Raw genomic sequence first — 56,370 nt, forward strand, 5'->3', positions numbered from 1 at the left:
CGGGCATGGCTTCAGCAAACGCAACACAGGCAGCGGTCCAGCAGGACATTTCCGCGCGCGACGCCGGTGCGGGCGTCCGTCTCTGGAGTTACCTGGGCGGCTGGCGACCCGAGCTCAGCCAGGAAACCCTGATCCTGGCCTGCAGCCTGTTCTTCGCGGCGGTCAGCAACGGTCCCTTCTGGAAGGCGGCCTATGCACTGCACCCCGGCAACCTGCTGTTCTCGACGGCGTTGCTGGGCCTGCTGATCGCGGCCAACGGCCTGCTGCTGTCCCTGCTGGTCTGGCGCTGGAGCGCCAAGCCGGTCATCACCGTGCTGCTGGTGGTCACCGCCATGGCCGTGCATTACATGACTACTTACGGGGTGTTCATGGACGCGGACATGGTGCGCAACGTGCTCCAGACCGACGTGAAGGAATCGCGGGAGCTGATGACGCCCAGCCTGCTGCTGCCGTTGCTGGTGTTCGCTGCGCTGCCGGCCGTAGCGGTGTGGCGGGTACGCATCACGCCGCGCCCTGCACTGCGCACGCTCTGGATCCGGCCGGTCTTCATGGTCGCGCTGCTGGTGGTGGGCGCGGGCAGCGTGATGCTGGCCAACGCCGATGTCGCTTCCATGCTGCGCAATCATCGCGAGATCAAGTACCTGGCGACCCCACTCAACTACATCGTTGGGCTGCAGCAGAACCTGCGTTCCAGTTCGCCGATCAGGAAGGCCCCCAGGACGCCGATCGCCATGGACGCGGTTCGCGTTCCTTCGGCGGCAGGCGCCAAGCCGCGACTGGTGGTCCTTGTCGTCGGTGAAACGGTGCGGGCGCAGAACTGGGGACTCAACGGCTACGCACGCCAGACAACGCCCGAGCTCGCCCGGATCGGCGTGGTCAACTTCCCGGACATGCATTCCTGCGGCACCAGCACCGAGGTGTCGGTTCCCTGCATGTTTTCCCAACTGGGCCGCCGCAACTACGACGAGAAACAGATCCGCTCGCAGCAGTCGCTGCTGAATGTCCTCAACACCGTGGGTATCAGCACTCTGTGGCGCGACAATCAGTCCGGCTGCAAGGGTGTCTGTGAGGGAACTCCGTTCGAGTCTGTCTCCGACGCCAGCGATCCGGCGCTCTGCGCCAAGGGCCGCTGCATGGACGAGATCCTGGTGAAGGGCCTGGCAGAGAAGATGCGCGCTACCCCGGGTGACAAGTTCGTCGTGCTGCACCAGCTCGGCAACCACGGTCCCAGCTACTTCCAACGTTACCCCGACAGCTTCCGCCAGTTCACGCCGCCATGCGAGAACCCGGAGCTGGGGAACTGCCCGAAGGAGCAGATCGTGAACGCGTACGACAACGCGATTCTGTACACCGACCATTTCCTGGCCAAAACCATCCATGAGCTGCAGGCCATGGAGGACTACGACACGGCGATGATCTACGTCTCCGACCACGGCGAGTCGCTGGGTGAGAAGGGCCTCTACCTGCATGGCGTTCCGTATGCCATTGCGCCGCCGGAACAGACCTCGGTGCCCATGGTGATGTGGTTCTCCAGCCGGTTCTCCGCCTCGCGGGGGCTGGACACCCAGTGCCTTGAGCAGCGCGCAATGCAGCGCACCGACCACGACGCGCTGTTCTCGTCGATCCTTGGCCTGATGCAGGTGAAGACCCAGGCCTACGATGCGACGCAGGACGTGTTCGCCCCCTGCCTGCGGTCGGCAGCACGCGCCTGACGGTGACCGGCCATCTCGCTCGCCATCGCCATTCGCGACAACGATATCCACGGATAACATACACAGGAAAATTGCGGGAAAAATCCAATTTTTCTCGAAATTTTCCCTGTAATTTAGAACTTTTCGCGCGCATGGTTCTGCAGATCCGCAGGCCGCACTCTCAATCATCTCGAGTAGGCGCGTATGCTCACGGCATGGCCATATCGAAATTTACCAGGAGGAAGTCGACAGCCAAGTCGCAGGACGGCTGGCGCATTCCCATGACTCCCGTAGAACTTTTCACCCTCAGCGATGAAGAGCGAATCCGAAGAATGTACGACATGACGCCGGAACTTGCGTTGTCGATCATGCAGGACGCTGGACTTCTTACCAAGTCCGGAAAATTGAAGCGCTGTTATAGATGAATCAAGGCCACCTGCAGGTCGGGTATCACGGCTGCGATATTACTGTCAGGGACGGCCTGGTCTCGGGAACGCTGATACCGGAGCCGAGCAACAACCAGCACGACTGGCTGGGACCCGGCTTCTATCTTTTTGAAGGAGACGCAGACCGGGCGCTGGCATTTGCCGAAGCAGCTGCCAGCGAACCGTTTCGCAGGTTCACGGCAAGACCCATTGCAACGCCGGCGGTGGTCGGTTGTAAGGCGCAGAGATCGCACCCAGCTCTGGATTCGATAGAGACAGCCATATCCAGATTGCTTTAAGAGATCTTGGCTGTATCAAAGGTTGGTTCCTGCCACCTGGCGTGAGGCAGCTTTCCGAAGGCGAATTGAGCGATGCCAAGGTCGCATTGTCTGCAATGCGAGCGGCCAATCCGAAGGTTCGGCGTCGTTGAGGCACCTCGCACGATTCTGGCCTCGAGGCGGATGGGTGGCGGCATTTCGCCCGCCACCCAGTGATCCGCGTTACTCCACCGTGACGCTCTTGGCCAGGTTACGCGGCTTGTCCACGTCCGTACCGCGTGCCAGCGCGGTGTGGTACGCCAGCAGCTGCACCGGGATGGTGTGCACCACCGGGCTGAGCACGCCAGCGTGGCGCGGGGTACGGATCACATGCACACCTTCCGACTCCACAAAGTGGCTGTCCTGGTCGGCGAACACGAACAATTCGCCGCCACGTGCACGCACTTCCTGCATGTTGGACTTCACCTTCTCCAGCAGGCTGTCGTTGGGCGCGATCACCACCACCGGCATGTCTTCGTCCACCAGCGCCAGCGGACCGTGCTTGAGCTCGCCAGCCGGATAGGCCTCTGCATGGATGTAGGTGATTTCCTTGAGCTTGAGCGCACCTTCCAGTGCGATCGGGTAATGCAGGCCACGGCCGAGGAACAGCGCGCTGTTCTTGCGCGCGAAACGCTCGGCCCACGCCGCGATCTGCGGCTCCATGTTCAGCGCATGCTGCACGCTGCCCGGCAGGAAGCGCAGCTGTTCCAGGTACTCCGCTTCCTGCGCGGCATCGATGCGACCGTGCAGCTTGCCCAGCACCACGGTCAGCTGGAACAGCGCCGCGAGCTGGGTGGTGAAGGCCTTGGTCGAGGCCACGCCGATTTCCGCACCGGCGCGCGTGTAGCAGACCAGCTCGCTGGCGCGCGGGATCGCGCTTTCGGGCACGTTGCAGATCGACAGCGTGTGCAGGTGGCCCAGCGACTTGGCGTATTTCAGCGCCTCCATCGTGTCCAGGGTTTCGCCGGACTGGGAGATGGTGACGATCAGGTGCTTCGGATTGGCGTAGGCGGCGCGGTAGCGGTACTCGCTGGCAATCTCCACGCTGCAGGGCAGCCCGGCGATGGCTTCGATCCAGTAACGCGCGGTCAGGCCGGCGTAGTAGCTGGTGCCGCAGGCGATGATCTGCACGCCTTCGATGCCGGCCAGCACGCCCTCGGCGTTCTTTCCAAACAGCTCGGCCGGGAAACCACCGGCGTCGATCGCCGCTTCGATGGTGTCGCCCAGCGCGCGCGGCTGCTCGTGGATCTCCTTCTGCATGAAGTGGCGGTACGGGCCCAGCTCCAGCGAGGCCAGCGACACGTCGGACTGGTGCACGCCACGGTCCACCGGCAGGTTGTGCTCGTCATACACCTGCACGCCGTCGCGGCGGATGTCGGCGGTGTCGCCCTCCTCCAGGAAGATCACGTTGCGGGTGGCCGAGATCACGGCCGACACGTCGGACGCAACGAAGTTCTCGCCCTCGCCCAGGCCAACCAGCAGCGGGCAGCCCATCCGCGCGCAGACGAAGTGGTCCGGTTCGGCACGGCTCATCACCGCCAGCGCGTACGCGCCGGTCAGTTCCTTCACCGTGCGCTGCAACGCCGAGAGCAGGCTGTCGCCGTTCTTCAGGTTGTAATGCATCAGGTGGGCGATGACTTCGGTGTCGGTCTGCGACTCGAACACGTAGCCCAGGCCGCGCAGGCGCTCACGCTGCGCTTCGTGGTTTTCGATGATGCCGTTGTGCACCAGTGCCACGCCGTGGCTGGTGTGCGGGTGGGCATTGGCTTCGGTGACCCCGCCATGGGTGGCCCAGCGGGTGTGGCCGATGCCCAGGGTGGCGTCGAAGCCTTCGGCGGCCGCGGCCTTCTCCATCTCGGCCACGCGGCCGGTGCGGCGCACCCGGCGCACGTCCGGCTGGGCCTGGGTCCGGTCCAGCACGGCGATGCCGGACGAATCGTAACCGCGGTATTCCAGGCGCTTGAGACCCTCGATCAGTACCGGCACCACATCGCGATCTGCGATCGCTCCCACAATCCCGCACATAGATTCAGATCCCTGCTGTCGATGCCCCATTCTAGCGTGGGCACTGCCGGCACCCCGCCGCTGTCCGCTTAACAAAAGTGTCCGGCACAGTGTCCGCGGACACCCGGACGCGCCTGTCCCGCTCGTAAGTGGCTGTTTAACAAGGCGCGGAAGTTGGCACGCGGTGTGCTTGGTATACCGCAACTACCGCAACCCAACCGCGACCGAGCCGATGATCCGCGACACTTCTGCCCAGGACCAGACCTTCTCCACCCCGGCCACGGCGGCACCGTGGAAGCGCTGGCTGTGGCCGGGCATCGCCGCCCTGGTCGTGGTGCTGGCGATCGGCTTCGCCGCCCGCGCCTGGCTGGGGGCCAGCCGTTCCTTCGACAGCGCCCGCGTCCGCATCGCCGAGGTCAAGAAAGGCGACCTGGTCCGCGACCTCGCCGCCGACGGCAAGGTGATCGCTGCCAACAGCCCGGTGCTGTACGCCATCTCCGCCGGTACCGTGGACCTGAAAGTAGTCGCCGGTGACGTGGTGAAGAAGGACCAGGAGTTGGCGGTGATCGACAGCCCCGAACTGCGCAGCAAGCTGGCCCAGGAACAGGCCACTCTGGCCGGCCTGGAAGCCGAAGCCAGCCGGTCGCTGCTCGACGCCACCCTGGCCCGCGCCAAGGCCAGCAAGGAAACCGACCAGGCCAACATCGAGCGCCAGGCCGCCGAGCGCGACCTGCAGCGCTACCAGCGCGGCTACGACGGCGGCGCGGTGCCGCAGATCGACCTGGCCAAGGCCAACGACACCCTGAAGAAGGCCGACATCTCCCTGGCCAACGCCCAGACCGACGCCCGCCTGCAGGGCCAGGGCGCCGACCTGGACGCGCGCAACAAGCGCCTGCTGGCCGACCGCCAGCGCGCGGTGGTGGACGAAGTGCAGCGCCAGGTGGACGCGCTGACCCTGCGCGCGCCGTTCGACGGCCAGGTTGGCCAGGTCCAGGCCACCCAGCACACCCAGGTGGCCGCCAACGCGCCGATCCTGGGCGTGGTCGACCTGTCGCGCTTCGAAATCGAGATCAAGGTGCCGGAAAGCTTCGCCCGCGACCTGTCGCTGGGCATCCCGGCGCAGCTCACCAGCGGCAGCGGCCAGCCATTCGCCGGCGAGATCAGCGCGGTGTCGCCCGAAGTGGTGGCCGGCGAGGTCAATGCCCGCATCCGCTTTACCGACAAGCAGCCGCAGGGCCTGCGCCAGAGCCAGCGCATGCAGGCCCGGGTGGTGCTCGACACCCGTCGCAACGTGATCAAGGTCGAACGCGGCCCGTTCGTGGAACAGGGCAACGGCCAGGCCTATGTCATGGATGGCAGCACCGCGGTGCGCCGTCCGGTCCAGCTGGGCGTCAGCAGCCTGGGCGAAGTGGAAATCCTCTCTGGCCTGCAACCCGGCGATCGGGTCGTGGTCTCCGGCAGCGATCTGTTCGGCGACGCCGAACGCGTGTCCATCAACTGATCCACCCTACCCATACAAGGAATACAGCCATGCTTGAGATGCGCTCGGTCGCCAAGGTGTTCCGCACCGAACAGGTGGAAACCCATGCCCTGCGGTCGCTGGACCTGCACGTTCGCGAAGGCGAGTTCGTTGCCGTCACCGGTCCGTCCGGTTCGGGCAAGACCACCTTCCTGAACATCGCCGGCCTGCTGGAGACCTTCACCAGCGGCACCTACCTGCTCGACGGGCAGGACGTGAGCAAGCTCGGCGACGACGCCCGCAGCCGGCTGCGCAACCAGAAGATCGGCTTCATCTTCCAGGGCTTCAACCTGATTTCCGACCTCAACCTGTTCGACAACGTGGACGTACCGCTGCGCTACCGCGGCATGTCCGCCAGCGAGCGCAAACAGCGCATCGAACACGCACTGCAGCAGGTCGGCCTGGGCTCGCGCATGAAGCATTACCCGTCCGAGCTCTCCGGCGGCCAGCAGCAGCGCGCGGCGATCGCGCGTGCGCTGGCCGGCAGCCCGCGCCTGCTGCTGGCCGACGAACCGACCGGCAACCTGGACACCCAGATGGCACGCGGGGTGATGGAACTGCTTGAAGAGATCAACGCCGCCGGCACCACCATCGTCATGGTCACCCATGATCCGGAACTGGCCGCGCGTGCCCAGCGCAACGTGCACATCGTCGACGGCCAGGCCACCGACCTGGTGCGCGAACCGGTGCTGGCCACCCCGCGCGTTGCCGTTGCCACCGTCAACGACTGAGGCCGCCACCATGCTCGCCTACTACTTCCGACTGGCCCTGCGCAGCTTCCGGCGCAACAAGGTGCTCACCGCGCTGATGGTGACCGCGATCGCGCTCGGCATCGGCGCCTCGATGACCACCCTCACCGTGTTCCATGTGCTCTCCGGCGATCCCATCCCGCAGAAGAGCGACCGCCTGTTCAACGTGCAGGTCGACCCGCGCCCGATGATCGGCTACCAGCCAAGCGAGGAGCCCGAAGAACAGGTGACCCGCTACGACGGCGAAACCCTGCTGCGCGAAAAGAAGGCCAAGCACCAGGTGCTGATGACCGGCGGTGGCGTCACCGTGGAGCCGGACACCAGCACTCTGCGCCCGTTCGACACCGACGCGCGTTATACCTCCACCGACTTCTTCGCCATGTTCGACACGCCGTTCCAGTTCGGCCAGGGCTGGAAGGCCGACCAGGATGAAGGCCGTGGTCGGGTTGCGGTGATCTCCAAGGCGCTGAACGACAAGCTGTTCAACGGCCAGAACAGCGTGGGCCGCCCGCTGCGCATGGACGGGCACACCTTCAACATCGTCGGCGTGCTCAAGGAGTGGAACCCGAACCCGCACTTCTACGACCTGGAAACCGGCCGCTACGGCGACAGCGAAGACATCTTCGTTCCGGTCTCCACCGCGCTGGACCTCAAGTTCGGCCGCAACGGCAACATGAACTGCTGGGACAACGCCAACGGCGAGGAAACCGCGCTCAACGCGCCGTGCACGTGGATGCAGTACTGGGTGGAGCTGGCCTCGCCGTCCGACGCCGCCGATTACCGCGCGTACCTGGAAAACTACTCGGCGCAGCAGAAGGCGGCCGGCCGCTTCCAGCGTCCGTCGAACGTGCGCCTGCGCAACGTGATGGAGTGGCTGGACTTCCAGCAGGTGGTGCCCAGCGACGTGCGCCTGCAGCTGTGGCTGGCCCTGGGCTTCCTGGCGGTCTGCCTGATCAACACGGTAGGCCTGCTGCTCGCGAAGTTCCTGCGCCGCAGTGGCGAGATCGGCGTACGTCGCGCACTCGGCGCCAGCCGTGGGCAGATCTTCCTGCAGTCGTTGGTGGAAGCCGGCACGGTCGGCCTGGCCGGCGGTGTAATGGGCCTGGGGCTGGCGATGCTCGGCCTGTACGCGGTGCGCCAGCAGCCGGTGGACTACGCCAAGCTCGCCACCCTGGACGGCAAGATGCTGCTGCTCACCTTCGGCCTGACCCTGGCCGCCAGCCTGCTGGCGGGCTTCCTGCCGGCGCTGCGCGCCATGCAGGTCACCCCCGCCATCCAACTCAAATCGCAGTAAGGATCCGGAGCACATCATGGATATCCGACCCATCCTGACCACGCTGCGCCGGCACAAGACTGCCGCCGCCCTCATCGTGCTGGAGATCGCGCTGACCTGCGCGATCGTCTGCAACGCGCTGTTCCTGATCGGCCAGCGCCTGGAGAAGATCAACCAACCCAGCGGCATTGCCGAACAGGAGCTGCTGGAAGTGCGCCTGGGCGGCATCGGCACCCAGGTCAACGCCACCGCCCGTACCCGCGAAGACCTGGCCGCGCTGCGGGCCATTCCCGGGGTCAAGAACGCGGTGCCGATCAACCAGCTCCCGTTCCGCCGCAACTCCTGGAACACCAGCCTGTCGCTGATCCCCGACCAGGAGCGGCCGAACTTCAACGCCGCGCAGTTCTTCGCCAGCGAAGGCACGCTCGATACGATGGGCCTGCAACTGATCGCCGGCCGCGACTTCGAAGGCGATGAGTTCGCCAACCTGGAAGACGTGGAGAAGGACGCCACCATCGAACAGCGCGGCTCGGCGGTGATCCTGAGCAGCAAGGCCGCGACAAAGCTGTTCCCGGACGGCCAGGCGGTGGGCAAGACCATCTACAGCGGCCGCATGCCGCTGCGCATCGTCGGCGTGGTGAAGGAACTGGCGCGCCCGGTCACGGTGGAGTCCGACACCGGCTACTCGATGATCCTGCCGGTGCGGGTCAACTACGATATGGGCCTGTACCTGATCCGGGTCACCGACGCCGCGCGCCGCCAGGAAGTGCTGGCTGCTGCAGTGTCCGCGCTGGAAAAGGTCGACACCAACCGCATGGTGCGCGCCAAGCTCACCTATGAAGAGCAGCGCACCAAGTACTTCCAGAACGACCGGGCGATGGTCGGCCTGCTGATCACGGTGTGCGTGGCGCTGCTGGTGGTCACCGCGCTGGGCATCGTCGGCCTGGCCAGCTTCTGGGTGCAGCAGCGTACCAAGCAGATCGGCATCCGCCGTGCGCTGGGTGCCACCCGCGGCCAGATCCTGCGCTACTTCCAGACCGAGAACTTCCTGCTGGCCACGGTCGGCATCGTGCTCGGCATGCTGCTGGCGTACTCGATCAACCTCTGGCTGATGAGCGCCTACGAACTGCCGCGCATGCCGATCGCCTACCTGCCCATCGGTGCGGTCCTGCTGTGGCTGCTGGGCCAGGTCGCGGTGTTCGGGCCCGCCCACCGCGCAGCGGCGGTGCCGCCTGCCGTCGCCACCCGGAGCGCCTGACATGGGCGCTCCCCTCCTCCGCGCCGCCTTGCTCGGGCTGGCACTGCTCTCCACCACCGCCTGCGCGGAAAGCAGCCGCAGCGAATCCTCGCGCATGGACTGGCGCCAGGACGGCGCACGGCTGACCGTGGAATCCGCACAGGGCGTAGTCACCATCGTCGCAGCGTCGCCCACGGCGCGCTTCGGCGTGCAGGCGGGCGACCAGGTCCTGCGCGTGGACGGCGTGCCGGTGCAGCGCGTGGACGATCTGACCGCCGCGCTCAGCAGCAGCGACAAGGTCACGGTGCCCGTCACCGTGCGCCGGTCCGGACGGGTCGAGGTGGTCAGCGTGCCGACCGCCGCGTGGCGGGCCGTGCAGCCGCCACCGCCGCCGGCGCCCCCTGCGCCTCCGGCGCCCCCGTCACGGCCGTAAGCCCGGATCCGGCCCCACCCTGCCGGTGGGGCCGGCGCTCGGGTACTCTCTGCCTACTTTCCGGTCTCCTGCTGCCGCATGCCTTCGATCCTGATCATTGACGACAACGCCAGCGTGGCCACGGCACTGGACGTGCTGTTCTCGCTGCACGACATCGAGGCGCTGCACGCGCTGTCGCCCGAGGCCGGGCTGGCGGTGCTGGAACAACAGCCGATCGACCTGGTGATCCAGGACATGAACTTCACCGAGGACACCACCTCCGGCGAAGAGGGCGAAGCGCTGTTCCAGCAGATCCGCGCGCGCCACCCCGACCTGCCGGTGATCCTGCTGACCGCATGGACCCACCTGAGCAGCGCGGTGGACCTGGTCAAGGCCGGTGCCGCCGACTACCTGGCCAAGCCCTGGGACGACCGCAAGCTGCTGACCACGGTCAACAACCTGCTGGAGCTCTCGGAAACCCGCCGCGAACTGGATCGCCGCCGCGCGCGCGAACAACGCGACCGGACCGCGCTGGAAACCCGTTACGACCTGCGGGGTGCGGTGGTGGCCGACCCGGCCAGCGAACGCGTGGTCAACCTGGCCTGCCAGGTCGCACGCTCGGAACTGCCGGTGCTGATCACCGGCCCGAACGGTGCCGGCAAGGAGAAGATCGCCGAGATCATCCAGGCCAATTCTCTGGTGGCCAAGGGCCCGTTCGTGGCGCTGAACTGCGGGGCCATTCCTGCTGAACTGATCGAAGCGGAGCTGTTCGGCAGCGAAGCCGGCGCCTACACCGGCGCCAACAAGGCGCGCGAAGGCAAGTTCGAAGCCGCTGACGGCGGCACCCTGTTCCTGGACGAGATCGGCAACCTCTCGCTCGGCGGCCAGATGAAACTGCTGCGCGTGCTGGAAACCGGCCGCTTCGAGCGGCTGGGCTCCAACCGCGAGCGACAGGTCAAGGTGCGCGTGATCAGCGCCACCAACGCCGACCTGCCGGCGATGATCCGCGATGGCCAGTTCCGCGAAGACCTCTACTACCGTCTCAACACCGTCGAGCTGGCGCTGCCGCCGCTGGCCGAGCGGCCCGGCGACATCCTGCCGCTGGCCGAACGTTTCCTGGCCGATGGCAAGCCGCTCTCCAGCGCGGCCGCCAGCGCGCTGCAGCGCCACGCCTGGCCGGGCAACGTGCGCGAGCTGCGCAATGTGATCCAGCGCGCCGGGCTGCTCGCCCAGGGCGCGCGCATCGAGGTGGCCGACCTCAACCTGCCGCGCGCGGCCCCTGCGCCGCGCGCGACCACGCCGGGCGCCGACCCCGACCGCAGCCGCATCGAGTCGGCGCTGTCGCACAGCCACGGCATCATCGCGCAGGCCGCCGCCGAACTCGGGCTCAGCCGGCAGGCGCTTTACCGGCGCATGGACCGCTACGGCATTCCCCGCGAATGAAGCGCACCTCGTTTACCTTCCGCCTGTTCCTGCGCCTGCTGCCGGTGCTGGCGCTGGCTGCCGCCGGGCCGTGGCTGCTGGCCTACTGGATGGACCGCGGCTGGGCGGTGGCGCTGGTGTCCACCCTCGTACTGCTCGCCCTGATGTGGTGGACGCTGCGCCGCGCCACCGCGCCGGTCCGTTCGCTTCTGCGTGCGCTGTCCGGCACCACCAGCACCTACCGCGACGGCGAGTACAACTTCAGCGTGTACTGGCCGGGCAACGACGAACTGGGCGACCTGGTGCAGGCGCACCGCGAGCTGGGCGACGTGCTGCGCGAACAACGCCAGGGGCTGGTCCAGCGCGAGCTGCTTCTGGACACGATGGTGCAGAACACGCCGGTGGCGATGCTGCTGCTGACCAATGGCGGCGACGGCGTGCAGCGCGTGGTGTTCTCCAACCTGGCCGCCCGCAAGCTGCTGCACAATGGCTGGAAGCTGGAAGGCCAGGCCATGCAGCACGTGCTGGAGACCATGCCGGTGGAACTGCGCGATGCGATCGAGCGCGGTGGCGACAGCCTGTTCGCGGTACGTGGGCCGGGCGACGAAGCCGAAGACGGCGATGAAGACGACGAACAGGTCTACCACCTGTCGCGGCGCAACTTCCATCTCAACGGTCGCCCGCACGACCTGCTGCTGATCCGCCTGCTCACCGCCGAGCTGCGCCGTCAGGAAGTGCAGACCTGGAAGAAGGTGATCCGGGTGATCAGCCATGAGCTCAACAACTCGCTGGCGCCGATCGCCTCGCTGGCGCACTCCGGTGGCGAGCTGGTGCGGCGTGGCAAGACCGAACGCCTGGAAGAGGTGTTCACCACCATCGAAGAGCGCTCACGGCACCTGGAAGGCTTCATCCGCGGCTATGCGCGCTTTGCCAAGCTGCCGCAGCCGCAGCTGCAGAACGTGCAGTGGAAGCAGTTCCTGGGCGGACTGCAGCTGCAGATTCCCTTCCGCATGGCCGAGATTCCCGACGACCTGCAGGGCCGGGTGGATATCGCCCAGCTGGGCCAGGCGCTGTTGAACCTGCTGAAGAACGCGCACGAGGCGTGCTCGGAAGCCGAGCCGCCGAACGACGACGTGGAACTGCGCCTGACCCGCCTTCCGCAGTGGCTGCGCATTGAAGTGCTGGACCGCGGCAAGGGCATGAACGAAGCGGTGCTGCAGAACGCACTGATGCCGTTCTATTCGACCAAGCGCAACGGCACCGGCCTGGGCCTGGCGCTCACCCGCGAAATCGTGGAAGCGCACGGCGGCCGCGTGTCGCTGCAGAACCGCCGCGAAGGCGGCCTGTGCGTGGCGATTTTCCTGCCGGCCTGATCGCTTATTTTTTCACCGGGCGATGCCAGCCTTCGATGGTCTGCTGGCGCGCCCGCGCAACGGTCAATTCGCCGTCCGGCGCATTCCGCGTGATCACTGAACCCGCTGCAATGGTCGCGCCCTGCCCAATCGTCACCGGCGCTACCAGCGAGCTGTTCGACCCGATGAAGGCGTTGTCGCCGATGGTGGTCTGCGACTTGTTCACGCCATCGTAGTTGCAGGTGATGGTGCCCGCGCCAATGTTGACCTTGCTGCCGATCACCGCATCGCCCAGGTAGGTGAGGTGGTTGGCCTTGCTGCCCACGCCCAGGTGGACCTTCTTGGTCTCCACGAAGTTGCCCACGTGCGAACCTTCGGCCAGCACCGTACCGGGGCGCAGCCGCGAGAACGGGCCGATGTCGGCCGCGCCTTCGCTGACCACACCTTCCAGGTCGCAGTGCGGCTTGACCACCGTGCCGGCGGCCAGCTTCACGTCCTTCAGGCGGGTGAACGGCCCGATGCTGACGCCGTCGCCAAGTTCCACGGTGCCTTCCAGGATCACGTTGACGTCGATCTGCACGTCGCGACCGACCGTCACCGAGCCACGGATGTCCACGCGCGCCGGGTCGATCACGCGCGCGCCCTGTGCGCACAGCGCACGCACCTCGCGCAGCTGCCAGGCGCGCTCCAGCTGCGACAGCTGCCACGGATCGTTGGCGCCTTCGGCTTCCTGCGCATCTGCCACGAACGCCATGTCGGCCGGTGTGTAATCGGCCGCGGCCGAGGCAAACACGTCAGTGAGGTAGTACTCGCCCTGCGCGTTGCTGTTGGACAGCTGCGACAGCCAGGTGCGCAGCGCGGTCGCGTCGGCGGTGATGATGCCGGTGTTGATGGTGCGGATCGCCAGCTGCTCTTCGCTGGCGTCCTTCTGCTCCACGATCGCGCCGACCTTGCCCTCGGCATTGCGCACGATGCGGCCATAGCCGGTGGGGTTGGCCATGTCCGCCACCAGCACCGCCAGCCGGCCCGGCTGCGAGAGCAGGTGCTGCAGGGTGTCGAGCCGGATCAGCGGCACGTCGCCGTACAGCACCAGCACCTTGGCTTCGTCGGGCACCTGCGGCATGGCCTGCTGCACGGCATGGCCGGTGCCCAGTTGCTCGCGCTGCTCGGCCCACTGCAGGTCCGGCTGGTCGGCGAAGGCGGCGCGTACCGCTTCACCGCCATGGCCGTACACCACGTGGATCGCCTGGGGCTGCAACTGCCGCGCGGTGTCGATCACATGCGCCAGCATCGGGCGGCCGGCAATCGGCTGCAGCACCTTGGGCAGGTCGGACTTCATGCGCTTTCCAGCGCCGGCGGCAAGGATGATGACGTGCAGGGCTTGGGTCATGGGGGCAGGCGTGTACGTGGTGGTATGGGAACGATTCTATGCCGGAAACAACAACGCCGGCAGAAGCCGGCGTTGAGGTGTGCAGCGGAAGCAGGAACTCAGTGCTTGAGGGTCTTGCGCAGGCGCTCCAGCGCCTGCAGCTGGACCACGGCTTCAGCCAGCTTCTGCTGGGCCTCGGCCACTTCCATCGCCTCGCCACGATTGGCCAGGATGCGCTCGGCTTCTTCCTTGGCCTTGCGGACCGCGGTTTCGTCGATGTCCTGCGCGCGGATCGCGGTGTCGGCCAGCACGGTCACGACCTGCGGCTGCACCTCGAGGATGCCGCCGGAGATGGCGAAGTCCAGTTGTTCGCCATTCGGGGTGGTGACCACCACCTTGCCCGGCTTCAGCCGGGTGATCAGCGGGGCGTGCTTGGGCGCGATGCCCAGTTCGCCGAGCTCACCCGTAGCCACGACCAGAGTCGCTTCACCACGGAAGATTTCCTGCTCGGCGCTGACGATGTCGCAACGGATGGTGCTCATGATCAGGCCTTCTCAGCCATCTTCTTGGCCTTCTCGACCGCTTCTTCGATGCTGCCGACCATGTAGAACGCCTGCTCCGGCAGGTGGTCGTATTCGCCGTCGACGATGGCCTTGAAGCCGCGGATGGTGTCCTTCAGCGACACGTACTTGCCCGGCGAGCCGGTGAACACTTCGGCCACGTGGAACGGCTGGCTGAAGAAGCGCTCGATCTTGCGCGCGCGCGACACGGCCTGCTTGTCTTCTTCGGACAGTTCGTCCATGCCCAGGATGGCGATGATGTCCTTCAGTTCCTTGTACTTCTGCAGGGTCTGCTGGACGCGCTGGGCGGTGTCGTAATGCTCGTGGCCGATGACCAGCGGGTCCATCTGGCGGCTGGTGGAATCCAGCGGATCGACCGCCGGGTAGATACCCAGCGAGGCGATCGAACGCGACAGGGTCACGGTCGAGTCAAGGTGGGCGAAGGTGGTCGCCGGCGACGGGTCGGTCAAGTCATCGGCGGGCACGTACACGGCCTGGATCGAGGTGATCGAGCCGTTCTTGGTCGAGGTGATGCGCTCCTGCAGGACGCCCATTTCCTCGGCCAGGGTCGGCTGGTAACCCACGGCCGACGGCATGCGGCCCAGCAGTGCCGACACTTCGGTACCGGCCAGGGTGTAGCGGTAGATGTTGTCGACGAACAGCAGCACGTCCTTGCCCTTGCCGTTCTCGTCCTTCTCGTCGCGGAAGTACTCGGCCATGGTCAGGCCGGTCAGTGCAACGCGCAGACGGTTGCCCGGCGGCTCGTTCATCTGGCCGTACACCATCGCGACCTTGTCCAGGACGTTGGAGTCCTTCATCTCGTGGTAGAAGTCGTTGCCCTCACGGGTACGCTCACCCACGCCGGCGAACACGGACAGACCGCTGTGCGCCTTGGCGATGTTGTTGATCAGCTCCATCATGTTGACGGTCTTGCCGACGCCGGCGCCGCCGAACAGGCCGACCTTGCCGCCCTTGGCGAACGGGCACATCAGGTCGATGACCTTGATGCCGGTTTCCAGCAGCTCAGTGGCCGGGGACTGGTCTTCGTACGACGGGGCTTCACGATGGATTTCCCAGCTGTCGCTGGCGACCACCGGGCCGGCTTCGTCGATCGGACGGCCGAGCACGTCCATGATGCGGCCCAGGGTGCCTGCACCGACCGGCACCGAGATGGCGCGGTTGGTGTTGGTGGCAACCAGGTTGCGCTTCAGGCCGTCGGTGGAGCCCAGCGCGATGCAACGGACCACGCCGTCGCCGAGCTGCTGCTGCACTTCCAGCGTGATTTCGGTGTTGTCCACCTTCAGTGCGTCATACACCTTCGGCACCGACTCGCGGGGGAATTCCACGTCGACGACGGCGCCGATGATCTGAACGATCTTGCCCTGACTCATTGCTGCATCCTCTAATTTAAATGCTTTGACTGTGCGCGTCAGACTGCTGCCGCGCCGCCGACGATTTCGGAGATTTCCTGGGTGATCGCTGCCTGGCGGGCCTTGTTGTAGACCAGCTGCAGGGTTCCGATCAGCTTGTTCGCGTTGTCGCTGGCCGACTTCATCGCCACCATGCGCGCTGCATGCTCGGAGGCCACGTTTTCCAGCACGGCCTGGTACACCAGCGACTCCACGTAACGCGTCATCACGTGCTCGAGCACGGTGGCGGCGTCGGGCTCGTACAGGTAGTCCCAGTCATGGTGCGCGACCTGCTTCTCAGCGGCCGGCAACGGCAGCAGCTGGTCGAAGCTGGCCTTCTGCACCATCGTGTTGATGAAGCGGTTGTAGACCAGGTACACGCGGTCGACCTTGCCTTCGGTGAAGGCGTCGAGCATGACCTTGATCACGCCGATCAGCTGTTCCAGGTGCGGCACGTCGCCCATGTGGGTGACGCTGCCGACCATGTTGACCTTGACCCGGCGGAAGAAGGTCGATGCCTTCTGGCCGATGGTCACCACGTCGATCTCGGCGCCCTTTTCCTGGTACTGGCGGACTTCGCCCAGCATCCTGCGGAACAGGTTGTTGTTCAGGCCGCCGGCCAGGCCGCGGTCGGACGAGATCACGATGTAGCCGACCCGCTTGACCTCATCGCGCTGGACCAGGAACGGATGCTGGTAGTCGGTGCTGGCCTGGGCCAGGTGGCCGATCACCTGCTTCATCGCCTGCGCATACGGACGCGAGGTCTTCATGCGATCCTGCGCCTTGCGGATCTTGGAGGCCGACACCATCTCCAGCGCGCGGGTCACCTTGCGGGTGTTCTGCACGCTCTTGATCTTGGTTTTGATTTCGCGACCGCTTGCCATCTCTTATTCCCGTAGAGCGGGGCCATGCCCCGCTGCTTCAACGGTGCGGCGAGGCCGGATGGCCCGCCGCACGTGCGTCTTACCAGCTGCCGGTGGTCTTGAACTCGGCGATGCCCTTCTTGAAGGCCGCTTCGATGTCGTTGTCCCAACCGCCGGTGGCGTTGACCTTGCCGATCAGCTCGCCCTGGGTGTTGGCGAAGTGGGCGTGCAGGCCTTCTTCGAAGCCAAGCAGCTTGGCGACCGGCACGTCGTCGAGGTAACCCTCGTTGACGGCGTAGATCGACAGCGCCTGGTTGGCGATCGACATCGGGGCGTACTGCTTCTGCTTCATCAGCTCGGTGACGCGCTGACCGCGCTCGAGCTGCTTGCGGGTGGCTTCGTCCAGGTCCGAGGCGAACTGCGCGAACGCAGCCAGCTCACGGTACTGGGCCAGCGAGATGCGGATGCCGCCCGACAGCTTCTTGATGATCTTGGTCTGGGCCGCACCACCGACGCGCGACACCGAGATACCGGCGTTCACGGCCGGGCGGATGCCCGAGTTGAACAGGTCGGTTTCCAGGAAGATCTGGCCGTCGGTGATCGAGATCACGTTGGTCGGCACGAACGCCGAAACGTCGCCGGCCTGGGTTTCGATGATCGGCAGCGCGGTCAGCGAACCGGTCTTGCCCTTCACTTCACCCTTGGTGAACTGCTCCACGTACTCTTCCGAGACGCGGGCCGCACGTTCCAGCAGGCGCGAGTGCAGGTAGAACACGTCACCCGGGTAGGCTTCACGGCCCGGCGGACGCTTCAGCAGCAGCGAGATCTGGCGGTAGGCCACGGCCTGCTTGGACAGGTCGTCGTACACGATCAGGGCGTCCTGGCCGCGGTCCATGAAGTACTCACCCATGGTGCAGCCCGAGTAGGCGCTGATGTACTGCATGGCAGCCGATTCGGAAGCGGTGGCGGCCACGACCACGGTGTGGGCCAGCGCGCCGTTTTCTTCCAGCTTGCGCACGATGTTGGCCACGGTCGAGGCCTTCTGGCCGATCGCGACGTACACGCACTTGATGCCGGTGTCCTTCTGGTTGATCACCGCATCGATGGCCAGGGCGGTCTTGCCGGTCTGGCGGTCACCGATGACCAACTCGCGCTGGCCACGGCCGATCGGGATCATCGAGTCGACCGACTTGTAACCGGTCTGCACCGGCTGGTCGACCGACTTGCGCCAGATCACGCCCGGGGCAACGCGCTCCACCGGAGCGGTAAGCTGGGCTGCGATCGGGCCCTTGCCGTCGATCGGCTCGCCGAGCGCGTTGACCACGCGACCCAGCATTTCCGGACCGACCGGCACTTCCAGGATGCGACCGGTGGTTTTGGCCACGTCGCCTTCGCGCAGGTGCTCATAGCCACCCAGGACCACGGCGCCGACCGAGTCGCGCTCCAGGTTCAGGGCCAGGGCGAAGGTGTTGTTCGGCAGTTCGATCATTTCGCCCTGCATCACGTCGGCCAGGCCGAAGATGCGCACGATGCCGTCGGACACGCTGGTCACGGTGCCTTCGTTGCGCGATTCCGCGGCCAGCTTGACCTTCTCGATGCGGTTCTTGATCAGTTCGCTGATTTCGGAGGGGTTGAGCGTGGTTGCCATCGTCAAGTCCTAGTGCCGGCGGTCAGGCCGGACGTTAAATGAATTCAGTTAGCGAGCGCGGTCTGCAGGCGCGACAGCTTGCCCTTGAGCGAGCCGTCGATCACCACGTCGCCTGCGTCGATCACCGCACCGCCGATCAGCGAAGCATCGATCGCGGTGGTGATCTCCACGTCTTGGCCGAAGCGCTTGCGCAGCGCGGCCTTGATGGCGTCCAGCTCAGTGGAGGACAGCTCGGCGGCCGAGGTCACGGTGGCCTTGACCACGTGTTCGGCTTCAGCGCGGAGCTGGTCGTACATGCCTGCGATTTCCGGCAGCAGCGGCAGCCGGTGCGCTTCGGCCAGGATGGCCAGGAAGCGACCGAACGACTCGCCCGCCGATTCCGGCGCCAGCAACGCGACGGCATCGCCGCGGTCCAGTTCCGGGTTCGACAGCAGGGCCGACACGCGCGGATCTGCGGCTACGTGGGCGGAGAACGCAAGCGCGTCCGACCACGGCGCGAACGTGCCTTCGTCGCGCGCGGTCGCGAACGCGGCGCGGGCATACGGGCGTGCAAGCGTGAGGGCCTGGCTCATCGATCAGATCTCCGAGGCCAGCTCGTCGAGCAGCGCCTTGTGGGCGTTGGCGTCGATTTCGCGCTTGAGCAGCTTTTCGGCACCGGTCACGGCCAGCACGGACACCTGCTTGCGCAGATCTTCGCGGGCACGGTTTGCGGCAGCCTCGATCTCGGCGTGGGCCAGTTCTTTCTGGCGGTTCGCTTCGACGATGGCTTCATTCTTGGCGGCGTCAACGATCTGGTTGGCGCGGGCATGGGCCTGGTCGATGATCTCGTTGGCCTTGGTGCGCGCGTCCTTCAGTGCTTCGTTGACCTTTTCCTGCGCCTGGGCCAGATCCTTCTGGCTGCGGTCGGCAGCGGCGAGGCCTTCAGCGATCTTCTGCTGGCGCTCTTCGATGGCGTTCATCAGCGGCGGCCAGATCTTGGTCGCGATGATCCAGATCAGACCGGCGAACGCCAGTGCCTGGGCAACGAGGGTAAAACCGATTTCCATGGGGTTCGCTCAATCTGGGGTGACGGGGTGGAAGCGCCGCAGGAGCGGCGCGTCCGTTCCTTCATCCGCGATCAGGCGCACAAGGCGCCTGATCGTGTCTTCGCTGGATCAGCCCGCGACAGCCGGCAGACGCGCAACGAATTCAGCGATGGTCGGGTTGGCGAAGGCCAGCAGCAGGCCGACGGCGACCGAGATGATGAACGCGGCGTCGATCAGGCCGGCGGTGATGAACATGCGGACCTGCAGCACCGGGATCAGTTCCGGCTGGCGGGCAGCCGATTCCAGGAACTTACCGGCCATGATGGCCAGACCGAGACCGGCACCCAGCGCGGCCAGGCCGATCATGATGCCGACGGCGAGGACGGTGGAGCTCTGGACTTGGGCGAGGTTGGTCAGGACGGCAAAGTACATGGGTTATCTCCGGAAACTTAAGTTGCTAAGGGTAATGAAACGGATGAAGGGTGAAGCGAAAACTCAGTGAGCGTCTTCCGACAGGCTCAGGTACACGATCGACAGCATCATGAAGATGAATGCCTGCAGCGGAATCACCAGCAGGTGGAACAGCATCCAGCCGAGGCCGAAGGCACCGCCCGCGAGGGCGCCCATGATGCCGGCACTGCCCAGCACCCAGATCAGCAGGAACACGATTTCGCCGCCGAACATGTTGCCGAACAGTCGCATCGCCAGCGAAATCGGCTTGCTCAGCCACTCGACGATGTTGAGGATCAGGTTGAACGGCATCATCCACTTGCCGAACGGCGCGGTCAGGAATTCCTTGGTGAAGCCACCCAGGCCCTTGGAACGCAGCGCGAAGAACAGCATCAGGAAGAACACGCTGATCGACATGCCCAGGGTGGCATTGACGTCGGCGGTGGGGACCGGCTTCCAGTACGGCACGCCCAGCGCTTCAAGCGGCAGGGCGATGAAGTCGGCCGGGATCATCTTGATGAGGTTCATCAGGAGGATCCAGAAGAAGATCGTGATCGCGATCGGGGTCACCAGCTTGCTGGTGCCGTGGTAGGTGTCCTTGGCCTGGCGGTCGACGAACTCGAGGCAGATCTCCACGAACGCCTGCCACTTGCCCGGGACGCCGGCGGTCGCCTTGCGGGTGGCCAGCCAGAAGCCAAACACCATCAACAAACCCAGCGCGACCGAAGTCACAATGGTGTCGACGTGAATAGCCCAGAAACCACCTTCCTGCATATGGAACGTCAGGTTGTGCAGGTGATGTTGGATGTAGGAGGTGGGTGTAAGCGCCTCGCCTGCCATGTGTCCGGAACCTTGAGTTAAATAAATTGGATCAGCGCCTGGCCAGAGCCAGGACCTGGAACATCAGTCCGACGGCGATTCCGGCCAGCAGCGCCAGTGCAGGCAGCTTGAAGACCACGAAACCCACCGCCAGGACACCGAATACGAGCGCCCACTTCGCCACCACCGCCAGGATCAGCCGCGACATGGCCGAACCCGCCGCCTGCACCCCGCCCCCCAGCGCCATCCATGCCGCGACCCAGCCGCCTGCCGATACCGCGACACCCGACGCAAGCGCCCCAAGGGCGTACTTCGGACCTGCCAGCAGCAGGAAGGCCAGGGCCAGGACAGCCACTGCGGCCAGCGGGTAGACCGCTGCGCGCAGCATCAGTCGCCGACCCGCGTCAACGGAGTTCAGCACACGTATGTCCTGCATGGTTGTGGGAAGAGTGGCCGAGGCAGCAAGTGCTTTGCCTCGTCGAGCCGCCAAATTATAGCAACGGGACAATTTGCGAGACAACCGCCCCCCGTTCATCCCGGACGCCGCAAGTTGCTGCATCGCCACAGATTTTGCGGTCGTCGGCAGGTCAAACCCGACATCCGGGCTCCCAATTCATTTTTGCGGCGCAGCATATTGAACTTTCGTCGTGGACGGCAGTCTGACTGTTCGGCCTGTCCATTCGATCCTCGTCGACGCCCCTGTGCAGGCCGGTACCGAGCGGCCCCGAGCTCTCTCCGGGGCCGCTCTTTTCCGGGCGCCCGCCCGATGAACGGTACACGCCTCCTCCACCATACGTTCACGAATGGTGGACGCGCCGCTAAGGCAGAGTGATTCCAATTCCCCCGAATCACTGCAAGGACACCCCGATGCGTCTGCTTCCGCTGCTCGCCCTGCCGCTGGCCATGGCCGCACTCACCCACGCCACCTCGGCCAGTGCAGCCGAGGGCGACGACCGCTTCGCCCTGCGCCTGGGCGCCATGAACATCGACTCGGACAACACCATCCGCGGCAACACCACGGTGCTGGGCCAGGATGTGGGCTTCGATGAGGACTTCGGCCTGGGCGGCAAGGAATGGGAGCCGCGCGTCGACGGCCTGTTCCGCATCAGCAACCGCCAGCGCCTGATCTTCAACTACTTCAAGTACGACAAGGACCGCCGCGAAACGCTGGACGACGGCATCAGCTTCGGCGGTGAAACCGTCCCGGCCGGCAGCTTCGTCAAGGGCGAACTGAAGTACCAGGTGGCCAGCCTGGTGTACGACTACTCGGTGGTGGACACCGAGACCTTTGATCTGGGCCTGCAGCTGGGTGCGGAATACGCCAAGGTGAGCACCAAGGCGTACGCCGACCTGGGCACCGTGTACAACGGCACGTTCCTGGACGAGAAGGCCGACGGCATCGCGCCGGTGGTGGGTGCACGCTTCACCATCACCCCGTCGGAGAAGTGGATGATCACCGCGCAGGGCCAGTACCTCAACACCGACTGGGGCAACTTCGACGACTACGACGGCGACCTGACCCGCGCCAATGTGATCGTGGACTACAAGTTCACCGACAACTTCGGCCTCTTCGCCGGCTATGACTGGTTCCGCCTTGACGTTGACCAGAGCGGCCGCGACGGCACGATCGGCCTGAAGCAGGAGTTCAAGGGTCCGGTGGCGGGTATCAGCGTTTCGTTCTGAGGCGTGTTGGAGCCGGGCAGAGCCCGGCTCTACGTCCAGGTTAAAAAAAACCCGGCTTTCGCCGGGTTTTTTGTTGGGTCTACCGCGTTATTTCTTCTTGGGGATGTACAGATCGGTGATGGTGCCGTCGTAGATTTCCGCGGCCATCGCCACCGACTCGCTGAGCGTCGGGTGGGCGTGGATGGTGTGGCCGATGTCTTCGGCTTCGGCACCCATCTCGATGGCCAGGCCGATCTCGGCCAGCAGGTCGCCGGCATGCACGCCGACGATCGCGCCGCCGATGATGCGGTGGGTTTCCTCGTCGAAGATCAGCTTGGTGAAGCCTTCGGTGCGGCCGATGCCGATCGCGCGGCCGCTGGCGGCCCACGGGAACTTGGCCACGCCGACCTTCAGGCCCTGCGCCTTGGCTTCGGTCTCGGTCACGCCGACCCAGGCGATTTCCGGGTTGGTGTAGGCCACCGACGGAATCACCCGCGCCACCCACTCCTTCTTCCCGCCCGAGGCCACTTCGGCGGCCAGCTTGCCTTCGTGCGTGGCCTTGTGGGCCAGCATCGGGTTGCCGACGATATCGCCGATGGCAAAGATGTGCGGCACGTTGGTACGCATCTGGCGGTCGACCGGGATGAAACCGCGATCGGTCACGCCCACGCCGGCCTTTTCCGCGCCGATCTTCTTACCGTTGGGCGAACGGCCCACGGCGACCAGCACGCGGTCGAAGGTGCCCTGCTCCAGGCCCGGCTTCTCGCCTTCGGCGGCGGCTTCGAAGGTCACCGTGATGCCCTTCGCATCGGCGCTGACGCCCGACGCCTTGGTCTTCAGGTGGACCTCGATGCCCTGCTTCTTCAGACGGTCCGCCAGCGGCTTGACCAGGTCCTTGTCGGCGCCCGGCATCAGCTGGTCCATGAACTCGACCACGGTGACCTTGCTGCCGAGCGCGGCATACACGGTCGCCATTTCCAGCCCGATGATGCCGCCACCCACGACCAGCAGCGAACCCGGCACGTCGGCCAGCTCCAGCGCGTCGGTGGAGTCCATCACGCGCGGGTCGTCCCACGGGAAGTTCGGCAGCTTCACCGCCTGCGAACCGGCGGCGATGATGCACTGCTGGAACCGCAGCAGCTGGGTCTTGCCGTCGTCGCCGACGATCTCCAGCTCGTTGGCCGAGACGAAGGTCGCCACGCCCTGCACGGTGCGCACCTTGCGCTGCTTGGCCATGCCGGCCAGGCCCTTGGTCAGCTGGGTGACCACCTTTTCCTTGTAGCCGCGGAGCTTGTCCAGGGTGATGGTCGGCGCGCCGAACTCCACCCCGAAGTCGCCGGCGTGGGCCACTTCGTCGATCACCGCCGCAGCGTGCAGCAGCGCCTTGGAGGGAATGCAGCCCACGTTGAGGCAGACCCCGCCCAGGCTGGCGTAACGCTCGATCAGCACGGTGTCCACGCCCAGGTCGGCCGAGCGGAATGCAGCGGTGTAACCGCCCGGGCCGGCGCCCAGCACCACCATCTGGCATTCAATGTCGGCCGGCTTGCCCGAGGACAGTGCCGGCTGCGGCGCGGCGGGTTCGGCCGGGGCGCGGTGCGACGGGGTCACCGGCGGCTTGCTGGCCGGTGCGGCGGCCTTCGGCGCCTCGGCGGCCGGCGCAGCGGGAGCGGCAGCGGCGCCTTCGGCGTCCAGCACCACCACCACGTCGCCTTCGGACAGCGTGTCGCCGAGCTTGACCTTGATTTCCTTGACCACGCCGGCGGCCGAAGACGGCACTTCCAGCGTGGCCTTGTCCGACTCCAGCGTGACCAGGCCCTGGTCCTTCTTCACCGTGTCGCCCACCGCGACCAGCAGTTCGATCACCGGGACGGCGCTGTAATCGCCGATGTCGGGAACCTTGATTTCAATAGTGGCCATGCGTGTTCTCCTGGGTCTCAGCCGGCCGTGCCGGCGAGCAGTTGCTGCAGTTCGTCGAGCGACTCGTCCAGATCCTGCCAGCGACGGTCGAGCTTCTTTTCCTTGGTGTCGCTGGCTTCGATCAGCAGCGCCACCTGTTTCATCATCAGCTTGCCGGCACCGCACTCCCAGCGCGGACCGCTGTAGCGTTCGCCATCGACCTGGAACGACAGCACTTCGCCGTCGGTGATCGGCGCCTTGCGCTCCGCCGGAACGCCCGAGTCGAGCGCACTGCGCCAGCTGCGCACCAGGCGCTGGGCCAGGGCAGCGGGAATGGCGACCTGGTACTGGTCCGGCTCCTGGTCCACGCGCAGCTCAACGCCACCACCGCGTGCACTGTTGTTCCAGGTGTAAACGCGCTTGTCGGCCTTGCTGAAGCGCAGCGTCCACGCCTGGTCCTGGGTGCCGGGCAGCAGCGCCACGCCGGTTTCCACCCCGCCCTTGGGCAGGGTGACCAGCGACAGCATCGGCTGCGCCTTGCCCACGAACAGCGTTTCCACCGCCTGGCCGTAGTTGCCCACCGCCGGCGGCCAACCATGCCCCAGCTCAGTGGTGCAGGCCGCATGGGCGGCCGGCACGAAGGCCAACGCCATCGCCAGGCCGTAGAGCGGGGCGCTGCCCCGCTGCCGGGAAACCGCAGCCCGCTCGATCACAGCAGCACGCGCCGCATGTCGGCCAGCACCTGCGACAGGTAAGTGGTGAAGCGTGCGGCCAGCGCACCGTCGATGACGCGGTGGTCGTAGCTCAGCGACAGCGGCAGCATCAGCTTCGGGGCGAATTCCTTGCCGTTCCAGACCGGCTGGATCGACGACTTGGACACACCCAGGATGGCCACTTCCGGCGCATTGACGATCGGGGTGAACGCCGTGCCGCCGATGCCGCCCAGCGAGCTGATCGAGAAGCAGCCACCGCTCATGTCGGCCGGGCCCAGCTTGCCGTCGCGCGCCTTCCTGGCCAGCTCACCGGTTTCCTGCGCGATCTGCACCACGCCCTTCTTGTCGACGTCGCGGATCACCGGAACGACCAGGCCGTTCGGGGTGTCGGCGGCGAAGCCGATGTTGAAGTACTTCTTCAGGGTCAGGTTCTCACCGGCCGCATCCAGCGATGCGTTGAATTCCGGGAACTGCTTGAGCGCCGCGGCGCTGGCCTTGATCAGGAAGGCGAGCATGGTCAGCTTGATGCCGGCCTTCTCGTTTTCCTTGTTCAGCGCCACGCGCAGGCCTTCCAGGTCGGTGATGTCGGCCTGTTCGAACTGGGTGACGTGCGGAATCATCGCCCAGTTGCGCGCCAGGTTGGCACCGGAGATCTTCTTGATGCGCGACAGCGGCTGGGTTTCAACCTCGCCGAACTTGCTGAAGTCGACCTTCGGCCATGGCAGCAGGTTGAGCCCGCCGCCCGCAGCGACGGTGCCACCGCCCACGGCAGCGCCACCGGTCAGGGCCGACTTGACGAACTTCTGCACGTCGCCCTTGGTGATGCGGCCGCCCTTCTCGGTACCAGTGAGCTGGTTGAGGTCCACGCCCAGCTCGCGGGCGAACACGCGCACCGCCGGGGAGGCATACGGCACCTTGGCCGGCAGCACGCTGTCGGCGTTGAACTGCACCGGCGGGCTGCTCGGGTTGCCGGCCGACGGGGCGCTGGCGATCTCGCGGGCAGCCAGCTTGTCCGGCTGGGCCGGCACGGCGACCGGCTCCACCTTGGTGCCGGTTTCGGCAGCGGCCGGGGCCGCGGCAGCAGCCGCCTGGGTCGGAGCCGGTGCGGCAGCGCCGTCGGCTTCGATGATCGCCACGACCTTGCCCTGCGAGAGGGTGTCGCCGACCTTGACCTTGATTTCCTTGACCACGCCGGCGACCGACGAGGGCACTTCCATCGTGGCCTTGTCCGATTCCAGCGTGACCAGGCCCTGGTCCTTCTTGACCGTGTCGCCCACGGCGACCAGCACTTCGATCACCGGAATGTCGGTGTAATCGCCGATGTCGGGGACGGTTGCTTCGACCGTGCCACCGGCGGCAGCCGGCGCGGCGGCCGGTGCGCTCTGGGTGGCCGGGGCCGGCGCAGCGGCCGCAGCCGCCTTGGCCGGAGCCGGAGCCGGAGCCGGCGCAGCGGCCGGAGCCGGTGCCGCAGCGGCGTCGGCCACTTCGATCAGCGCCACGACCTTGCCCTCGGACAGGTTGTCGCCGACCTTGACCTTGATTTCCTTGACGACGCCAGCGACCGAGGACGGCACTTCCATCGTGGCCTTGTCCGATTCCAGCGTGACCAGGCCCTGGTCCTTCTTGACGGTGTCACCAACGGCGACCAGCACCTCGATTACCGGGATATCGCTGTAGTCACCGATATCGGGGACAAGTGCTTCCTTGATTTCGGCCATGGGGATAACTCCGGCAATCTGGTGTAGGGAATCGCCTATTGTGAGGGCAGGAGGCGCCAGCGCCAACCGGCTTGGGCAACTTTCACCACCCCCGCTCCGGGACAGCCTGTTGCAGCCGCTTCCAGTCGGTACCGTATTGTCCCGCTGCTGTTCCGCTCAGTGCGCCAGGACATCGGCCAGCGGTTGCCACGCCGCCCGCAGCCTGCCCAGCGGCCAACCGGCATTGGCCGGGCTGGTCGAGGGCAAGGACCACACCGGCAGCGCCGCCGCACGCAGGTCCAGCTGCGGTTGCACCCAGCGCACGAAGGCACGGTGTGCAGTGGCCCCGTTGCAGGCAATCGCCGCAAGCCGTGGCAGGCCGGCGATCAGCGCCGGCAGCGCATTGGGGACCTCGCTGCCGCGCACGATCGCCGTATCCAGGCTGCCGGTGCGCTGGCACTGCCCGATCACATCCCACAGACCGACGCCTGCCAGCTGCAACGCGCGCAGGCGCTCGAGGTACGGCGTGGTCGCATCGATGCCGGTGAGTGCCGCCATCAACGGCCAGAACCGATTGCGCGGGTGCGCGTAGTACTGCGCCGCCTGCAGCGACGCAACACCCGGCATCGACCCCAGTACCAGCACGCGACAATCGGTCGCGGCCTGCGCAGAGAGACCGATGCAGTGCAGTGGATTCGTCACGGTGTCTCCAGATCGATGAATGTCGTGCACCGCATCATCGCGCGCCAGCACTGTGTTTCTGCGCTGCCGCCTGAACGGAACAAACCAAAATTTAACGTGCGTCGGATTCGATTCATGTTGCGGGGACTACGTTTGCCTCGCCCCAACGCATCGGGGCCCAGAACAAAAAAATACCCTGAGGAGATTCCCCCATGCGCTCCATCCGCACCCTGACCCTGGCTACCCTGACTGCCCTTGCCTTCGCACCTGCCGCGTTCGCGCAGGACACCGCCACCGACACCGCGTCGGGCAAGCATTTCGCCGTTGTTGGCGGCGTGGCGCTGCTGCAGCCGAAGAACGATCCGCTGGAAGGCATCGACAAGGTCGACGGCGGCCCGGCACCGACGCTGAGCTTCAGCTACTACATCAACGACAACTGGGCCGTGGAGCTGTGGGGCGCGGCCGACAAGTTCGACCACCGCGTGCGTGGCGCCAACAATGCCAAGCTGGGCACCGTCGAACAACAGCCGATCGCACTGAGCGGCCAGTACCACTTCGGCCAGGCCGACAACGTGTTCCGCCCGTTCGTGGGCGTGGGTTACTACGAGTCGAACTTCAGCAACGAGAAGCTGGCCAGCGACGTCGGCCACATCGGCCTGGAAACCGCCAAGGGCGCCATCGGCACCGTCGGCGTGGACATGAACATCAACAGCACCTGGTTCGCCCGTGCCGACGCCCGCTACATGCATTCGCGCCCGGAGCTGACCGTGAACGGCAACGGCACCGGCGACGAGGCCAAGCTGGACCCGTGGACCGTGGGCTTTGGTATCGGCGCGCGCTTCTAAGCGACACCGCAACGCCCCTGCAACGGGCCCCTTCGGGGGCCCGTTGTCGTTTCTGGCCCGTGCCGTTTCATCCGACCTTGTCGCCTGCGTCTCGATACTCGGCAGACGCACAGAGGGGGGGTCAATGGACGATATCCGGGATGTCCTGGTCGTAGGCGGCGGCATCAATGGGGTCTCCATTGCCCGCGACGCCGCCGGTCGCGGCTGGTCGGTCACCCTGTGCGAACAGGATGACCTGGCCGCGCACACCTCCAGCGCCAGCACCAAGCTGATCCATGGCGGACTGCGCTACCTTCAGTTCGGCCAGTTCGCGCTCGTACGCAAGGCACTGCGGGAACGCAGCGTGCTGCAGCGGCTGGCGCCGCACCTGGTCACGCCTACCGACTTCGTGCTGCCACATGCACGCCACCTGCGGCCGGCGTGGATGCTGCGCGCCGGGCTCTGGCTGTACGACCACCTGGCCGACACCGGTCCGGCATTTCCACGCACGCAGCGGGTGGACCTGGGTCGTGACCCGCGCGGCGCGGTGCTGCAACCGCGCTGGCGCACGGCCTTCAGCTATGCCGACGCGCGCGTGGACGACGCGCGGCTGGTCATCGCCACGGCCATGGACGCGCGCGAGCGTGGTGCGGAGATCCAGGTGCGCACCCGCTGCGAACAGCTGATCCGCCACCGCGACCACTGGCTGGCGGTGCTGCGCCAGGCCGACGGCACGGTGCAGCGCATGCGCGTGCGCGCGGTGGTCAATGCCACCGGCCCCTGGGCCGGCAACCTGCTGGAGCGCGCCGGCATGGACGCACCGATCGGCCTGCGCCTGGTGCAGGGCAGCCATATCGTCGTGCCGCGCCTGTATCCGCACGACAGCGCCTACCTGCTGCAGCAACCGGACCATCGCGTGGTGTTCGTGATTCCCTTCGACCAGGACTACAGCCTGATCGGGACCACCGATGTGGACCATGAAGGCGACCCGGCCCGGGTCCGCATCTCGCCGGCCGAAGTGCTCTACCTGTGCGCGTCGGTGAACCAGTGGCTGCGCACGCCCGTCCACCCCGAACACGTGGTGTGGCAATTCAGCGGGGTGCGTCCGCTGCTGGCCGACCACCACCATGATGCTGCCCGGGTCACCCGCGACTATCGCCTGCACCTGGACCACCAGCAGGCGCTGATGCTGAGCGTGCTCGGCGGCAAGCTCACCACCTGCCGGACCCTGGCCGAAGAGGCCGTCGACCAGCTGGCAACCGCACTCGGCCGCAGCGAAGCGGCGTGGACTGCGAGCGGACCGCCCTTGCCCGGCGGCGACGGCGGCACGCTGGACACGCTGCTGCCGGCGCTGCTGGCGGCCTACCCGCACTTGCCGGAGCCGCTGCTGCACGACATGGCTCGCCGCCACGGCACGCGCGTGCGCGCAGTGCTGGGCGACGCGCAGACCGTTTCGGAGCTGGGCCCGCATTTCGGCGCCGGACTGTATGCACGCGAAGTGGATTACCTGGTGGAGCACGAGTGGGTCCGCGAACCCGAGGACCTGTTGTGGCGACGCACGCATTTCGGCCTGCGCCTCGACCCAGGGCAGCAGCAGTCAGTGGCCACGTACCTTGCCAGCCGCATAGTGCCGGCCGCCGGCCGGCTCCCCGGAATGCCCGCCACACCCGCCTGACCCCACCCGGCTCCGCGGTTATCCTGCCGAAGGTTCACCAAGGCCACCCCATGGACAAGCACTACGTACTCGCCATCGACCAGGGCACCACCAGTTCACGCGCGATGCTGTTCGACCGCGCCGGACGCATGGTCGGGGTGGCCCAGCGCGAGTTCGCCCAGCATTTCCCGCAACCGGGCTGGGTCGAACACGATCCGCGCGAGATCCTCACCAGCGTCTACACCACGCTGACCGAACTGCTCAACCGCGAACAGGTCGACCCGCGCCAGATCGCGGCGATCGGCATCACCAACCAGCGCGAAACCACCGTGGTCTGGGACAAGGCCACCGGCCAGCCGATCCACAACGCGGTGGTCTGGCAGTCGCGGCAGAGCCAGGCCATCTGCGAGCGGCTGAAAGAGGAAGGCCACGAACCGCTGGTCCACGCGCGCACCGGGTTGCTGGTGGACGCCTATTTTTCCGCGACCAAGATCCGCTGGATCCTCGACCATGTCGACGGCGCGCAGGCGCGCGCCGAGCGCGGCGAACTGCTGTTCGGCACGATCGACAGCTGGCTGGTCTGGAACCTCACCGGCGGCGCCGCCCATGTCACCGACTACAGCAACGCCGCCCGCACGCTGCTGTTCAACATCCACACCCTGGCGTGGGACGACCAGTTGCTGGCGCTGCTGGACATCCCGCGCGCGATGCTGCCCGAGGTGCGCAGCTCCAGCGAGGTCTACGGCACCACCCAGGCGCAGTTCTTCTTCGACCAGCACATTCCCATTGCCGGGATCGCCGGCGACCAGCAGGCCGCGCTGTTCGGCCAGGCCTGCTTCGAACCGGGCATGGTCAAGAACACCTATGGCACCGGCTGCTTCATGCTGATGCACACCGGCACGCGTCCGGTGGATTCGCGCAACGGCCTGCTCACCACGATTGCCTGGGGCATCGACGGCCGCGTCGAGTACGCGCTGGAAGGCTCGATCTTCGTGGCCGGCTCGGTGGTGCAGTGGCTGCGCGACGGGCTGCGCATGTTCGGCAAGTCGAGCGACTGCCAGGCCTATGCCGAACGGGCGCCGGACAATGGCGGCGTGTACATGGTGCCGGCCTTCGTCGGCCTGGGTGCACCCTATTGGCGCAGCGACGTGCGCGGCGCGGTGTTCGGCCTGAGCCGCGGCACCACGAAGGAGCACTTCATCCGCGCGGCGGTGGAATCAATGGCCTACCAGACCCGCGACGTGCTTGCCGCAATGCAGGCCGACGCCGGGATCGACCTGAGCGAACTGCGTGCCGACGGCGGCGCGATCGCCAACGACTTCATGGCCCAGTTCCAGAGCGACCTGCTCGGTGTGCCGGTGCTGCGCCCGCAGGTGGCCGAAACCACCGCGCTGGGCGCCGCGTACCTGGCCGGGTTGGCCACCGGGTTCTGGCGCAGTCGCGCGGAGATCGCCGAGCAGTGGGCGGTGGACCGCCGCTTCACCCCGCATATGCCGGCCGACCAGCGCGAGGCGCTGTATGCCGGCTGGCAGCAGGCGGTGGAAGCGACGATGGGGTTCCGGGTGGGGTGATGGCGACTTCGGTCGTTGCCGCGCTTTGCGCGGCCAGCCACGCAGGGCGTGGCTCTACCTCACCGCTACGTGCTCCGGTTGGATTGCGGTAGCCCCATCAGAAGGCTGGGAGGACTGCACCCTTGTACTTCTCTGCAATGAACGCTTTGACTTCTGGGCTGGTCAGGGCCTTGGCCAACTGCTGGACGCGCGGGTCGTCCTTGTTGTCCGGGCGCGCGACCAGGAAGTTCACGTACGGCGAGTCCTTGCTTTCGATCGCCAGCGCGTCCTGGGTCGGGTTGAGCCCGGCATCGAGCGCGTAGTTGGTGTTGATCAGGGCCAGGTCGACCTGGTCGAGCACGCGCGGCAGCATGGCCGAATCCAGCTCACGGAACTTGAGCTGCTTCGGATTGGCGATGATGTCGCGCTGGGTCGCCAGCGCATTGCTGGGGTCCTTCAGCGTGATCGCGCCGGCCTTGTGCAGCAGGATCAGCGCGCGGCTGTTGTTGCTCGGGTCGTTGGGAATCACCACGTCGGCCCCGACCGGCAGGTCGGCCAGCGACTTGAACCGGCGCGAATAGGCGCCGAACGGTTCGATATGCACGCCGATGACCTTGGTCAGGTCGGTCTTGCGGTCGCGGTTGTATGCATCCAGGTAGGGTTCGGTCTGGAAGTAGTTCACGTCGACCTGCTTCTGCACCAGCTGGTCATTGGGCTGTACGTAGTCGTTGAAGACCTTCACGTCCAGCTCCAGGCCTTCCTTCTGCAGGATCGGCTTGACCACCGCCAGGATCTCGGCATGCGGCACCGCCGTGGCGGCGACCACCAGCTTGCTGGAGTCGGCAGCGGGCTTGCCGCAGGCGGCCAGGGCCAGCGAAGCAGCCAGCAATGGGAGCAACAGGTACTTTTTCATGGCGGTCGAATCCGGGGGGATGCAGTAGCCCCCAACCATACCGCAGCGACAAGGGGTAGAGCCACGCCCTGCGTGGCTGAAGCCTCACCGATAATTCGTAAGCGCCAGCTCCAACAGCGCCTTGGCCTGCTCGCGCAGCATGGCCGGCTCGATGATTTCCGCGTCCGACCCATAGTGCAGCACGTCCATCAGCAGCTCGCGCGAGACGCTGTAGGGCACCTTGAGCTCGTAGCGGCCATCGGCCAGGAAGCGCCCCTGCTGCTTCGAATGCCAATGCTCGTCAGCCACCCAGCGCGCGGCCTTGGCGCTGAACACGATGGTCGCCCAGCCCTTGGGCGGGCCCGAGAAGATCCCGTAACTGGCGCCAAGCTGCTCGTCCAACTCGCTGTCGTCGACGTCGCGGGCGCTGGTGTCGACCACGCGGGCCTTGTAGATGCGGTCCACCGCAAAGCTGCGCAGGCCTTCGCGGCCGTGGTCCCAGGCGTCCAGGTACCAGTTGTCGCGGTAGTGGGTCATGCGCTGCGGCGAGACCGTGCGCTTGGTCGCCTCGTCGGTGGAACGCGCCCGGTACTCGAACGCCAGCTGCTTGCGCTCCAGCACCGCCGAGGCCACCGCACGGAAGCTGGCTTCGTCGAACTTGCGGCCCCGGTGCGGAATCACCCGGACCCGGTCCACCGGCCAGCTGGACACGCCGGCCTGCGCGGCCAGCAGGCCCTCGATGCGCTGCTGCAGCGGTGCCAGCACCGACGACAGCACGCCGCCGCCGGTGCGCGCCAGCAGGTGCTGGGAGGCCAGCAGCGCGTGCAGCTCTTCGGAGCTGAGCCACAACCCGGGCAGCTCGAAGCGGGCGCTCTCGTCGTCCTGGTAGCGGAAACCGGCCTCGCCATCGCCCTCGACCGGGGCCATCAGCGCGTCGCGCAGGAAGGCCAGGTCGCGGTAGACGGTGGCGCGTGAACACGCCAGCTTTTCCTGCAGGGTCGCCACCGTGACCGGATAGCGGGCGGACTTCAGCAGACGATGCAGGGCGTTGATGCGTTCATATCGGTCCATGACCCGATTATGTCCGAGTCGCCGCCGTTGTGGCGGCCCCGGCCCGAACTTCCGCTATCGTGAACCCCCTCGCCCACCGTCCCCACCCATGACCCTGCGCCTGCTGCCCGCTGTTGCCGTGCTGTCCCTGCTGCTCTCTGCCTGCGGACAGTCGCCCACGCCTACCGCTCCGGCCCCCGTCAATGCGCCGTCGGTGCCCGCGGCCACCGACCCGGCCCAGGCGGTGCTGGCCGCGAGCCAGCGGTTCGGCCAGCTGCGCAGCTTCCACGCCACCCTGCACATGCAGGGGCCCCGCACGCTGGAGGCGACGATGGACTTCGTGGCCCCGGACCGTTACCGGCTGCAGACCGACGAGGGTGTGCAGACGATCATCGGCGACACCTTCTTCCTGCAGCGCGCCGGCGAAGTCCGCCAGGTCCCGGTGCCGCCGGGTCTGCTGGCACAGTGGCGCAGCCCGCTACCGGCCGATGCGGTAGCTGCCGACCTGGCGGTCGAGGACCTGGGCGATGACCGCGTCGGCGGCGAGACCGCGCGCCGCTACCGCGTACGCCACGCCCGTGCCGCGCCCGATGGCCTGCTGTACTGGATCGGCGCGCAGGGCCTGCCGCTGCGGATCGAACGGCAAGGCGAGACCCAGAGCCAGGCGTTCAAGGCCACGGTGGATTACAGCCGCTTCAATGACGACACGCTGCGCATCGACCTCCCCTGAACAGGGGAAAAGTCCGAACGTCGCCTAAAGCACGGGTCTGGAAAGGAAAAACCGCGTGAAGGCATCAAGTATCATCACGCGTTGCTCCTTCCCCGCCTGATCCGGAGAACCGTTGATGTCCTTGCGCGTGACGTTGTTTGCTTCCCTGCTGCTCAGTGCCCCCGCGGCCTTCGCGCAGGACACCACCGACCTGGCCGCGATGACCTCGCCCTGGAGCGGAAGCGGCGGCGAACTCGGCTTCGCCTCGGCACGCGGCAACAGCAACACCGAAAGCGCCAACGGCCGCCTGCGCCTGCGCTACACCGATGACGACTGGGTGCACAGCATGGACCTGTTCGGCCTGCGTTCGCGTTCGGAATACACCGAAACGAACGATGTGGACGGCACGGTCACCAAGCGCAGCAACACCACCGCCAACCGTTACACCGGCAGCGCCGGCAGCGCGCTGCAGCTGGGCGAACACCGCCAGATCACCGCCACGGTGCGTTACGAACGCGACGACTTCGCCACCTACGACCGCCAGAGCTCGTTCGGCCTGGGTTACGGCACCCGGCTGATGGACCGCGACCGCTTCTACATGGACGCGCAGATCGGCCCCGGTGTGCGCCGTACCCACAACACCGAAGACGATGAGACCCGCACCGGCCTGATCGGCCGCGGCCTGTTCGACGTGAAGTACTCGCTGACCCCCAACACCGACCTGATCAACACCCTGCTGGTCGAATCGGGCTCCTACAACACCTTCGGCCAGAACGACTTCGGCGTCTCGGTGAGCATGAACGAGCACCTGGCGCTCAAGGCCGCCTGGCAGGCCCGTTACAACAGCGACGTCGCCGAAGACAAGCGCAAGACCGACACGCTCACCACGATGAACGTGGTCTACAAGTTCAAGTAAGGTCTCAGCCGGCGAGCAGCTCGCCGGCGCCCCCCTCCAGCAACCCCTGCGCCACGGCCTTTCCGAGCGCATCCGGGTTGGCAGCCGGGCCGCGCGCTTCGGCGCGGACCAGGCGGCCATCGGCGACCCCGCCGACCAGGCCCTGCAGGAACAGGTTCTCCCCTTCCCACTGCGCGTAACCGGCGACCGGTACATGGCAGCTGCCATGCAGTGCGCGGTTCATCGCGCGCTCGGCTTCCACGCAGGCGCGCGTGCGTGCATCGTCCAGCGCCGCGAACAGGGCCATGACCCTGGCATCGTCGCCGTTGCATTCCACGGTGACCGCGCCCTGCGCCGGTGCCGGCAGCCATTCGGGTGCGTTGAGTCGCGCCACGATCCGATGGCCCAGGCCCAATCGCTCCAGTCCGGCCACGGCCAGTACGATGGCGTCGTAGCCACCGTTGTCCAGCTTGGCCAGGCGCGTGTTGACGTTGCCGCGCAGGTCCTGCAGGTCCAGGTCCGGGCGCAGCGCGCGCAGCTGGGCTTGGCGGCGCAACGAGGAGGTGCCCACCCGCGCGCCGATCGGCAGCGCATCCAGCGACGCGTAGAGATTGGAAATGAAACCGTCGGCAGGATCGTGCCGGGCCAGCATCGCCGGCAACGCGAACGGCGCATCCAGCTCCATCGGCACGTCCTTGAGCGAATGCACCGCGCAGTCCGCTTCACCGCGCAGCATGGCCAGCTCCAGCTCCTTGAGGAACAGGCCCTTGCCGCCAATGGCCGCCAGCGAGCGGTCCAGCACTTCATCGCCGCGCGTGCTCATCGGTACCAGCACCACCTCCAGCCCGGGATGCACCTGGCGCAGGCGGTCGGCAACGTGTTCGCTCTGCCAGAGGGCAAGCGGGCTCTTTCGGGTGGCGATGCGCAGGGTATCCATGCGGGCATTATCGCCTACAGATGCTTCAGATCCTGCTTCAGGCTGGCCACGCAGCGGCGGCTGACTTCCAGCGGTGCCTTGCCATGGCGCAGCACCGCCTGGACCTGGCCTGCGCCATTGCGTCGCAGCTCCACCAGCTCGTGGCGGGCCACCAGGCAGTTGCGGTGGATGCGCACGAAGCGGCTGGCGAATTCCTCTTCCAGCGACTTCAGCGATTCTTCGATGAGGTCTTCGCCACGTGCGTGGTGGACCACCACGTACTTTTCCTCGGCCTGCAGGTAATGGATGTCCTCGACCGGGATCAGCCGCAGGCTGCCACGCAGGCGCGCGCACAACAGGGTGCGCGCCTGCTGGCTGGCTGCGGCGGGCTGGCCGTTGCGGCCGGCCAGGAACATGCGGGCGCGCTCGAGTGCAGCCGCCAGGCGCTCGCTGCGCACCGGTTTCATCAGGTAGTCGATCGCCGCCGCCTCGAACGCCGACAGCGCATGCGCGTCGTAGGCGGTGCAGAAGACCACCGCCGGGCGCGGCTCGAACGTGGCCAGGTGGCGCGCCGCCTCCAGCCCGTCCAAACCGGGCATGGCGATGTCCAGCAGCACCAGGTCCGGCTGCAGCTCGGCGCACGCATGCAGGGCCTGCTCGCCGTTCTCGGCTTCGGCCACGACCTCGACGCCGGGCTGCTCCGCCAGCAGGCTGCGCAGGCGCTCGCGCGCAAGCGGTTCGTCGTCGGCGATGACCACTCTCACGCAGGCTTCCTCACTGGACGGGCACGAAGATGTCGCAGGCATAGTAGCCGTCGGCCCATGCCCCCGTCATCCGCGCGGCCGGGCCGAAGCGCCAGGCCAGGCGGTGCGCGATGTTGCGCTGTGCATGGCCGGCGCCCTGCATCAGCGGCAGCGCACGCGCTTCGGGATCGGGCGCCGGATTGCGCACCTGGAGATGCAGCAGGTTGCCTTCGCAGGCCAATGAAATGACGATCCTGCCGCCGTCAGGCAGGCGCGAAATGCCATGCAGCACCGCGTTCTCCACCAACGGCTGCAGGACCAGGCGTGGCATCGGCAGGGTCAGCGGCAACGCGTCTCCACGCTGCCATTCCACCTGCAGCCGATCACCCAGGCGCAGCGATTCGATCGACAGGTAGGCCTCGGCCAGCTCGCACTCGGCCTGCAGCGTGGAATCGCCCTCGCCCGCACCCAGCGCGGCACGGAACAGGTCGGAGAGATCGAGCACCGCGCGCTCGGCCACTTCCGGGTCGCGCCGGACCAGGCTGGCGATGAGGTTCATGCTGTTGAACAGGAAGTGCGGGCGGATCCGCGCCTGCAGTGCGTCGGCCTGCGCGCGCGCATTGGCGACGGTCTGCGCGCTCCAGCGGTCGCTGACGTAGAAGTAGCGCAGTGCCAGCGCCACGATCAACGCGGTGACCGTCGCGCAGCCCAGGGTGAACCGCCAGAAGCCCACGTCGCCGGCGAAGCCGGTCGCGCCGAGCGCCGCAAAGAGGGCGTGCACGATGCCGGTGCACACCGCTGCGATCAGCGCCGTCATCGCCACGGCCACTACCGCACCCAGCGCTTCCGGCAATCGCGACAACGGCGTGCGCGCGGCGCACAGGCTGACCGTGACCGCCAGCGCCAGCCACAGCGACAGCGCACTGGCCGACAGGAAGTCAGGCACGCTCCACTGCCGGGTGCCGTCCGGCGCCAGCGCCACCACCACCACGACCAGCTCGGCCAGGCCGAGCATCGCGCCCAGCCGCGGCAGGCGGCACAGCTCCGGCAACCACGGCTGCTGGCGCGGGTCGTTCATGGCTCAGGCCGCGCGGAAGCGTGCGTCCAGCCAGTCGCCCAGCGCGTGGATTTCCTCGGCGCAGACCTGGTGGGCCATCGGGTAGGAATGCCATTCCATCGGGAAGCCCAGGCTCTTCAACATGCCGGCGCTCTCCACCGCGATGCCCTGCGGGATGACCGGGTCATGCGCGCCGTGCGCCATGAACACCGGCGGACGGATGCCGTCCGCCACGCGTGCATCGGCGGCGGCCTTCGGATCCGGCAGATAGGTGGACAGCGCGATCAGCCCGGCGATGGGCCGTGTCCAGCGCAGTGCCGCGCTCAGGATCACCGCCCCGCCCTGCGAGAAACCGGCCAGCAGGATGCGCTCGGCCGGGATGCCACGCGCGATCTCAGCGTCCACCAACGCATCCAGCGCCTGCACCGACGCGGTCACCCCGGCCGCATCGGCGCGCGAAGCGAAGTCCATGCTGACGATGTCGTACCACGCGCGCATCGGCACGCCGTTGTTGATGGTGATCGGCTGCACCGGCGCATGCGGAAACACGAAGCGGATCGCCGGCCAGTCCGGGCGCAGCAGCTCGGGCACGATCGGCGCGAAGTCGTGGCCATCGGCGCCCAGGCCATGCAGCCAGATCACGGCCCATTGCGGGTTGGCGGCGGTTTCGTTGACTACGGTTTCCAGCGTGTGCGACATCAAGCGGCTCCAGAACGTTCTGGCCGCATTATGGGGCACGCGGAGCGCCGGATCAGTGTCCGGCGCGTTCGGCCGCCGCGCGGCGCAGTTCCGCAGCGCGTACCAGGATGGTCGGCGGGCTGGTCTCTTCGGGGATTTCCATCAGCCGCAGGCGGTGCAGCAGCTGGCCGGCACGACGGTCGGAGGTCAGCGCAACCACCGGGATCGCCAGCACCATGCCCACCACCACCGGCGCCATCCAGGCGGCCAGCGACGGCGACACCGCATAGGCCAGTACGCCCATGAACAGACCGAACACGCTCAAGCCGCCGTAGCCCTTGATCAGCGCTGGCCAGGAAATGCCGCCATCGTCGCGCTGCTGCGCGTCCCAGCCCGAATCCTTGCCGGCCAGCACTTCGGCCACGCCACGCGACTGCACGTACATCACCACCGGCGCCATCAGCGCGGCCAGCACGGTTTCCAGCAGCATCGACACGAACGCGCGGATACCGCCGCCGCAGCCCCGGCGTTCGGCCGGGTCCAGCAGCATGGCGAAGTAGCCCAGCACCTTGGGCAGCAGCAGCACCGCCATGGTGATCGCGAACATGCGGATCACCTGGGTTTCGTCCTGCTGGCGCCAGTAGACGCCGGGGGAGAGATGCAGCACTTCGCTGAAGTCGATGCCGCCCTGGAACAGCGGAATGGCAATGCCGATCAGCATCAGCATCGCCCACATCGGCGCGGTGAAGTAATGCCCGATGCCGATCATCATGTGCATCCGACTGACCCAGTGCAGGCCGCGCGAACCCACCACCTTGGCGTGCTGCAGGTTGCCCTGGCACCAGCGGCGGTCGCGCACCAGCATGTCGGTCAGGGTCGGCGGACCTTCTTCATAGCTGCCCTTGAGGTAGGGCACCATGTGGGTGGCCCAGCCGCCGCGACGCATCAGCGCCGCCTCGACGAAATCATGGCTGAGCACGTGCCCACCGAATGGCTGCCGGCCCGGCAGCGGCGGCAGGCCCGCGTTTTCGGCGAAGGCCTCGGTGCGGATCACCGCGTTGTGGCCCCAGTAGTTGCTCTCCGCGCCGTGCCACCACGCCACGCCGCGGCCGATCACCGGGCCGTACACGCGCCCGCCGAACTGCTGCATGCGTGCGAACAGGGTGCGCCCGCCGATCACCGCCGGCAGGGTCTGGATCAGGCCCACGTCGGGGTTGTGCTCCATGCCCGCGACCAGGCGCACGATGGTGTCGCCGGTCATCAGGCTGTCCGCGTCCAGGATCAGCATCTGCGGATAGCCGGCGCCGAAGCGGCGCACCCAGTCGGCGATGTTGCCGGCCTTGCGCCCGCTGTTGCTGCCGCGACGGCGATAGAACAGGCGTTCGTGCCCGCCCACGGCCGCGCACAGTTCGGCGAAGGCTTCTTCTTCGGCCGCGCCGATGTCCTCGCGACGGGTGTCGCTGAGCACGTAGAAGTCGAACTGCTCCAGCTGCCCGGTGCTGGCCACCGACTCGTAGATGGCCTGCAGCCCGGCCAGCAGACGGCGCGGGTCTTCGTTGTAGGTCGGCATCAGCAGCGCGGTGCGGGTATGCACCTGCGGCAGCGGCTCGTCGGGGTCGATGCCCAGCTTGTAGCCGCGGTCGAACACGGCGGTGAGGAAGCCGGCCAACGCACCGGCGAACGACAGCGCGATCCAGGCGAACAACGCCACGAACAGCACCAGCAGGCAGCCTTCCAGCACGGTGATGCCATTGACCGCCAGCACCTTCCACATCATCGCGGTGGCCGCGACGGTCATCGCGGCGGTGCCGCCGAAGATGTAGAAGCGACGCAGGGCGATCATGCGCGGCGCCGTGCGCTGGCGCGCTACCTGCAGGCGTCCGTCGACGAAGCTCTGTTCGGGCATGCCCAGCGGCGTTTCGGCAGGCAGCACGGACCGCCCCGCATCAAGGGCGGTATTGACGTCCTGCACACTCATGCGTGGCTATCCTGCGCGCCCGCGCGGCCGTGGGCGGCGGCGGGCTGATGTCTGTGACTGGCGGAAACCACGTACTCTCCAACGGCGCTGAGGCGAAAAATGCGGCCCAGCATAGGGGGGCAAATGTAAGCCGCGCGCGAAGGGCCTTTCCGTTGATTCCCCCCATTCAGCAAAGTGGAGGGGGTGGAAACCGGGTAGATCGCGGCGACGCGCTGCAGCCCTTGCGGCACAAGGCTTTGCCTATTCAGGCAGATCGGGGGCGCGACGCCAGCCGGCTCAGGCAGCCTTGGCGGTGGCGGCGGGACCCGGTCGTCCCCGACCCCCGATTGCGCAGATCAGCCCCCCAGGGGCCTGGTCAGGCCGTGGCAGCGTCGACGGCGACGTCGGGCGCCACCTGCGGCTGCGCCAGGGCGCGCAGGCCGACATGGGAAAACTGCAGGTGGGCCAACAGGTGCTGCGCCTGGGTGGCAACCGGGCACGGCAGGATGCGCGGGCCGGCCTCGGGGCGCTCAGGGGACATCATTACGCTCGACATGATCTGATTCTTCTCGGTGCATTCCAGTTCGCCGCAGGGCTCCGTGCCGCGCGGAATGCGCACCCTATATCAATTCATGGACGAATGTGTGACGCCGCCTGCACGGCGCCCGGATCAGTGCCCGCCCGGCGCGGCACCCTCCGCCTGCGGCCGGCCCAGGCGCTCCACCAGGGTCTGGCTGGCCGCGTTGAGCCCCACCACGTCCACCTGCGCACCGTGCGCACGCAGCTTGGCCGTGACCCGGTCCAGCGCCCCGACCGCGCTCAGGTCCCAGAAGTGGGCGTGGGTCAGGTCGATCACCACCCGCGCCGGGACGTGCTGGTAATCGATGCTTTCGGCGAACTGGCCGGCCGAGGCAAAGAACACCTGGCCGCTGACCCGGTAGGTGCGCACGCCGTCGGCGTCCACCTCATCGGTCACCACCAGCAGGCGGCCCACCTTGCGCGCGAAGAACAGCGCCGAGAGCAGCACGCCGGTCAGCACGCCCTTGGCCAGGTCATGGGTGGCCACAGTGACCACCACCGTGGCCACCATCACCACCGAGGAGCTCTTCGGGTGCAGGCGGAATTCGGCGAACGAGCGCCAGTGGAAGGTGCCGATGCTGACCATGATCATCACCGCGACCAGCGCCGCCATTGGAATCTGCCGCACCCACTCCGCGCCGTACACCACCAGCAGCAGCAAGAGCACCCCGGCCCACAGGCACGACAGCCGGCCACGCCCGCCGGAGGATACGTTGATCACCGACTGGCCGATCATCGCGCAGCCGCCCATGCCGCCGAACAGCCCGGCAGTGATGTTGGCCAGGCCCTGCCCCGCGCACTCGCGGTTGCGCTGGCTGGGGGTGTCGGTCATGTCTTCGACGATCTGGGCGGTCATCATCGATTCGAGCAGGCCCACCACCGCCAGCGTGGCCGACACCGGCAGCAGCAGTTTCAGGGTGTCCCAGGTCAGCGGTACGTCCGGGAACAGGAACACCGGCAGGCTGTCGGGCAGCGCGCCCATGTCGCCCACCGTGCGCACGTCCCAGTGCAGTCCGATCGACAACGCAGTCAGCACCACGATGGCCACCAGCGCCGAGGGCACCGCCCGGGTGATGCGGGGAAGCAGATAGATGATGGCCAGGCCGGCGGCGCACACCGCCCAGACCTGCCAGGAGCGGCCGATCAGCTCCGGCATCTGCGCCAGGAAGATCAGGATGGCCAGGGCGTTGACGAAGCCGGTGATGACCGAGCGCGAGACGAAGCGCATCAGCGCACCGAGCTTCAAGGCGCCGGCCACCACCTGCAGAAGACCGGCCAGGATCGTCGCAGCCAGCAGGTACTGCAGGCCATGGTCCTTGACCAGATCGACCATCACCAGTGCCATTGCGCCGGTGGCGGCCGAGATCATGCCGGGTCGGCCACCGGCGATGGCGGTGACCACCGCGATGCAGAACGAGGCGTAGAGGCCGACCTTGGGGTCGACCCCGGCGATGATGGAAAAGGCGATCGCCTCGGGGATCAGCGCAAGCGCGACCACGGTGCCGGACAGCAGGTCACCGCGGATGTTGCCGAGCCATTGCTGGCGCAGCGGGTATGAAACGGACATGGGGGTCAGGGCGATTCCAGAAGGGCGCCATCATACCGGTCAGAGCATGGCCCGTACGGTGCGCAGCAGGTCGTGCACGCTGAACGGCTTGGGCAGCAGTGACATGCGCTCGCCCAGGAACTCGTCGCGCACCGCCGCGCGCTCCGTATAGCCGGTGATGAACAGCACCGGCAGCGCCGGGCGCAGCGCGCGTGCGGCGTCGGCCAGCTCGCGGCCGTTCATGCCGGGCAACCCGACATCGGACAGCAGCAGCTGCACCTCGCGGTCGGAATGCAGTTCCAGCAGCGCCTGCTGGGCGTTGGTGGCCTCGACCACCTGGTAACCGGACTCCACCAGCATCTCGCGCACCATCATCCGCACCGAATCGGTGTCGTCCACCAGCAGGATGCGTTCGGCGTGGCCACGTTGGACCTGGGCCGGCGTTGCCGCTGCTTCGGCGGCCGCCTCCCGACCTTCAGGCAGCAGCAGTTCGATCTCGGTACCTTCGCCCAGCTCGCTGGCGATCCGGGCGCTGCCCCCCGACTGGCGGGCAAAACCGTAGGTCATCGACAGGCCCAGGCCGGTACCCTCGCCCTGCGGCTTGGTGGTGAAGAAGGGCTCGAAGACCTTGCCCCGCAGCTCCAGCGGAATGCCACTGCCGTTGTCGATCACCTTGACGCTGATGTAATCGCCCGCGGAAAGCTCGTGGTCGCGTTCGATGTGCACGCGGCCGGCGCGCAGCCGGATCAGCCCCTGCCCGGCCAATGCGTCGCGCGCATTGATGACCAGGTTGAGCATGACATTCTCGAACTGGTTGGCGTCGGCCACCGCCACCAGCGGTTCGCCTCCGAGCTCCAGTTCTAGTTCGATGTTTTCGCCGATCGAACGGCGCAGCATGTCTTCCAGCGACCGGATCCGGGCGATCACGTCGAAGGGCTGCGGGTCCAGCGGCTGCTTGCGCGCAAACGCCAGCATGCGCTGGGTCAGCCCCGCGGCGCGGTGCGCCGAGGCAGTGGCAATGTCGACGTAACGGCTGGCCTTGTCCCATTTGCCACTGCTGGCGGCGATCTCGATCATGTCCAGGCCGGAGATGATCGTGGTCAGCAGGTTGTTGAAGTCGTGCGCGATGCCGCCGGTGAGCTGGCCCAGCGAATCCATCTTCTGCGCCTGCATCAGCTCCATTTCGGTGCGCTCGCGCTTGGCGATCTGGAAGGCTAGTTCGCTGTTGGCGCTTTCCAGTTCCTGGCGCTGCTCCAGCTCGCGCACATGCCGCTCGGTGATGTCTTCGACCAGCACCAGGCCCAGGCCGGGCGTGCTGTAGGGCGTGACCCGCCACTCGGTCATGCGCCGGCTGCCCAGCAACGGCAGGGCAAACGTGCCCTGCCAGCGTTCGCCTTCCGCGAGGGCGACCTTCAACGCACTCATCGGGCCTACCTGGTGATCGAGCAGCGACTCGATGTCGCCGGCGCCAAAGTGGTCTCCCAGCAGCCGTTTGAACGCATCGTTGGATTCGTGCACGTGGAGCCGGGCATCAAGCACGCCGATCGGCGTGCTGACCTGGCGGAAAATCTCGGCGAAACGTGCTTCGGCCTCGCGCAGCGCGTCCTCGGCGCGACGCGCGCGAAGCAGGCTGCGCAGGGTGGCGAGCAGGATGTCCGGGTCCACCGGATGGATCAGGTAGGCGTCGGCGCCGGCATTGAGGCCGGTGATCAGGTCGCCGGTGGCGATGGACGCCGCCGACACGTGGACCACGGGCAGCAGCTGCAGGCGCGGGTCCGCGCGCAGCTCACGCACCACGTCGAAACCGCTCATGTCCGGCAGGTTCACGTCCAGCACCAGCGCGCCGAATTCCTGCGCCTTCAACTGCGCCAGGCCCTCGCCACCGGTACCGGCTTCATCCACGCGGAACCCGTGGTGCTCCAGTACGCGGCGCACCGCATAGCGGGTCGCCACGTTGTCGTCGACGATCAGGATGCGGTCACGCGTCGGCATCGGCGCCCTCCACCGCGGCAAGCTTGATCGGCAGGGTCACATGGAAGTTCGATCCCACGCCCACTTCGCTGCTCACGCCCACCGTGCCGCCCAGCAGTTCGGCGAAGCGCTTGCACAGCGACAGGCCCAGGCCGGTGCCGCGCAGGCGCTTCTGCAGCGGTGTATCCACCTGGACGAAATCTTCGAACAGCGTCGGTAGAAGGTCCTGCGGGATGCCGATGCCGGTATCACGCACGCTGAAACACACCGATTGCGTGTCCACCCGCTGCGCCGAGACGATCACCTGCCCGTTCGGCGTGAACTTGAGCGCATTGGAAATGAAGTTGCGCAGGATCTGCGCCAGCTTCTTGTCGTCGGTGTAGAGCATCGGCAATGCGGGCGGATCTTCGAACACCAGATCGACCTGGTTGCCCTCGATCAGCGGACGGAACATGCCGCGCAGCGCAGAGAACAGGTCCATCAGTTCGAACCAGGCCGGCGAAATGGTGATGCGCCCGGCCTCGATCTTGGCCAGGTCCAGCAGGTCGTCGACCATCTCGCGCAGCTCGCCGGCCGAACCGCTGATGAAGCGCACCTGGCGGCGCTGCTCGTCCGTCAGCGGGCCGTCCATGCCGTCTTCCAGCAGGCGGGTCATGCTCAGGATCGAGCCCAGCGGGGTGCGGAACTCATGGCTCATGTAAGAAAGGAACCGGCTCTTCAGCTCGGACACCTCGCGCAGCTGCTCGGCCTGCTGGTCCAGCTCGGCGTACAGGGCCAGCACGCCCTGGTTGGTCTCCTCCAGCTCCGCGCGCAGGGCATCGGCCTGTTCGCGCAGCTGCTGGACTTCCTGTTCGGTCGTGGGGGCGTTCAATGCAGGTCTCCAAGCCGCAGGGCAACGATGCCGGTGTCGTCCCGACCACGATCAAAGTCGCGCTGCAGGACCGCCACGATCAGGGCCGGGTGGCGGTGCAGCAATCCAGGGTAGTCGCGCAGGTTCCAGCGGGCCTGCAGTCCGTCACTGTGCATGAGCAGCAGCGTGCCTGCGGGCGCGTGAAAATGGAATGGTTGTGCCTTGCGGAACTGGACCCCCACGATCCCGGGGTGGGAGGCCATGCCCCGGGTGCTGGTGGGTTCATGCAGGGCGGCGGCAATGTTGCCGATACCGGCGAACTGGACGGCGCCATTGGCCACGTCCACGCGGGCCACCGCCGCAGCCCCCCCGCGGGTGCCGGACATGCCGGCGTGCATGGCCGCAATCACATCGGGGGGCGAGGCGTCACCGCGCCTGGCTACGGCAGCAACACCGGCCTGGGCCGCATCGGAGGCGGACAGGCCATGGCCCAGTCCGTCGATCAGGGTCAACGCGACCGACTGTCCATCCGCGCGCAGGTGCCAGGCATCGCCGCAGGCCAGTTCGTGCCGCATCGCCAGCCGCAGCGCGCCATACGGCACGTCCACGTCACGCGCGGCGCGGCTGGCGTAGATGCGGGCCAGGATCACGCTGCCCTTGTCGTCCGACCAGGCATCCAGCACGGTGGCTTGGCGCTGGATCGCGCCCAGTCCCTGGCCTTGGGTACCGCCGGTGGAATAGCCATCCGGCAACGACTGGGCGAGGGAAAAGCCGGGGCCGGCATCGAGCGTATGCAGCTCCACACCGTCACCGCCGCGACCGCACACGACGGACAGGTACATCCGCCCGCCGCGTGCGTGCTTGATCAGGTTGGTGGCCAGCTCGGTGGCGGCCAGCGCGACGCGCCCGGCATCGACCTCGTCAAAGCCGATCGCATCGGCCAGCGACTGTGCCGCGCGGCGTGCCTGGCCCACCTGCGAGACTTCTTCCACCACCACGACCTCGGTGACCCGACCGGAGAAGTTCAGATCCATTTGATGATGGTAATGCGGGTGCCCTTCCCCGGAGCGCTGTCCAGGTCGAACTCGTCCACCAGCCTGCGCGAGCCGGACAGACCCAGACCCATGCCGCTGCCAGAGGACCAGCCGTCGGTGAGCGCCTGGGCCACGTCGGGGATGCCGGGACCGTTGTCGGAGAACACCAGCTTCAGCCCGCGACGAACGCCGCTCTCCACCACGAACCATTCCATGCTGCCGCCACCACCGTAGATGACGGCATTGCGTGCCAGCTCGCTTGCGGCGGTGACCAGCTTGGTCTGGTTGATCAGGCTCATCCTGTTGGCCACGGCCAATTGGCGAACCGCCTGGCGGGCCAGTACCACGTCCTGTTCGACGCAGATCGGCAACGATCCACTCGGCGCGCTCATGAGGCGTCTTCGTCGGTGCGCTGCAACAGCGCCATGCCACGCTCGACATTGAGTGCGGTGCGCACGCCGGCAAGTGTCAGGCCGAGCTCCACCAGGGTGATCGCCACCGCCGGCTGCATGCCTACCACCACGGTGGTGGCATCCATGATCCGGGCCAGCGAGGAGATGGTGGAAATCATGCGACCGATGAAGGAGTCGACGATATCCAAGGCAGAAATATCAATCAGCACGCCACGCGCGGAGGTCCGCTGGATGCGATCGCTCAGATCGTCCTGCAGGGTCAGCGCCAGCTGGTCATGCATGTCGACCTGGATGGTGACCAGCAACAGGTCGCCCATCTGCAGGATAGGAATGCGGTCCATTTCAGTAGGCAGCCTTGGTCACCACCTGGCCGGTGCGCTTGAGCGCCAGCGCCAGCGCGTCGGCCAGGTTGGCCTTGGTCACGATGCCCTGCAGGTCCAGGCCCAGGTGCACGATGGTCTGTGCGATCTGCGGACGTACGCCGCTGATGATCGCGTCGGCGCCCATCAGGCGGATGGCGGTAACCGTCTTGAGCAGATGCTGGGCGACCAGGGTGTCCACGGTGGGCACGCCGGTGATGTCGATGATGGCGATCTCCGAGCCGGTCTCGACGATCCGCTGCAGCAGCGACTCCATGACCACCTGAGTGCGCTGGGAATCGAGCGTGCCGATCATCGGCAGCGCGAGGACACCTTCCCACAGCTTGACCACCGGGGTCGACAGTTCCAGCATTTCTTCCTGCTGCCGCTGGATCACTTCCTCACGGGTCTTCTGGAACGCCTTGACGCTGTGCAGGCCCAGGTCGTCGATCAGCTCCGAGATCACCCACAGCTGCTCGCCCAGCGTCTTTGCGTCGTCGGTGAAGGTGTTCTGGATCAACTCGAACAGCGGGCGCTTGAGCGAGAACAGGAAGCTGGCCGTTTCCGAGGAACTGAACCCCTTCAATACGCGATCGCGCGAGAGCTGTTCGAGGAACTGGCGGATCTCCTGCCATTCGTTGCCGCCCACCCCGCCGGCACCGGCCGTGGACAACGCGGCCTGGAACAGGCGCCAGAATTCGCGGGTCTGGTTCTCCAGCTCGCGGGCGCCGATCCGGCCATCCTGGCCCTGGGCGGCCAGCTGCCCGGCCCACTGTGCCAGGACCGCGTCCTGGTGTCCGCGAAGAAGGTCGATGGTGCGCTGCTGCAATGCCGCCATGGGGGTAGTTCCTGCAGGGAAAGTGAGAGAGCCCCAACGCGAAGTCGCGTCAGGGCTCGAGTGGCCCCGAGCTTAAATGAATTCAGGTAGAGGCACCATCACGACACCCGATGCCGCGTGAAAGGCGCGTGCACAAGACTGACTGATTCACATAGTCAGGGCGGGTCCGAGCCGTTCGACTGTTCGCGACGCCTGCGCACCGCAAGTATCTGGCCAACGATGGCAGTGAGCAGGATCAGGCTGTTGGTCACTACGAATACGGTGGAGCCCAGCAAGGCGCTGTAGATGATGAAGAGGATGGAGGCCGTCATCTGCCCGACAAACAGCCAGGTCGACACGCCTTCTGCCGACGCCTCACGGTGTTGCTTGTAGATCTGCCTTGCCAGGGTGGCGATCAGCACCACGGTCGCGGCCCAGCCCAGCAGGTCGGCAGGCTGTTCCATCACTCGGGCACCATGCGCGACGGCAGCAGGCCCGCCCCCGCGCCGACCACCTCACGTTCCAGCGCGCGCAGGAAACTGCTGAAACCGTGCTCGGCACGGGCGGTCCGCCGCGCACTGGTAGCCACTGCGGGTCGGGCGAGCCAGGCGATGCGGGCGCCGCTGCGGGCGATGGCATCCACCAGGGCCACGTCCTCGCCGGTATGCAGTTGCGCGAAACCACCCGCCGCCACATAGGCCGGCGCACTCACGCCGAGGTTGGCACCGTGGATATGCCGGTGCCCGTCCCGCGCCACTTCCCGTTCGGCGAATGCACGGCGCACCCGGTCCGGATAGTCCAGCCAGTCCCCGACCCCCACCACGCCGCAGAACGCGTCCGCACCGCAGCTGACCTGACGCGACAGCCAGTCCGGTGGCACCACGCTATCGGCGTCGGTGCTGGCGATCCAGCGCGCACCGCGGGCCAGCGCGAACGTGGCCGCCGCCGCACGCGCGCTGCCCACGCAGCGTGCATCGACCGCTACGGTGGCCGCGCCGTGTGCCGCACAGATCGCCCCCGTCCCGTCGCTGCAGGCATCCAGCGCCACCACGACCAGGACCTCCTCGCCGTGCAGCTGGGGGTCGGCAGTCGCAGTGGCAATGGCTGCAAGGCAGCGGCCGATGGACTGCGCTTCATCGTGTGCCGGCACGATCACGCCGATCATCGCAGGCCTTCCTGTTGCGCCACGCTGGCGAGCCCGGTGCCCCAGCCCTGCAGCACCATGTCGGCATCCTGGTAGCAGAACACTTCTTCCAGCCCGCGCGCGAAGGCGCGGTGCACCTGCAGCGCCGAACTCAGGGCCGCGTCGAAGGGATGCAGCCAGTGGCAGGCGAGCAGCAGCCCGTCATCGGTCAGACTGGCCCGCAACTTCGCCGCCATCTCGACGACTTCCTGCGGCGGCAGGTAATAGCCCACCTCGCTCACCACGATCAGGTCGAAGCGGCCGTCCGGCCATTGATCGGGATGACGGGCCTGCGCCAGGCGCACGTTCGGCCGGTCATACGTGGTCGCCGCAGCGTCCGCCAAGGCAGCCGCGTTGAGGTCGGTGGCGAGCAGTGCGTCGCAGCGGCCTGCCAGCTCAGCCGTGAGCACTCCGTTGGAACAGCCGAGCTCCCAGCCGCTGTGGTAGCGCTGCCGGGTCAGGCAGGCCAGGGTCAGCGCCCGCTTGCGCGCCTCGTACCACCTGTTGCGGTACTGGAACGGGTCCGGCTCCCGGTAGATCTGCTCGAAGTATTCGGCGACGCTCATCCGATCAGTACCTCATAAGGGCGGTGGAACCGCGCCAGAACGTATTCGGGCAGGATCGGCTCGCACTCCAGGTCGCCCACGGCGCCGGTCTGCGTGGCAAAGGCCGATATCGCCCGTTGCTTGCGCGCCTGCGCGTCGGCGCACAGGGCAACGCGCTGCGCGCTCGGCCACGGCCCTGATTCCGCCGACGGGTCCAGCCAATGCCAGGCCCAGACCGGGTACTGCAGCACGCGTGCGCCGCAGCTGAGCGCCGCTGCTGCCGCCGCCCGCCCCACGGCCTCGTGATCCGGGTGCGCGTCCTGGACCCATGGCGCGACCACCACGTCGCCCGGCAGCAGGCGTCCGGCCAGGTGCGCGGCGAGGTCGGGTTCATGCCGTGCAACCGCGCCATCGGGAATGCCGAGCGCACTGACATGCGTCGCGTCCATGCCCAGTGCCTGCATCGCGCTGGCCAGCTCGCGCCTGCGGGCATCGCGAAGCCGGGAGTGCGACCAGCGTGGGTGATCGGGATAGCAGGCTTCGCCGTCGGTAACCGACACCACCTGCACGTTGCAGCCTTCGGCCAGCGCCGCCTGCATCAGGCCACCGCAGGCCAGCACTTCGTCATCCGGATGCGGGGAGACCACGATCAGGCGACGCGCGCCGAGCAGTACGGTGTCGGCCCGCACCGATGGCAGCGCCTCCAGCCACGCGCAGGTCTGCCACGCGGACTCGGGCGTGCCCCGGCCCTCGATACGCACCGTTACAGCGTCCACGGATCCTCCTGGCGCTGGACCGCCCTGCCCAGTTCCGCCCAGTCCCGATCCGCATGGCTCTGTCGGATGAACACCGTGAGGTCGGACCAGCGCTGGGCATGCTCCGGATCCAGGCACATCGGCGCCGGCCCCAGCGCGCGACCCACCGCGTCCAGTACCCGCGTGCAGGTGCGCTCGACCACGCTGCGCACGCGGATCACGTCGGTCTGGTGGGACCGCGCAGGCATCGCATCGATCCACGCGGCAAGCTCACGCAGCAACGCGGCGGAGGACTGCAGGGCCATGTCGACCTCGCCGAGCAGCGCGGCTGCCTGGGCGTCGCCATCCACCCGCGGCGAGCGCTGGAGTGGCGACGCCAGTGCCACAGCAGCCCCGTACCAGCACGCGGCAATCCCGGCGCCGCCGTGCCAGAAGCCCGGCCGCGCCAGGTACGCGCCCGGCGCACCGACCGGTTCGGCATGCACCTGGTCGAACTGCACGGTGCCGCTGGGAATCCCGCCCATGCCGGTGGCATGCCAGGTCTGCGGCTGCAGCAGCACACCCGGCGCATCGGTCCGGATGCACACCAGCCGCGAGCCCTCGCCATGGCGCGCCGTCACCAGTGCCACGTCCACCAGCCCCGCCCCCGAACACCAGGGCTTGCTGCCGCTGACCGTCCCGGTTTCATCGTCGAAACGAAGCGTGGCCTGCGGCCCCTCGGCAGCCCAGACCGCCGCCAGGGTGCCCTCACCCAGCAAGGTGGCATGCAGGTCCGCCAGGATCGCCTGCGCGTCGAAGTGCGCTTCCAGCACTTTGGCGATGCACAGGTCGCGCGCGGCCAATGCGGCCAGCAGGCGCCAGCGCTCCAGTGTGTGGCCCCGACCGGGCAGTGGCAGCGAGGGCTGCCGGTTCAATACCTCCCGCGCGGCGGCTTCAAGTGCGGGGGCAGCGTGGTCGGAGAGCCTGTCCATGGCAAAGGGATACCCTGCCTCCCGTCTCGGATCAGTGACCGGGGTGTGTGGATACCGTGCAGTGCGCGCGGAAGCTGCGTTGAAACACCCGGCTCCTCACGGGGCTGACGGTGCCGATATGCGAAGCTATGGGGTGGCTTCCTGATCACGGTACCCGGTGGGGGTTGAACGAATGTCGTCCTGGAATGTGAGTGACCGCGCGCTGGATGTGTCCAGCTGCGCCCAAGAACCGATCCGCACGCCAGGCGCCATCCAACCGTACGGCCTGATCCTTGTCCTGGATCCGCAGACCCTGATCGTAAAGGAACGTGCCATCGCGCAGGCTGACCTGCTCGGCACGTTCGGCGATCCGCTGGGCCACCCCATCGACGACGTATTCGGAGGCGCCCTTGCCAGGTGCAGGCCGGCGCTGGAAACCATCAAGCCGGGCACCACGCAGTTCCTGGGCGCGCATGCCATCGGTCCCCATGACGGCCACCACACGCTGGCCCACCGGCTCGGCGATGACCTCATCGTCGAACTGGAAGCACCGGTGCCCGGCGAGCCCGGTTCGCTGGAAGACCTGTACCCGGCGATCCGCCGCTTCATGGAAGCGATCGAGCGGGTCGAGACCACGCGCGAACTGTGCGAGCTGGCGTCGGTGCAGATCCGCGAGCTGACCGGTTTCGACCGCACCCTGGTCTACCAGTTCGACAAGGACTGGAACGGCGCAGTGGTGGCCGAGGACGGCAACGGCGTGCTGCCGAGCTACCTGGACCTGCGCTTCCCCGAATCCGACATTCCGGCCCAGGCGCGTGCACTGTACCGGCAGAACCGCGTGCGCCTTATTGCCGACAGCAACTACCAACCGGTGCCGCTGGTCCGCAGCGCCGGCCACGCCGGTCCGGGGCCGACCGACCTGAGCCCGGCGATGCTGCGCAGTGTGTCCCCGGTGCACCTGCAGTACATGCGCAATATGGCCACCGGCGCCTCGATGTCGGTCTCGCTGCTGCGCGAAGGCGAGTTGTGGGGGTTGATCTCCTGCCACAACGCGCAGCCCAAGCGCGTGCCTTACCACGTGCGCACGGCCTGCGAGTTCATCGGGCAGATCCTGTCGCTGCAGATATCCCTGAAGGAACGTGCCGCCGTCGTCGAGGCACGCATCGCACGTCGCGCCATCCAGGTGCGGCTGCTGGGGCGCATGGCGGGCGACACCGACTTCATGGCCGCGCTCGGCCGCGACCAGCACAACCTGCTGGCACTGACGCAGTCCGCCGGTGCCGCCATCGTGCACCGGGGCGAATGCCTGCTGCATGGCGAATGCCCCAACCGCTCGCAGGTGCTGGAGCTGGTGCAGTGGCTGAGCGTGCAGCAGCACGAAGGCGACCTGTATTGCACCGACCGGCTGCCGCAGCTCTGGAAACCTGCCGAAGCCTTCGCCGACGTCGCCAGCGGCGTGCTGGCCATTTCAATTTCGCAGATCCACGACAGCTTCGTACTGTGGTTCCGCCCGGAAGTGGTCCGCACCGTACGCTGGGGCGGTGACCCGCGCAAGGAAGAGACCGGCCTGCCACTGTCGCCACGCACTTCGTTCGAAGGCTGGAAGGAAACCGTGCAGCGGCAGTCGCTGCCGTGGGACGACGTCGACCGCGATGCCGCGCTGGAACTGCGCACCGCCATCGTCGACATCGTGCTGCGCAAGGCCGAGGAAATGGCCGCGCTGAACGAACAGCTCCTGCGCAGCAACAAGGAGCTGGAAGCGTTCTCGTATTCGGTCAGCCACGACCTGCGTGCGCCCTTCCGCCACATCGTCGGCTACTCGGAACTGCTCTGGGCCTCGGCGGCGGAGAGGCTGAATGATTCAGAGAAGAGATTTCTGGATACCATCGTCGAGTCCGCACAATCGGCTGGAACGCTGGTGGACGACCTGCTCAGCTTCTCGCAGATGGGCAGGTCCACGATGGGTCAGATCTCAATGGACATGACCGCCCTGGTCGAAGATGTGCGGCACAAGCTGGATATGGAGTACGCCGGGCGCTCGATCCGCTGGCAGATACCGCATCTGCCCCGTGTTCAGGCAGACCCGGGCATGCTCCGCCTGGTCTGGCAGAACCTGCTGTCCAACGCGATCAAGTTCACCCGCGACAGCGCCCAGCCCACCATTGAAGTGGGCCATGAGCGTGGCGACACCGAAGACGTGTTCTACGTGAAGGACAACGGCTGCGGTTTCGACATGCGCTATGTCGACAAGCTGTTCGGGGTGTTCCAGCGCCTGCACCATGCGGACGAGTACGAAGGTACCGGCATTGGCCTGGCCAACGTGCACCGCATCATCACCCGCCACGGCGGGCGCACCTGGGCCGATGGCCGGGTCGGCGAAGGTGCCACCTTCTTCTTCACCATTCCCTTTGTTACTGGAGACAACCTATGAGAGATCTGCGGCCGATTCTGCTCGTGGAAGACAATCCGAAGGACGCTGAGCTGACGATGGCCGCCTTGGCCCGTTGCCAGCTCCTGAACGATGTCACCCACGTGCGGGACGGTGTCGAGGCGCTGGAATACCTGCGCGCCGAGGGACGCTACGCGGATGCGCAGCACGGCGGTCCGGTGGTGGTGTTGCTGGACCTGAAGCTTCCCAAGCTCAACGGACTGGAAGTGTTGAAAGAGATCCGCACCGATGCCTCGATCAGCAGCACCCCGGTGGTGATGCTCACCTCCTCGCGCGAGGAATCGGACCTGGTCAGCAGCTACGAGCTGGGCGTGAACGCCTTCGTGGTCAAGCCGGTGGACTTCAAGGAATTCCTGGAAGCCATCCAGGGCCTGGGCATGTTCTGGGGCATCACCAACCAGCCCCCGCCGCACGGCACGTTGTTCGGCGCCAAGAGCCGCACCGATGTCTGAAAGGTTGAACGGCGCTTCGATCCGCATCCTCATGGTTGAGGACAGCGCGCTCGATGCAGAATTGATAACGCTGCAGCTGCGGCGCGCCGGTATCGCGTTCACCGCTGAACGCACCTGGTCGGAAGCAGGCATGCGCGATGCGTTGGCCACCGATGCCTTCGACGTGATCCTGGCCGACCACGTGCTGCCCGGGTTCAGCGGCGACGCCGCCTTGGTGCTGGCCTGCGAGCTGGCACCTGAGGTTCCCTTCATCTTCGTTTCCGGCACCCTGACCGAAGAACTGGCGGTCGAGGCGTTGAAGCGTGGTGCGCGCGACTACGTGGTCAAGGCGCGCCTGCAGCGGCTGCCGGACGCGGTGTTGCGCGCGATCAAGGAAGCGCAGGAGCGACGCCATCTGCAGCGGGTGGAAAGCGACCTGCGCGACAGCCAGCAGCGACTGCATATGTACGCCATGGCCCGCGACATCGGCGAACTCAAGCAGGCGCAGGCCCAGTTGACCGCCAGCAATGAATCGCTGGAGCGCCAGGTCAGCGAACGCACCTCGGCCCTGCACCGCAGCGAAAGCCGGCTGCAGGCGCTGTTCGAGTCCAGCTTCCAGCACCAGATCCTGTTGACCCTGGACGGCCGCATCATCGACACCAATTCCGCCGCGCTGGACGCGATCCTGGCCGGCAAGGAGGACGTGCGCGACGCGGTCTACTGCGAGTCGGCCTGGTTCGCCGATACCGACGGCGTGCCGGTGATCGTGTCAGGTGCGGTGCACGACGCCGCCGCCGGCACCGCCTCGCGGCACGAGCTGGACCTGCGCCTGCCCACCGGCAAGCGCAGTTTCGAATTCTCGTTCCGGCCGCTGTACGACCATCAGGGCAGCGTGACCGCCGTGGTCGCCGAAGCGGTCGAAACCACCGCCCGCCGGCAGGCCGAAGAGGCGCTGCGCCAGAGCCAGAAGATCGAAGCGGTCGGCCAGCTTACCGGCGGCATCGCGCACGACTTCAACAACATCCTGACCGTCATCGCCGGCAACGTGGAGTACGCCAAGCTGCTCACCGACCGCCTGGGCGATGCCGCCGGTGGCTCGGCACGCGCCCTGGACAACGCGCTCAAGGGCGTGATGCGCGCGGCCAACGTGACCCAGCGCCTGCTTGCGTTCTCGCGCCGGCAGCCGCTGCGCAACATGCCGGTGGACCTCAACGCGCAGGTGCGCGACATGGAAGACATGCTGCACCGCTCGCTGGGCGAGCTGGTGCAGCTGGAAATGGTGCACCACCCGGACATCTGGTGCGTGGAGGTCGACCCCAGCCAGCTTGAAGCCTCGGTGCTCAACCTGGCGGTCAACGCACGCGACGCGATGCCCGACGGCGGCCGCCTGGTCATCGAGGTGGACAACGCCCACCTGGATGACGACTTCACCGCACAGAACCCCGACGTACCGCCCGGCCGTTACACCATGCTGCGGGTCCGCGACACCGGCCACGGCATGTCCGCCGAAACCCTCACACGGGTGTTCGAGCCGTTCTTCACCACCAAGGAGGTCGGGCGTGGCACCGGTCTTGGCCTGTCGATGGTGTACGGCTTCGTCAAGCAATCCGGCGGCCACGTGCTGGTCGACTCTGCGCCGGGCAGCGGCACCGCGATCACGCTGCTGTTCCCACGCTCCGACGCCGAGCTGCCACAGACTGGACAGACCGAGCAACGCGGGCTGGGCGGCTATGAGATGCAGGACGAAGCCACCGTACTGGTCGCCGAAGACAACGACGACGTACGCGCCTATACCGTGGACACCCTGCGCCAGCTCGGCTACCGCGTGCTCGAAGCGCACGACGGCCCTTCGGCGATGCGACTGCTGGAACGTACCGACGTCAGCGTGGACCTGCTGTTCTCGGACATCGTGATGCCGGGCATGTCCGGCTGGGAGCTGGCCAAGCGCGCGTTGTCGCACAAGCCGGCGCTGCGCGTGCTGTTCACCTCCGGCTATCCACGCGACATCGACGCCAGTGGCACGGTGGGGCGCAGCATTCCGATCCTGGCCAAACCGTTCACCCGCACCGACCTGGCCGGCGCGATCAGGGGCTCGCTGAAGGACGAAGCCGCCGCCTAGGGCGGCTTCGCCTGCATCCTGGCGGGTATCAGCCCGCCTGGCCCAGCCGGACCTGCAGGGCGTGGATTTCTTCCTCGCTCAGGCCCACCGCCTTGAGGTAACCCGCCGCGCCGCCGTACTGCGCGTGCAGCGCGTCCAGGAACATCTCCATGTTCTCCGGTGCGGTGCCGCCCATGCCGGCCATCTTCCGCGCGATCTCCGGGTGCTGCTTGATCAGCGCCATCATCTGCACGTTCATCGCGCTGTCCTTG

The 56,370-nt window shown here is 67.0% G+C and carries 54 protein-coding genes (1 of these 54 cut by a window edge); 18 read left to right on the top strand and 36 right to left on the bottom strand.

Features of this window, described 5'->3' with window-relative positions:
* Nucleotides 1-5: 5 nt before the first annotated feature.
* Together PDM28_RS16370 and PDM28_RS16375 are read left to right on the top strand one after the other, a co-directional pair.
* Nucleotides 6-1,712, top strand: a complete 1,707-nt coding sequence (locus tag PDM28_RS16370; protein WP_311182860.1) for a phosphoethanolamine transferase — start codon at nt 6-8, stop codon at nt 1,710-1,712.
* A 400-nt stretch (nt 1,713-2,112) separates the two neighbouring features.
* Complete coding sequence (locus PDM28_RS16375; RefSeq protein WP_311182861.1) at nt 2,113-2,415, top strand: hypothetical protein; 303 nt, start codon at nt 2,113-2,115, stop codon at nt 2,413-2,415.
* Nucleotides 2,416-2,616: 201 nt separating this feature from the next.
* On the opposite strand, the gene glmS is transcribed toward PDM28_RS16375, so the two are convergent.
* Complete coding sequence (gene glmS / locus PDM28_RS16380; protein ID WP_311182862.1) at nt 2,617-4,458, bottom strand: glutamine--fructose-6-phosphate transaminase (isomerizing); 1,842 nt, start codon at nt 4,456-4,458, stop codon at nt 2,617-2,619.
* 211 nt (nt 4,459-4,669) lie between these two features.
* On the opposite strand from glmS, the gene PDM28_RS16385 reads away from it, so the two are divergent.
* From PDM28_RS16385 to PDM28_RS16415, 7 genes are all read left to right on the top strand, one after another.
* Complete coding sequence (locus PDM28_RS16385) at nt 4,670-5,938, top strand: efflux RND transporter periplasmic adaptor subunit (protein WP_311184718.1); 1,269 nt, start codon at nt 4,670-4,672, stop codon at nt 5,936-5,938.
* A 29-nt stretch (nt 5,939-5,967) separates the two neighbouring features.
* A complete protein-coding gene (locus PDM28_RS16390) occupies nt 5,968-6,687 on the top strand; it encodes an ABC transporter ATP-binding protein (RefSeq protein ID WP_102945918.1) in 720 nt (239 codons plus the stop codon).
* Between the two features lie 10 nt (nt 6,688-6,697).
* A complete protein-coding gene (locus PDM28_RS16395) occupies nt 6,698-7,999 on the top strand; it encodes an ABC transporter permease (protein WP_102945919.1) in 1,302 nt (433 codons plus the stop codon).
* A gap of 16 nt (nt 8,000-8,015) precedes the next feature.
* The gene (locus PDM28_RS16400) at nt 8,016-9,236 is read left to right on the top strand and encodes an ABC transporter permease (protein ID WP_311182863.1); all 1,221 of its coding nucleotides are present in this window, start codon (nt 8,016-8,018) and stop codon (nt 9,234-9,236) included.
* A gap of 1 nt (nt 9,237) precedes the next feature.
* On the top strand, nt 9,238-9,648 hold the full coding sequence (locus PDM28_RS16405; RefSeq protein WP_102945921.1) for a PDZ domain-containing protein: 411 nt from the start codon (nt 9,238-9,240) through the stop codon (nt 9,646-9,648).
* 78 nt (nt 9,649-9,726) lie between these two features.
* Nucleotides 9,727-11,070, top strand: a complete 1,344-nt coding sequence (locus tag PDM28_RS16410; protein ID WP_311182864.1) for a sigma-54-dependent transcriptional regulator — start codon at nt 9,727-9,729, stop codon at nt 11,068-11,070.
* A complete protein-coding gene (locus tag PDM28_RS16415; protein ID WP_311182865.1) occupies nt 11,067-12,422 on the top strand; it encodes a sensor histidine kinase in 1,356 nt (451 codons plus the stop codon). Before PDM28_RS16410 ends, PDM28_RS16415 begins: the two co-directional genes overlap by 4 nt.
* Nucleotides 12,423-12,426: 4 nt before the next feature.
* Here the strand turns inward: PDM28_RS16415 and glmU are convergent, their stop codons facing one another.
* The 10 genes from glmU to PDM28_RS16465 form a co-directional block, all read right to left on the bottom strand.
* Nucleotides 12,427-13,791, bottom strand: a complete 1,365-nt coding sequence (gene glmU, locus PDM28_RS16420) for a bifunctional UDP-N-acetylglucosamine diphosphorylase/glucosamine-1-phosphate N-acetyltransferase GlmU (protein ID WP_311182866.1) — start codon at nt 13,789-13,791, stop codon at nt 12,427-12,429.
* A 98-nt stretch (nt 13,792-13,889) separates the two neighbouring features.
* Nucleotides 13,890-14,312, bottom strand: coding sequence for a F0F1 ATP synthase subunit epsilon (locus tag PDM28_RS16425; protein WP_070208725.1), 423 nt, complete (start codon nt 14,310-14,312; stop codon nt 13,890-13,892).
* A 2-nt stretch (nt 14,313-14,314) separates the two neighbouring features.
* On the bottom strand, nt 14,315-15,721 hold the full coding sequence (gene atpD / locus PDM28_RS16430; RefSeq protein WP_102945925.1) for a F0F1 ATP synthase subunit beta: 1,407 nt from the start codon (nt 15,719-15,721) through the stop codon (nt 14,315-14,317).
* Nucleotides 15,722-15,759: 38 nt separating this feature from the next.
* Complete coding sequence (atpG, locus tag PDM28_RS16435; RefSeq protein ID WP_311182867.1) at nt 15,760-16,623, bottom strand: F0F1 ATP synthase subunit gamma; 864 nt, start codon at nt 16,621-16,623, stop codon at nt 15,760-15,762.
* 79 nt (nt 16,624-16,702) lie between these two features.
* Nucleotides 16,703-18,250: a F0F1 ATP synthase subunit alpha gene (gene atpA, locus PDM28_RS16440; protein WP_102945927.1), complete on the bottom strand. Its 1,548-nt coding sequence runs from the start codon at nt 18,248-18,250 to the stop codon at nt 16,703-16,705.
* Between the two features lie 44 nt (nt 18,251-18,294).
* Nucleotides 18,295-18,822, bottom strand: a complete 528-nt coding sequence (locus PDM28_RS16445; protein ID WP_070208723.1) for a F0F1 ATP synthase subunit delta — start codon at nt 18,820-18,822, stop codon at nt 18,295-18,297.
* Nucleotides 18,823-18,825: 3 nt separating this feature from the next.
* Nucleotides 18,826-19,296 (bottom strand): F0F1 ATP synthase subunit B, encoded by a 471-nt coding sequence (locus PDM28_RS16450; protein WP_070208722.1) that lies wholly within the window; start codon nt 19,294-19,296, stop codon nt 18,826-18,828.
* Between the two features lie 108 nt (nt 19,297-19,404).
* A complete protein-coding gene (atpE, locus tag PDM28_RS16455; protein WP_070208721.1) occupies nt 19,405-19,707 on the bottom strand; it encodes a F0F1 ATP synthase subunit C in 303 nt (100 codons plus the stop codon).
* A gap of 63 nt (nt 19,708-19,770) precedes the next feature.
* Nucleotides 19,771-20,565, bottom strand: a complete 795-nt coding sequence (gene atpB, locus PDM28_RS16460) for a F0F1 ATP synthase subunit A (protein ID WP_102945928.1) — start codon at nt 20,563-20,565, stop codon at nt 19,771-19,773.
* Nucleotides 20,566-20,596: 31 nt separating this feature from the next.
* Nucleotides 20,597-20,965 carry a hypothetical protein gene (locus tag PDM28_RS16465; RefSeq protein WP_311182868.1) on the bottom strand — a complete coding sequence of 123 codons (369 nt, stop codon included), beginning with the start codon at nt 20,963-20,965 and terminating at the stop codon, nt 20,597-20,599.
* A gap of 446 nt (nt 20,966-21,411) precedes the next feature.
* On the opposite strand from PDM28_RS16465, the gene PDM28_RS16470 reads away from it, so the two are divergent.
* Nucleotides 21,412-22,227: a TonB-dependent receptor gene (locus PDM28_RS16470; protein WP_102945930.1), complete on the top strand. Its 816-nt coding sequence runs from the start codon at nt 21,412-21,414 to the stop codon at nt 22,225-22,227.
* A gap of 87 nt (nt 22,228-22,314) precedes the next feature.
* Here the strand turns inward: PDM28_RS16470 and lpdA are convergent, their stop codons facing one another.
* The 4 genes from lpdA to PDM28_RS16490 all read right to left on the bottom strand — a co-directional run bounded on the left by lpdA (nt 22,315) and on the right by PDM28_RS16490 (nt 27,214).
* Complete coding sequence (gene lpdA / locus PDM28_RS16475) at nt 22,315-24,123, bottom strand: dihydrolipoyl dehydrogenase (protein ID WP_311182869.1); 1,809 nt, start codon at nt 24,121-24,123, stop codon at nt 22,315-22,317.
* A 17-nt stretch (nt 24,124-24,140) separates the two neighbouring features.
* Entirely contained in the window at nt 24,141-24,755 is a 615-nt protein-coding gene (locus PDM28_RS16480; protein WP_425507676.1) for a hypothetical protein, read from the bottom strand.
* Nucleotides 24,756-24,811: 56 nt separating this feature from the next.
* Nucleotides 24,812-26,533, bottom strand: coding sequence for a dihydrolipoyllysine-residue acetyltransferase (gene aceF / locus PDM28_RS16485; protein WP_311182871.1), 1,722 nt, complete (start codon nt 26,531-26,533; stop codon nt 24,812-24,814).
* Nucleotides 26,534-26,689: 156 nt separating this feature from the next.
* Complete coding sequence (locus PDM28_RS16490) at nt 26,690-27,214, bottom strand: DNA-deoxyinosine glycosylase (RefSeq protein WP_425507610.1); 525 nt, start codon at nt 27,212-27,214, stop codon at nt 26,690-26,692.
* Between the two features lie 191 nt (nt 27,215-27,405).
* Here PDM28_RS16490 and PDM28_RS16495 point away from each other — a divergent pair, with 191 nt between their 5' ends.
* The 3 genes from PDM28_RS16495 (at nt 27,406) to glpK (ending at nt 31,242) form a co-directional block, all read left to right on the top strand.
* Nucleotides 27,406-28,038 carry an OmpW/AlkL family protein gene (locus PDM28_RS16495; RefSeq protein WP_102945934.1) on the top strand — a complete coding sequence of 211 codons (633 nt, stop codon included), beginning with the start codon at nt 27,406-27,408 and terminating at the stop codon, nt 28,036-28,038.
* 124 nt (nt 28,039-28,162) lie between these two features.
* Nucleotides 28,163-29,692: a glycerol-3-phosphate dehydrogenase gene (glpD, locus tag PDM28_RS16500; RefSeq protein WP_311182872.1), complete on the top strand. Its 1,530-nt coding sequence runs from the start codon at nt 28,163-28,165 to the stop codon at nt 29,690-29,692.
* Nucleotides 29,693-29,742: 50 nt separating this feature from the next.
* Complete coding sequence (gene glpK / locus PDM28_RS16505; protein ID WP_311182873.1) at nt 29,743-31,242, top strand: glycerol kinase GlpK; 1,500 nt, start codon at nt 29,743-29,745, stop codon at nt 31,240-31,242.
* 97 nt (nt 31,243-31,339) lie between these two features.
* Here the strand turns inward: glpK and PDM28_RS16510 are convergent, their stop codons facing one another.
* Complete coding sequence (locus tag PDM28_RS16510; protein ID WP_311182874.1) at nt 31,340-32,134, bottom strand: MetQ/NlpA family ABC transporter substrate-binding protein; 795 nt, start codon at nt 32,132-32,134, stop codon at nt 31,340-31,342.
* Nucleotides 32,135-32,218: 84 nt separating this feature from the next.
* Nucleotides 32,219-33,184, bottom strand: a complete 966-nt coding sequence (locus PDM28_RS16515) for a helix-turn-helix transcriptional regulator (RefSeq protein WP_070208709.1) — start codon at nt 33,182-33,184, stop codon at nt 32,219-32,221.
* 94 nt (nt 33,185-33,278) lie between these two features.
* Between PDM28_RS16515 and PDM28_RS16520 the strand changes: the two genes are divergently transcribed.
* Together PDM28_RS16520 and PDM28_RS16525 are read left to right on the top strand one after the other, a co-directional pair.
* Nucleotides 33,279-33,893 carry a hypothetical protein gene (locus tag PDM28_RS16520; protein ID WP_311184720.1) on the top strand — a complete coding sequence of 205 codons (615 nt, stop codon included), beginning with the start codon at nt 33,279-33,281 and terminating at the stop codon, nt 33,891-33,893.
* Nucleotides 33,894-34,008: 115 nt separating this feature from the next.
* A complete protein-coding gene (locus PDM28_RS16525) occupies nt 34,009-34,788 on the top strand; it encodes a DUF481 domain-containing protein (protein ID WP_102945938.1) in 780 nt (259 codons plus the stop codon).
* Between the two features lie 4 nt (nt 34,789-34,792).
* Here PDM28_RS16525 and hemC read toward each other — a convergent pair whose 3' ends face one another.
* The 18 genes from hemC to PDM28_RS16615 form a co-directional block, all read right to left on the bottom strand.
* Nucleotides 34,793-35,704: a hydroxymethylbilane synthase gene (gene hemC, locus PDM28_RS16530; RefSeq protein WP_102945939.1), complete on the bottom strand. Its 912-nt coding sequence runs from the start codon at nt 35,702-35,704 to the stop codon at nt 34,793-34,795.
* A gap of 14 nt (nt 35,705-35,718) precedes the next feature.
* The gene (locus tag PDM28_RS16535; protein ID WP_102945940.1) at nt 35,719-36,447 is read right to left on the bottom strand and encodes a LytR/AlgR family response regulator transcription factor; all 729 of its coding nucleotides are present in this window, start codon (nt 36,445-36,447) and stop codon (nt 35,719-35,721) included.
* 10 nt (nt 36,448-36,457) lie between these two features.
* Nucleotides 36,458-37,504 carry a sensor histidine kinase gene (locus PDM28_RS16540; protein WP_311182875.1) on the bottom strand — a complete coding sequence of 349 codons (1,047 nt, stop codon included), beginning with the start codon at nt 37,502-37,504 and terminating at the stop codon, nt 36,458-36,460.
* A 3-nt stretch (nt 37,505-37,507) separates the two neighbouring features.
* Entirely contained in the window at nt 37,508-38,182 is a 675-nt protein-coding gene (locus tag PDM28_RS16545; protein WP_311182876.1) for an alpha/beta hydrolase, read from the bottom strand.
* A 52-nt stretch (nt 38,183-38,234) separates the two neighbouring features.
* Complete coding sequence (mdoH, locus tag PDM28_RS16550; protein ID WP_070207473.1) at nt 38,235-40,139, bottom strand: glucans biosynthesis glucosyltransferase MdoH; 1,905 nt, start codon at nt 40,137-40,139, stop codon at nt 38,235-38,237.
* Nucleotides 40,140-40,494: 355 nt separating this feature from the next.
* Nucleotides 40,495-40,674 (bottom strand): hypothetical protein, encoded by a 180-nt coding sequence (locus PDM28_RS16555; RefSeq protein WP_311182877.1) that lies wholly within the window; start codon nt 40,672-40,674, stop codon nt 40,495-40,497.
* Between the two features lie 114 nt (nt 40,675-40,788).
* Entirely contained in the window at nt 40,789-42,264 is a 1,476-nt protein-coding gene (locus PDM28_RS16560; protein ID WP_311182878.1) for a SulP family inorganic anion transporter, read from the bottom strand.
* 39 nt (nt 42,265-42,303) lie between these two features.
* On the bottom strand, nt 42,304-44,235 hold the full coding sequence (locus PDM28_RS16565; RefSeq protein ID WP_311182879.1) for a response regulator: 1,932 nt from the start codon (nt 44,233-44,235) through the stop codon (nt 42,304-42,306).
* Nucleotides 44,222-45,085 carry a sensor histidine kinase gene (locus tag PDM28_RS16570; RefSeq protein WP_311182880.1) on the bottom strand — a complete coding sequence of 288 codons (864 nt, stop codon included), beginning with the start codon at nt 45,083-45,085 and terminating at the stop codon, nt 44,222-44,224. Before PDM28_RS16570 ends, PDM28_RS16565 begins: the two co-directional genes overlap by 14 nt.
* A complete protein-coding gene (locus tag PDM28_RS16575) occupies nt 45,082-46,098 on the bottom strand; it encodes an ATP-binding protein (RefSeq protein WP_311182881.1) in 1,017 nt (338 codons plus the stop codon). The genes PDM28_RS16570 and PDM28_RS16575 overlap by 4 nt, the downstream gene beginning before the upstream one ends.
* Nucleotides 46,089-46,490, bottom strand: a complete 402-nt coding sequence (locus PDM28_RS16580) for an anti-sigma regulatory factor (RefSeq protein ID WP_102945949.1) — start codon at nt 46,488-46,490, stop codon at nt 46,089-46,091. Before PDM28_RS16580 ends, PDM28_RS16575 begins: the two co-directional genes overlap by 10 nt.
* Complete coding sequence (locus PDM28_RS16585; RefSeq protein WP_311182882.1) at nt 46,487-46,852, bottom strand: STAS domain-containing protein; 366 nt, start codon at nt 46,850-46,852, stop codon at nt 46,487-46,489. Before PDM28_RS16585 ends, PDM28_RS16580 begins: the two co-directional genes overlap by 4 nt.
* Before the next feature lies 1 nt (nt 46,853).
* Entirely contained in the window at nt 46,854-47,708 is an 855-nt protein-coding gene (locus PDM28_RS16590) for an STAS domain-containing protein (protein WP_311182883.1), read from the bottom strand.
* A 155-nt stretch (nt 47,709-47,863) separates the two neighbouring features.
* The gene (locus tag PDM28_RS16595) at nt 47,864-48,151 is read right to left on the bottom strand and encodes a PQ-loop repeat-containing protein (RefSeq protein WP_311182884.1); all 288 of its coding nucleotides are present in this window, start codon (nt 48,149-48,151) and stop codon (nt 47,864-47,866) included.
* A complete protein-coding gene (locus PDM28_RS16600; protein ID WP_311182885.1) occupies nt 48,151-48,852 on the bottom strand; it encodes a glycosyltransferase family 2 protein in 702 nt (233 codons plus the stop codon). Before PDM28_RS16600 ends, PDM28_RS16595 begins: the two co-directional genes overlap by 1 nt.
* Entirely contained in the window at nt 48,849-49,436 is a 588-nt protein-coding gene (locus PDM28_RS16605) for a methyltransferase (protein ID WP_311182886.1), read from the bottom strand. The genes PDM28_RS16600 and PDM28_RS16605 overlap by 4 nt, the downstream gene beginning before the upstream one ends.
* On the bottom strand, nt 49,433-50,191 hold the full coding sequence (locus PDM28_RS16610) for a PIG-L deacetylase family protein (RefSeq protein ID WP_311182887.1): 759 nt from the start codon (nt 50,189-50,191) through the stop codon (nt 49,433-49,435). The genes PDM28_RS16605 and PDM28_RS16610 overlap by 4 nt, the downstream gene beginning before the upstream one ends.
* On the bottom strand, nt 50,179-51,141 hold the full coding sequence (locus tag PDM28_RS16615) for an acyl-CoA dehydrogenase family protein (RefSeq protein WP_311182888.1): 963 nt from the start codon (nt 51,139-51,141) through the stop codon (nt 50,179-50,181). Before PDM28_RS16615 ends, PDM28_RS16610 begins: the two co-directional genes overlap by 13 nt.
* A gap of 172 nt (nt 51,142-51,313) precedes the next feature.
* On the opposite strand from PDM28_RS16615, the gene PDM28_RS16620 reads away from it, so the two are divergent.
* Genes PDM28_RS16620 through PDM28_RS16630 form a run of 3 tightly spaced genes read left to right on the top strand, consistent with a single transcriptional unit; the run spans nt 51,314 to nt 56,119 of the window.
* The gene (locus tag PDM28_RS16620; RefSeq protein ID WP_311182889.1) at nt 51,314-53,551 is read left to right on the top strand and encodes an ATP-binding protein; all 2,238 of its coding nucleotides are present in this window, start codon (nt 51,314-51,316) and stop codon (nt 53,549-53,551) included.
* Entirely contained in the window at nt 53,548-54,021 is a 474-nt protein-coding gene (locus tag PDM28_RS16625) for a response regulator (protein WP_311182890.1), read from the top strand. Before PDM28_RS16620 ends, PDM28_RS16625 begins: the two co-directional genes overlap by 4 nt.
* The gene (locus PDM28_RS16630; protein ID WP_311182891.1) at nt 54,014-56,119 is read left to right on the top strand and encodes a response regulator; all 2,106 of its coding nucleotides are present in this window, start codon (nt 54,014-54,016) and stop codon (nt 56,117-56,119) included. The genes PDM28_RS16625 and PDM28_RS16630 overlap by 8 nt, the downstream gene beginning before the upstream one ends.
* A 28-nt stretch (nt 56,120-56,147) precedes the next feature.
* Here PDM28_RS16630 and PDM28_RS16635 read toward each other — a convergent pair whose 3' ends face one another.
* Nucleotides 56,148-56,370 carry the end of a tyrosine-protein phosphatase gene (locus tag PDM28_RS16635; protein WP_311182892.1) on the bottom strand. The gene runs 686 nt beyond the window's last position, so the window shows 223 of its 909 coding nt (coding positions 687-909); the start codon falls outside the window, past its right edge — the gene reads right to left on this strand; it ends in the stop codon at nt 56,148-56,150.

This window comes from Stenotrophomonas aracearum, from assembly GCF_031834615.1.
In the GTDB taxonomy this organism is placed as follows: Bacteria; Pseudomonadota; Gammaproteobacteria; order Xanthomonadales; family Xanthomonadaceae; genus Stenotrophomonas; species Stenotrophomonas aracearum.

Bases quoted from the DNA above. Each gene is read 5' to 3' on its own strand.
- PDM28_RS16480 (WP_425507676.1), bottom strand. From the start codon at position 24,755: ATGGCGTTGGCCTTCGTGCCGGCCGCCCATGCGGCCTGCACCACTGAG.
- PDM28_RS16395 (WP_102945919.1), top strand. From the start codon at position 6,698: ATGCTCGCCTACTACTTCCGACTGGCCCTGCGCAGCTTCCGGCGCAAC.
- PDM28_RS16405 (WP_102945921.1), top strand. From the start codon at position 9,238: ATGGGCGCTCCCCTCCTCCGCGCCGCCTTGCTCGGGCTGGCACTGCTC.
- PDM28_RS16370 (WP_311182860.1), top strand. From the start codon at position 6: ATGGCTTCAGCAAACGCAACACAGGCAGCGGTCCAGCAGGACATTTCC.
- aceF (WP_311182871.1), bottom strand. From the start codon at position 26,533: ATGGCCGAAATCAAGGAAGCACTTGTCCCCGATATCGGTGACTACAGC.
- PDM28_RS16580 (WP_102945949.1), bottom strand. From the start codon at position 46,490: ATGAGCGCGCCGAGTGGATCGTTGCCGATCTGCGTCGAACAGGACGTG.
- glpD (WP_311182872.1), top strand. From the start codon at position 28,163: ATGGACGATATCCGGGATGTCCTGGTCGTAGGCGGCGGCATCAATGGG.
- PDM28_RS16600 (WP_311182885.1), bottom strand. From the start codon at position 48,852: ATGATCGGCGTGATCGTGCCGGCACACGATGAAGCGCAGTCCATCGGC.
- PDM28_RS16525 (WP_102945938.1), top strand. From the start codon at position 34,009: ATGTCCTTGCGCGTGACGTTGTTTGCTTCCCTGCTGCTCAGTGCCCCC.
- PDM28_RS16565 (WP_311182879.1), bottom strand. From the start codon at position 44,235: ATGCCGACGCGTGACCGCATCCTGATCGTCGACGACAACGTGGCGACC.
- hemC (WP_102945939.1), bottom strand. From the start codon at position 35,704: ATGGATACCCTGCGCATCGCCACCCGAAAGAGCCCGCTTGCCCTCTGG.
- PDM28_RS16390 (WP_102945918.1), top strand. From the start codon at position 5,968: ATGCTTGAGATGCGCTCGGTCGCCAAGGTGTTCCGCACCGAACAGGTG.
- PDM28_RS16620 (WP_311182889.1), top strand. From the start codon at position 51,314: ATGTCGTCCTGGAATGTGAGTGACCGCGCGCTGGATGTGTCCAGCTGC.
- PDM28_RS16630 (WP_311182891.1), top strand. From the start codon at position 54,014: ATGTCTGAAAGGTTGAACGGCGCTTCGATCCGCATCCTCATGGTTGAG.
- PDM28_RS16385 (WP_311184718.1), top strand. From the start codon at position 4,670: ATGATCCGCGACACTTCTGCCCAGGACCAGACCTTCTCCACCCCGGCC.
- PDM28_RS16445 (WP_070208723.1), bottom strand. From the start codon at position 18,822: ATGAGCCAGGCCCTCACGCTTGCACGCCCGTATGCCCGCGCCGCGTTC.
- PDM28_RS16540 (WP_311182875.1), bottom strand. From the start codon at position 37,504: ATGAACGACCCGCGCCAGCAGCCGTGGTTGCCGGAGCTGTGCCGCCTG.
- PDM28_RS16590 (WP_311182883.1), bottom strand. From the start codon at position 47,708: ATGGCGGCATTGCAGCAGCGCACCATCGACCTTCTTCGCGGACACCAG.
- PDM28_RS16510 (WP_311182874.1), bottom strand. From the start codon at position 32,134: ATGAAAAAGTACCTGTTGCTCCCATTGCTGGCTGCTTCGCTGGCCCTG.
- PDM28_RS16595 (WP_311182884.1), bottom strand. From the start codon at position 48,151: ATGGAACAGCCTGCCGACCTGCTGGGCTGGGCCGCGACCGTGGTGCTG.
- PDM28_RS16425 (WP_070208725.1), bottom strand. From the start codon at position 14,312: ATGAGCACCATCCGTTGCGACATCGTCAGCGCCGAGCAGGAAATCTTC.
- PDM28_RS16555 (WP_311182877.1), bottom strand. From the start codon at position 40,674: ATGTCGAGCGTAATGATGTCCCCTGAGCGCCCCGAGGCCGGCCCGCGC.
- atpG (WP_311182867.1), bottom strand. From the start codon at position 16,623: ATGGCAAGCGGTCGCGAAATCAAAACCAAGATCAAGAGCGTGCAGAAC.
- atpD (WP_102945925.1), bottom strand. From the start codon at position 15,721: ATGAGTCAGGGCAAGATCGTTCAGATCATCGGCGCCGTCGTCGACGTG.
- PDM28_RS16625 (WP_311182890.1), top strand. From the start codon at position 53,548: ATGAGAGATCTGCGGCCGATTCTGCTCGTGGAAGACAATCCGAAGGAC.
- atpB (WP_102945928.1), bottom strand. From the start codon at position 20,565: ATGGCAGGCGAGGCGCTTACACCCACCTCCTACATCCAACATCACCTG.
- glmU (WP_311182866.1), bottom strand. From the start codon at position 13,791: ATGACCCAAGCCCTGCACGTCATCATCCTTGCCGCCGGCGCTGGAAAG.
- PDM28_RS16545 (WP_311182876.1), bottom strand. From the start codon at position 38,182: ATGTCGCACACGCTGGAAACCGTAGTCAACGAAACCGCCGCCAACCCG.
- PDM28_RS16575 (WP_311182881.1), bottom strand. From the start codon at position 46,098: ATGGATCTGAACTTCTCCGGTCGGGTCACCGAGGTCGTGGTGGTGGAA.
- PDM28_RS16400 (WP_311182863.1), top strand. From the start codon at position 8,016: ATGGATATCCGACCCATCCTGACCACGCTGCGCCGGCACAAGACTGCC.
- PDM28_RS16470 (WP_102945930.1), top strand. From the start codon at position 21,412: ATGCGTCTGCTTCCGCTGCTCGCCCTGCCGCTGGCCATGGCCGCACTC.
- PDM28_RS16605 (WP_311182886.1), bottom strand. From the start codon at position 49,436: ATGAGCGTCGCCGAATACTTCGAGCAGATCTACCGGGAGCCGGACCCG.
- glmS (WP_311182862.1), bottom strand. From the start codon at position 4,458: ATGTGCGGGATTGTGGGAGCGATCGCAGATCGCGATGTGGTGCCGGTA.
- PDM28_RS16410 (WP_311182864.1), top strand. From the start codon at position 9,727: ATGCCTTCGATCCTGATCATTGACGACAACGCCAGCGTGGCCACGGCA.
- mdoH (WP_070207473.1), bottom strand. From the start codon at position 40,139: ATGAGTGTGCAGGACGTCAATACCGCCCTTGATGCGGGGCGGTCCGTG.
- glpK (WP_311182873.1), top strand. From the start codon at position 29,743: ATGGACAAGCACTACGTACTCGCCATCGACCAGGGCACCACCAGTTCA.
- PDM28_RS16495 (WP_102945934.1), top strand. From the start codon at position 27,406: ATGCGCTCCATCCGCACCCTGACCCTGGCTACCCTGACTGCCCTTGCC.
- PDM28_RS16450 (WP_070208722.1), bottom strand. From the start codon at position 19,296: ATGGAAATCGGTTTTACCCTCGTTGCCCAGGCACTGGCGTTCGCCGGT.
- PDM28_RS16615 (WP_311182888.1), bottom strand. From the start codon at position 51,141: ATGGACAGGCTCTCCGACCACGCTGCCCCCGCACTTGAAGCCGCCGCG.
- PDM28_RS16515 (WP_070208709.1), bottom strand. From the start codon at position 33,184: ATGGACCGATATGAACGCATCAACGCCCTGCATCGTCTGCTGAAGTCC.
- PDM28_RS16585 (WP_311182882.1), bottom strand. From the start codon at position 46,852: ATGGACCGCATTCCTATCCTGCAGATGGGCGACCTGTTGCTGGTCACC.
- PDM28_RS16560 (WP_311182878.1), bottom strand. From the start codon at position 42,264: ATGTCCGTTTCATACCCGCTGCGCCAGCAATGGCTCGGCAACATCCGC.
- atpE (WP_070208721.1), bottom strand. From the start codon at position 19,707: ATGTACTTTGCCGTCCTGACCAACCTCGCCCAAGTCCAGAGCTCCACC.
- lpdA (WP_311182869.1), bottom strand. From the start codon at position 24,123: ATGGCCACTATTGAAATCAAGGTTCCCGACATCGGCGATTACAGCGCC.
- atpA (WP_102945927.1), bottom strand. From the start codon at position 18,250: ATGGCAACCACGCTCAACCCCTCCGAAATCAGCGAACTGATCAAGAAC.
- PDM28_RS16415 (WP_311182865.1), top strand. From the start codon at position 11,067: ATGAAGCGCACCTCGTTTACCTTCCGCCTGTTCCTGCGCCTGCTGCCG.
- PDM28_RS16375 (WP_311182861.1), top strand. From the start codon at position 2,113: ATGAATCAAGGCCACCTGCAGGTCGGGTATCACGGCTGCGATATTACT.